The sequence below is a fragment of the Allobosea sp. GW822-FHT05A11 genome, from assembly GCF_058800455.1.
In genome coordinates, this window is sequence record NZ_JBXAMI010000003.1 from 780,564 (window position 1) to 838,234 (window position 57,671).

At 65.9% G+C, this 57,671-nt stretch carries 44 protein-coding genes and 2 pseudogenes (2 of these 46 cut by a window edge); 30 read left to right on the plus strand and 16 right to left on the minus strand.

The window, feature by feature from the left end; all coding sequences use genetic code 11:
- Nucleotides 1-1,200, plus strand: partial view of an RNB domain-containing ribonuclease gene (locus tag AC1RLU_RS13275; protein ID WP_492796067.1) — the 3' portion only. 186 nt of this gene lie to the left of the window's left edge; only the last 1,200 of its 1,386 coding nucleotides appear in the window; the start codon falls outside the window, past its left edge; it ends in the stop codon at nt 1,198-1,200.
- 7 nt (nt 1,201-1,207) lie between these two features.
- Here the strand turns inward: AC1RLU_RS13275 and AC1RLU_RS13280 are convergent, their stop codons facing one another.
- Entirely contained in the window at nt 1,208-1,846 is a 639-nt protein-coding gene (locus AC1RLU_RS13280) for an alpha/beta hydrolase family protein (protein ID WP_492796069.1), read from the minus strand.
- A 201-nt stretch (nt 1,847-2,047) separates the two neighbouring features.
- On the opposite strand from AC1RLU_RS13280, the gene AC1RLU_RS13285 reads away from it, so the two are divergent.
- Genes AC1RLU_RS13285 through AC1RLU_RS13300 form a run of 4 tightly spaced genes read left to right on the plus strand, consistent with a single transcriptional unit; the run spans nt 2,048 to nt 5,627 of the window.
- Nucleotides 2,048-2,518, plus strand: coding sequence for a MarR family winged helix-turn-helix transcriptional regulator (locus AC1RLU_RS13285; RefSeq protein WP_492796070.1), 471 nt, complete (start codon nt 2,048-2,050; stop codon nt 2,516-2,518).
- Entirely contained in the window at nt 2,511-3,752 is a 1,242-nt protein-coding gene (locus AC1RLU_RS13290; RefSeq protein WP_492796072.1) for an HlyD family secretion protein, read from the plus strand. Before AC1RLU_RS13285 ends, AC1RLU_RS13290 begins: the two co-directional genes overlap by 8 nt.
- Nucleotides 3,753-3,769: 17 nt before the next feature.
- The gene (locus AC1RLU_RS13295) at nt 3,770-5,320 is read left to right on the plus strand and encodes a DHA2 family efflux MFS transporter permease subunit (RefSeq protein ID WP_061968465.1); all 1,551 of its coding nucleotides are present in this window, start codon (nt 3,770-3,772) and stop codon (nt 5,318-5,320) included.
- A 4-nt stretch (nt 5,321-5,324) separates the two neighbouring features.
- On the plus strand, nt 5,325-5,627 hold the full coding sequence (locus AC1RLU_RS13300; protein ID WP_492796074.1) for a hypothetical protein: 303 nt from the start codon (nt 5,325-5,327) through the stop codon (nt 5,625-5,627).
- Here AC1RLU_RS13300 and AC1RLU_RS13305 read toward each other — a convergent pair.
- The gene (locus AC1RLU_RS13305; protein WP_492796076.1) at nt 5,597-7,333 is read right to left on the minus strand and encodes a glucan biosynthesis protein G; all 1,737 of its coding nucleotides are present in this window, start codon (nt 7,331-7,333) and stop codon (nt 5,597-5,599) included. The two genes, AC1RLU_RS13300 and AC1RLU_RS13305, sit on opposite strands and share 31 nt — an antisense overlap.
- A 199-nt stretch (nt 7,334-7,532) precedes the next feature.
- On the opposite strand from AC1RLU_RS13305, the gene bglX reads away from it, so the two are divergent.
- Nucleotides 7,533-9,932 carry a beta-glucosidase BglX gene (bglX, locus tag AC1RLU_RS13310; RefSeq protein WP_492796077.1) on the plus strand — a complete coding sequence of 800 codons (2,400 nt, stop codon included), beginning with the start codon at nt 7,533-7,535 and terminating at the stop codon, nt 9,930-9,932.
- 214 nt (nt 9,933-10,146) lie between these two features.
- Complete coding sequence (locus AC1RLU_RS13315; protein ID WP_492796079.1) at nt 10,147-11,559, plus strand: mannose-1-phosphate guanylyltransferase/mannose-6-phosphate isomerase; 1,413 nt, start codon at nt 10,147-10,149, stop codon at nt 11,557-11,559.
- A gap of 52 nt (nt 11,560-11,611) precedes the next feature.
- On the opposite strand, the gene AC1RLU_RS13320 is transcribed toward AC1RLU_RS13315, so the two are convergent.
- On the minus strand, nt 11,612-12,058 hold the full coding sequence (locus AC1RLU_RS13320; RefSeq protein WP_492796081.1) for a VOC family protein: 447 nt from the start codon (nt 12,056-12,058) through the stop codon (nt 11,612-11,614).
- Between the two features lie 282 nt (nt 12,059-12,340).
- Between AC1RLU_RS13320 and AC1RLU_RS13325 the strand changes: the two genes are divergently transcribed.
- From AC1RLU_RS13325 to AC1RLU_RS13360, 8 genes are all read left to right on the plus strand, one after another.
- Nucleotides 12,341-13,936 (plus strand): acyl-CoA carboxylase subunit beta, encoded by a 1,596-nt coding sequence (locus AC1RLU_RS13325; protein ID WP_492796083.1) that lies wholly within the window; start codon nt 12,341-12,343, stop codon nt 13,934-13,936.
- Between the two features lie 5 nt (nt 13,937-13,941).
- Nucleotides 13,942-15,936: an acetyl/propionyl/methylcrotonyl-CoA carboxylase subunit alpha gene (locus tag AC1RLU_RS13330; protein ID WP_492796084.1), complete on the plus strand. Its 1,995-nt coding sequence runs from the start codon at nt 13,942-13,944 to the stop codon at nt 15,934-15,936.
- Between the two features lie 94 nt (nt 15,937-16,030).
- The gene (locus AC1RLU_RS13335; RefSeq protein ID WP_492796086.1) at nt 16,031-16,951 is read left to right on the plus strand and encodes a GntR family transcriptional regulator; all 921 of its coding nucleotides are present in this window, start codon (nt 16,031-16,033) and stop codon (nt 16,949-16,951) included.
- 104 nt (nt 16,952-17,055) lie between these two features.
- A complete protein-coding gene (gene aptA / locus AC1RLU_RS13340) occupies nt 17,056-18,381 on the plus strand; it encodes an omega-aminotransferase AptA (RefSeq protein WP_492796088.1) in 1,326 nt (441 codons plus the stop codon).
- A gap of 40 nt (nt 18,382-18,421) precedes the next feature.
- Complete coding sequence (locus tag AC1RLU_RS13345) at nt 18,422-19,261, plus strand: alpha/beta hydrolase (protein ID WP_492796090.1); 840 nt, start codon at nt 18,422-18,424, stop codon at nt 19,259-19,261.
- A 69-nt stretch (nt 19,262-19,330) separates the two neighbouring features.
- Nucleotides 19,331-20,884, plus strand: a complete 1,554-nt coding sequence (locus tag AC1RLU_RS13350; protein ID WP_492796092.1) for an ABC transporter substrate-binding protein — start codon at nt 19,331-19,333, stop codon at nt 20,882-20,884.
- Between the two features lie 222 nt (nt 20,885-21,106).
- Nucleotides 21,107-22,318 carry an MFS transporter gene (locus AC1RLU_RS13355; protein ID WP_492796094.1) on the plus strand — a complete coding sequence of 404 codons (1,212 nt, stop codon included), beginning with the start codon at nt 21,107-21,109 and terminating at the stop codon, nt 22,316-22,318.
- A gap of 146 nt (nt 22,319-22,464) precedes the next feature.
- Complete coding sequence (locus AC1RLU_RS13360; protein WP_091857991.1) at nt 22,465-23,412, plus strand: N-carbamoyl-D-amino-acid hydrolase; 948 nt, start codon at nt 22,465-22,467, stop codon at nt 23,410-23,412.
- Between the two features lie 18 nt (nt 23,413-23,430).
- Here the strand turns inward: AC1RLU_RS13360 and hydA are convergent, their stop codons facing one another.
- Nucleotides 23,431-24,873 carry a dihydropyrimidinase gene (gene hydA, locus AC1RLU_RS13365; RefSeq protein ID WP_492796096.1) on the minus strand — a complete coding sequence of 481 codons (1,443 nt, stop codon included), beginning with the start codon at nt 24,871-24,873 and terminating at the stop codon, nt 23,431-23,433.
- 71 nt (nt 24,874-24,944) lie between these two features.
- Between hydA and AC1RLU_RS13370 the strand changes: the two genes are divergently transcribed.
- Nucleotides 24,945-25,796, plus strand: a complete 852-nt coding sequence (locus AC1RLU_RS13370; RefSeq protein WP_492796098.1) for an NHL repeat-containing protein — start codon at nt 24,945-24,947, stop codon at nt 25,794-25,796.
- Between the two features lie 20 nt (nt 25,797-25,816).
- On the opposite strand, the gene AC1RLU_RS13375 is transcribed toward AC1RLU_RS13370, so the two are convergent.
- The 5 genes from AC1RLU_RS13375 to AC1RLU_RS13395 all read right to left on the minus strand — a co-directional run bounded on the left by AC1RLU_RS13375 (nt 25,817) and on the right by AC1RLU_RS13395 (nt 29,882).
- Nucleotides 25,817-26,491: an amino acid ABC transporter permease gene (locus AC1RLU_RS13375; protein WP_091858000.1), complete on the minus strand. Its 675-nt coding sequence runs from the start codon at nt 26,489-26,491 to the stop codon at nt 25,817-25,819.
- Nucleotides 26,491-27,165, minus strand: coding sequence for an amino acid ABC transporter permease (locus tag AC1RLU_RS13380; protein WP_061968490.1), 675 nt, complete (start codon nt 27,163-27,165; stop codon nt 26,491-26,493). The genes AC1RLU_RS13375 and AC1RLU_RS13380 overlap by 1 nt, the downstream gene beginning before the upstream one ends.
- Nucleotides 27,166-27,171: 6 nt before the next feature.
- Nucleotides 27,172-27,921 carry an amino acid ABC transporter ATP-binding protein gene (locus tag AC1RLU_RS13385; protein WP_061968491.1) on the minus strand — a complete coding sequence of 250 codons (750 nt, stop codon included), beginning with the start codon at nt 27,919-27,921 and terminating at the stop codon, nt 27,172-27,174.
- Nucleotides 27,922-27,935: 14 nt separating this feature from the next.
- The gene (locus tag AC1RLU_RS13390; protein ID WP_492796101.1) at nt 27,936-28,811 is read right to left on the minus strand and encodes a substrate-binding periplasmic protein; all 876 of its coding nucleotides are present in this window, start codon (nt 28,809-28,811) and stop codon (nt 27,936-27,938) included.
- Between the two features lie 144 nt (nt 28,812-28,955).
- Nucleotides 28,956-29,882 (minus strand): LysR family transcriptional regulator, encoded by a 927-nt coding sequence (locus tag AC1RLU_RS13395; RefSeq protein WP_113584751.1) that lies wholly within the window; start codon nt 29,880-29,882, stop codon nt 28,956-28,958.
- 118 nt (nt 29,883-30,000) lie between these two features.
- On the opposite strand from AC1RLU_RS13395, the gene ertC reads away from it, so the two are divergent.
- The 9 genes from ertC to AC1RLU_RS13440 all read left to right on the plus strand — a co-directional run bounded on the left by ertC (nt 30,001) and on the right by AC1RLU_RS13440 (nt 40,591).
- Nucleotides 30,001-31,098 carry a thiohydantoin desulfurase gene (ertC, locus tag AC1RLU_RS13400; protein WP_492796102.1) on the plus strand — a complete coding sequence of 366 codons (1,098 nt, stop codon included), beginning with the start codon at nt 30,001-30,003 and terminating at the stop codon, nt 31,096-31,098.
- 44 nt (nt 31,099-31,142) lie between these two features.
- Nucleotides 31,143-32,492, plus strand: coding sequence for a hydantoin-5-propionate amidohydrolase (gene ertD, locus AC1RLU_RS13405; RefSeq protein WP_492796104.1), 1,350 nt, complete (start codon nt 31,143-31,145; stop codon nt 32,490-32,492).
- A gap of 5 nt (nt 32,493-32,497) precedes the next feature.
- Nucleotides 32,498-33,742, plus strand: a complete 1,245-nt coding sequence (gene ertE, locus AC1RLU_RS13410) for an N-carbamyl-l-glutamate amidohydrolase ErtE (RefSeq protein WP_492796106.1) — start codon at nt 32,498-32,500, stop codon at nt 33,740-33,742.
- 4 nt (nt 33,743-33,746) lie between these two features.
- Complete coding sequence (locus AC1RLU_RS13415; RefSeq protein ID WP_492796107.1) at nt 33,747-34,409, plus strand: flavin reductase family protein; 663 nt, start codon at nt 33,747-33,749, stop codon at nt 34,407-34,409.
- Nucleotides 34,406-35,089: an aspartate/glutamate racemase family protein gene (locus AC1RLU_RS13420; RefSeq protein ID WP_492796109.1), complete on the plus strand. Its 684-nt coding sequence runs from the start codon at nt 34,406-34,408 to the stop codon at nt 35,087-35,089. Before AC1RLU_RS13415 ends, AC1RLU_RS13420 begins: the two co-directional genes overlap by 4 nt.
- A gap of 211 nt (nt 35,090-35,300) precedes the next feature.
- Nucleotides 35,301-36,230, plus strand: coding sequence for a dihydrodipicolinate synthase family protein (locus tag AC1RLU_RS13425; protein WP_492796110.1), 930 nt, complete (start codon nt 35,301-35,303; stop codon nt 36,228-36,230).
- Nucleotides 36,230-37,015 (plus strand): SDR family oxidoreductase, encoded by a 786-nt coding sequence (locus tag AC1RLU_RS13430; protein ID WP_492796112.1) that lies wholly within the window; start codon nt 36,230-36,232, stop codon nt 37,013-37,015. Before AC1RLU_RS13425 ends, AC1RLU_RS13430 begins: the two co-directional genes overlap by 1 nt.
- Before the next feature lie 228 nt (nt 37,016-37,243).
- Complete coding sequence (locus AC1RLU_RS13435) at nt 37,244-39,739, plus strand: hypothetical protein (RefSeq protein WP_492796114.1); 2,496 nt, start codon at nt 37,244-37,246, stop codon at nt 39,737-39,739.
- Between the two features lie 63 nt (nt 39,740-39,802).
- Nucleotides 39,803-40,591, plus strand: a complete 789-nt coding sequence (locus AC1RLU_RS13440) for an ABC transporter permease (protein ID WP_492796116.1) — start codon at nt 39,803-39,805, stop codon at nt 40,589-40,591.
- Between the two features lie 376 nt (nt 40,592-40,967).
- Here the strand turns inward: AC1RLU_RS13440 and AC1RLU_RS13445 are convergent, their stop codons facing one another.
- Entirely contained in the window at nt 40,968-41,090 is a 123-nt protein-coding gene (locus AC1RLU_RS13445; RefSeq protein ID WP_492796118.1) for a hypothetical protein, read from the minus strand.
- Between the two features lie 181 nt (nt 41,091-41,271).
- Between AC1RLU_RS13445 and AC1RLU_RS13450 the strand changes: the two genes are divergently transcribed.
- The 3 genes and pseudogenes from AC1RLU_RS13450 to AC1RLU_RS13460 all read left to right on the plus strand — a co-directional run.
- Nucleotides 41,272-43,116: an adenine nucleotide alpha hydrolase family protein gene (locus AC1RLU_RS13450; protein WP_492796119.1), complete on the plus strand. Its 1,845-nt coding sequence runs from the start codon at nt 41,272-41,274 to the stop codon at nt 43,114-43,116.
- A complete protein-coding gene (locus tag AC1RLU_RS13455; RefSeq protein WP_492796121.1) occupies nt 43,110-44,612 on the plus strand; it encodes a hypothetical protein in 1,503 nt (500 codons plus the stop codon). Before AC1RLU_RS13450 ends, AC1RLU_RS13455 begins: the two co-directional genes overlap by 7 nt.
- 203 nt (nt 44,613-44,815) lie before the next feature.
- Nucleotides 44,816-45,082 (plus strand): annotated as a pseudogene (locus AC1RLU_RS13460) (transposase); the annotation flags it as partial.
- A 44-nt stretch (nt 45,083-45,126) separates the two neighbouring features.
- Here AC1RLU_RS13460 and AC1RLU_RS13465 read toward each other — a convergent pair.
- A complete protein-coding gene (locus AC1RLU_RS13465; RefSeq protein ID WP_492796123.1) occupies nt 45,127-45,954 on the minus strand; it encodes an FkbM family methyltransferase in 828 nt (275 codons plus the stop codon).
- Nucleotides 45,955-46,220: 266 nt separating this feature from the next.
- On the opposite strand from AC1RLU_RS13465, the gene AC1RLU_RS13470 reads away from it, so the two are divergent.
- Complete coding sequence (locus tag AC1RLU_RS13470) at nt 46,221-46,370, plus strand: hypothetical protein (RefSeq protein WP_492796124.1); 150 nt, start codon at nt 46,221-46,223, stop codon at nt 46,368-46,370.
- Between the two features lie 14 nt (nt 46,371-46,384).
- Here the strand turns inward: AC1RLU_RS13470 and AC1RLU_RS13475 are convergent, their stop codons facing one another.
- The 5 genes and pseudogenes from AC1RLU_RS13475 to AC1RLU_RS13495 form a co-directional block, all read right to left on the minus strand.
- Nucleotides 46,385-47,986 (minus strand): DUF2793 domain-containing protein, encoded by a 1,602-nt coding sequence (locus AC1RLU_RS13475; RefSeq protein WP_492796125.1) that lies wholly within the window; start codon nt 47,984-47,986, stop codon nt 46,385-46,387.
- A 62-nt stretch (nt 47,987-48,048) separates the two neighbouring features.
- On the minus strand, nt 48,049-48,864 hold the full coding sequence (locus AC1RLU_RS13480; RefSeq protein WP_492796127.1) for a glycosyltransferase family A protein: 816 nt from the start codon (nt 48,862-48,864) through the stop codon (nt 48,049-48,051).
- Between the two features lie 47 nt (nt 48,865-48,911).
- Complete coding sequence (locus AC1RLU_RS13485) at nt 48,912-53,237, minus strand: glycosyltransferase (protein WP_492796129.1); 4,326 nt, start codon at nt 53,235-53,237, stop codon at nt 48,912-48,914.
- A gap of 524 nt (nt 53,238-53,761) precedes the next feature.
- Nucleotides 53,762-54,049 (minus strand): annotated as a pseudogene (locus AC1RLU_RS13490) (hypothetical protein); the annotation flags it as partial.
- Between the two features lie 222 nt (nt 54,050-54,271).
- On the minus strand, nt 54,272-54,535 hold the full coding sequence (locus AC1RLU_RS13495; RefSeq protein ID WP_492796130.1) for a hypothetical protein: 264 nt from the start codon (nt 54,533-54,535) through the stop codon (nt 54,272-54,274).
- A gap of 819 nt (nt 54,536-55,354) precedes the next feature.
- Here AC1RLU_RS13495 and AC1RLU_RS13500 point away from each other — a divergent pair.
- Nucleotides 55,355-57,671: the 5' portion of a glycosyltransferase family protein gene (locus tag AC1RLU_RS13500; RefSeq protein ID WP_492796131.1), read on the plus strand. 2 nt of this gene lie beyond the right edge of the window; only the first 2,317 of its 2,319 coding nucleotides appear in the window; its start codon is at nt 55,355-55,357; the stop codon is cut by the window's right edge — 1 of its three bases falls inside, at nt 57,671.

The window sequence follows — 57,671 nt, forward strand, 5'->3', positions numbered from 1 at the left end:
TCGACGGATCTCGACCAGGCCTTCACGATCGAGCGCAGCGGCAACGACCTGCTGCTGCATTACGCCATCGCCGATGTCGCCTGGTTCGTCGGGGATGGCGATGCGATCGACCGGGAAGCCTGGCAGCGCGGCACCACGATCTACCTGCCGGACGGCCGGGCCGGGCTGTACCCGCCTGTTCTCGCCGAAGGTGCCGCGAGCCTGTTGCCCGCCGTCATCAGGCCAGCCGTGATCTTCACGACCCGGATCGACGGGGATGGCAATGCCCGCCTGGACGGTGCCGAGCGCGCCATCATCCGCAGCAGCGCCAAGCTCGCCTATGATGCGGTCAAGGCTTCGGACCTGCCTGCCGATTTCGATGAGCTGGCCCGCCGCATCGAGGCTGCTGAGAGCCGGCGCGGCGCAGCGCGCGTGGACCCGCCCGAGCAGGAGGTCGATGCTCTCGGAGACGGCCGCTACCAATTGCTTTTCCGCCCGCGCCTGCGCTCCGAGGAGCAGAACGCAACCCTGTCGCTGGCCAGCAACATGGCGATCGCAGACGCGCTCCTGGCGGCCCGGACCGGCCTGTTCCGGGTCATGCCTGAACCGGATGAGCAGGCCGTGCAGCGCCTGCGCCAAAGCGCACGGGCACTGGGGCTGTCCTGGCCGGAGATGGAAACGCTCGTCCAGTTCGAGAAGGCGCTCGATCCCGCCGACAGCAGCCACGCGGCCTTCATGCTGGCGGTGCGCAGGGCCAGCGGCGGGGCGAGCTATGTGCCCTATCGCGACGGCATCGTGCCCTGGCATGCCCCGATGGCGGCGACCTATGCGCATGCGACGGCGCCGCTGCGACGCCTCGCGGACCGCTATGTCGTGCGCGCCGCGCTCGCGGTCGCCAACGGCCAGCCGGTGCCGCCGGAGGTATCGGCCGCATTCGAGGAGTTGCCGGCGGTAATGGCGCGGGCCGATGCGCGCGACGGGCAGATCGACCGGAATGTGATCGACCTGGCCGAGGCCCTGATGCTTCAAGGCAGCGAGGGCACCACCTTCGATGCGGTGGTGACCGACGCGGACGAGCACGGCCTGCGCATCCAGCTCTGCGAGTTGCCCATCGTCGCACGGGTTCGCGGGCCGGGCGAGAAGCCCGGCGACAGGATCAGGATCAAGCTGACATCAGCCGATCCGCTGCAGCGCAGGATCATCTTCGAACGCGCGGGCTGACCCGGCATCATCGCGCGATGTTCCAACGCCTGGCCCAGATGGAAACCGTTTCGGCCATGGTCGCGAGGTGGTCGGCGGCTGAAAAGCCGGACACCCGCTTGCGGGGCTTCAGATCATGGTCGCCATCCTCCAGCCACAGGATGTCGATCTCAGGCGAAAGCCCGTAGGTCGGGACCTCCTCGCGCGTGCCGAACTCGTCCCGCGTTCCCTGCACGATCAGCGTCGGGGTCTTCAGCTCGGCGAGGTGCGCGGTTCGCAATTGCCCGGGCTTGCCGGGCGGATGGAAGGAATAGCCGAGGCACAGAAGGCCACGGATCCGGCCCTGGGCGAACAGCTCGTCGGCCACCATGCTCGCGACGCGGCCTCCCATCGACTTGCCGCCGATGATCAGCGGCCCCGTCGCGCCGAGCGCATCGACGGCGGCGATGTATTGCGGATTGAGCTTCTCGGCGCGCGGCGGTGGGGTCCGCGCCGCTCCGGCCCGCCGCGCCGCCATGTAGTTGAACTCGAAGCGGGCCACGCGAAAACCGGCCCCGGCCAGCGCTTTTGCAGCCGCCGTCATCGAGGCCGAGTCCATCGGCGCTCCGGCTCCATGCGCCAGCAGGAGGGTGACATCGGCCTTCTCGGGACCGTCGAAAAGAAACATGGCACTGTCCTGCTTCGACGAGCCTTAGGGCCGGGCTGCCGCACGCCAACCTAGTCCAACAGCCCTGCCGCGTCGAAAGCTTCCTGGCTACCAGCGGCAGGTTTGCCGGCGCCTCGTCAAGGCGTCGGGTGCGCATCGGACCTGCCAAAGCTCGCGTTGACCCCTCGTCACCCGAATTTTATATAGATGCTTATGATCAGCATGCCTAAGACCCCGCCACCGACCGTGGGCTTCCTGCTCCACGACGTCGCGCGCCTCCTGCGCAAGCGCTTCGAGCAGCATGCGCGCGATTCCGGGCTGACCCGTTCCCAGTGGCAGGTGCTGGCCTATCTCGACCAGAATGCCGGCATCCAGCAGGGCGCCCTGGCCGAGCTGATGGATGTCGAGCCGATCACCGTCGGGCGCATCCTCGACAAGCTCGAAAGCTGCGGCCTGGCGGAACGCTGCCCGCACGCCACCGATCGCCGCATCTGGCAGCTCTACCTCACCGAGAAGGCCAGACCGAAGCTGACGGAACTCCGCGCGCTCGGCGACGTCACACGGTCCGAGGCCTTCGGCGCGATTTCAGCCGCCGATCGCGAGCAGCTTCTCGCGACGCTGGGGCAGATGAAAGCGAATCTCACGGCCGCCTGCCAGATGCCGGTGGCCGAAAGGCAGGCCCACCATGGATGACGCAGCCAGAAACACCGAAGCGGCCGCCAGCGAGGAGGCCGAGCAAGGCTCCTCAGGCGGCGGGGCGGAAATCCGGCAATTCGAGCCGAAGACCCTGCCCCGCGCCGAAACGATCGCGAAGGACGTGCCGGAGACGAAGCCGGAGATGCCTGCGCAGGTCGCGCCCGGCCCGACGCCGCGGCACCGACGCAACCGCACGCGCCGGCAGCTCTTCGTGCTGCTGCCAATCGCATTCGTCGTCGGCGGCTACTACTACGTCACCGGCGGGCAGGTGATGTCGACCGACAACGCCTATGTGCAGGCGGATATCCTGGGCATCTCGACCGATGTCGCTGGCATCGTCGGCGAGATCGACGTGCGCGACAACCAGCAGGTGAAGGCCGGCGACGTGCTGTTCCGCCTCGACGACAGGCAGTTCCGCTTCGCGCTCGAGCGGGCCGACGCCCAGATCGGCGTGGTCGGCAACGACCTCGCGGCGCTGAAGGCCAGCTACAAGGGCATGCAGAGCCAGATCGAGCAGGCCCATAGCGACATCGCCTTCTACGAGACCGGGTTCAAGCGCCAGCAGGACCTCGCCACCAAGTCGGTCGCCTCGCAGGCGACCTTCGACCAGGCCAGGCATGACCTCGACAGCGCCCGGCTGAAGCTGGCGCAGCTCGAAAGCCAGCTCGCCGGCATCGCCGCCAATCTCAACGGCAAGCCCGATGCACCGGCCGAGGATCACCCGCGCTACAAGGATGCCGTCGCGGCCCGCGCCGAGGCCCAGCGCCAGCTCGACCACACGACGGTGCGCGCGCCGATGGACGGCATCGTCACCAATGTGCCCTCCCTGCAGAAGGGCCAGTATCTGGAGGCGGCGACCAACGCTTTCAGCCTGGTCTCGACCGACCATGTCTGGATCCAGGCCAATCCGAAGGAGACCGAGCTCACCTGGGTGAAGCCCGGCCAGGAGGCGGAGGTCTATGTCGACACCTATCCGGGCGCGGTGTGGAAAGGCACGGTCGACAGCATCAGCCCGGCCTCGGCCGCGAGCTTCTCGCTGCTGCCGGCGCAGAACACCAGCGGCAACTGGGTGAAGGTCGTGCAGCGCATCGCCATGCGCGTGAAGATCGAGACGCCGCCCGACCAGCCCCGGCTTCGTGCCGGCATGAGCGTGACGCTCGACATCGACACCGGCCATGCCCGCGGCCTGCCAGGCTTCGTCGGCGAGGCCGTCGGCAAGGTCAGCCAGTAACAAAGAGGCCGCCTGCCATGGCCAGTGCCGCCACTCCGGCCGGAGCACCCGTCGCCAATCGCGGTGCCATCACCGCCTGCGTGATCCTCGCGGTCATCATGCAGGCGCTCGACACCACCATCGCCAATGTCGCGCTGCCCTATATCCAGGGCAGCGTCTCGGCGAGCGCGGACCAGATCAACTGGGTCCTGACCTCCTATATCGTCGCCGCGGCGATCATGACGCCGCCCTCCGGCTTCCTCGCTGCCCGCTTCGGCCGCAAGCGGGTGCTGTCCGTCGCGATCATCGGCTTCGTCGTGGCCTCGATCCTGTGCGGGGCCGCGCAATCGCTGACCCAGATCGTCGGCTTCCGGCTGATGCAGGGGTTTTTCGGAGCGTCGCTCGTGCCGCTCTCGCAGAGCATCCTGCTCGACATCTACACGCCGGAAGAGCGCGGCTCCGCCATGGCGCTGTTCGGCATCTCGGTCATGGTCGGGCCGGTGCTCGGGCCCGTGCTCGGCGGCTGGCTGACCGAGAACATCTCCTGGCGCTGGGTGTTCTACATCAACCTGCCGCTCGGCATCCTGGCGCTGGCCGGGGTCTCCGCCTTCGTCACGGAGACCCGGTCGAGCGCGCTGGCCAAGCTCGACTGGACCGGGTTCGGGGCGCTCAGCATCGCGATCGGAGCACTCCAGCTCTTCCTCGACCGCGGCGCCCAGCTCGACTGGTTCGACTCGCCGGAGATCATCGTCGAGGCGGCGATCTGCGTCGGAGCGCTCTACATCCTCGTCGTGCACACCTTCACGGCGGAGAATTCCTTCATCAAGCCGCGGCTCTTCCTCGACCGGAACTTCAATGTCGGCCTGATCTTCATCTTCATCGTCGGCATCTGCTACCTGGCCTCGCTCGCGCTGCTCACACCCTTCCTGCAGACGCTGCTGGGCTATCCCGTCGTGACCGCCGGCATCGTCATGGGCCCGCGTGGCCTGGGCACGATGGCCTGCATGTTCCTGGTCGGCCGGCTGATCGGCAAGGTCGACACGCGTATCCTGCTCGGCGCCGGTTTCCTGGTCAGCGCCTGGGCGATGTACGACATGGCCGGCTGGACACCGGATGTCTCGCAGCAACGGATCATGTTCACCGGCTTCGTCCAGGGCGGCGGCCTCGGCCTGCTCTTCGTGCCGCTGACGACGATCACCTTCGCGACGCTGCCGGCGGAATATCGCGGCGACGGCACCGGCCTCTACAACCTCTCGCGCAATATCGGCTCCAGCGTCGGCATCTCGCTGGTCAGCTATCTCCTGACCCGCAACGTGCAGGTCAACCATGCCGAGATCGCCAATTACGTGACGCCCTATAACCGCCTCTTCGAGATTCCCGCGATCAAGCATGCCTGGGATCCGGCGACGCTCGCCGGACGCGCCGCGCTGGACGAGGTCATCACCCGCCAGGCGACGATCATCGCCTATATCGACGATTTCAAGCTCCTGATGATCCTCTGCCTCGCGGCCCTGCCCTTCCTCGTTTTGCTGCGCACACCGCGCCGGGAGGCTGCGCCGGCCGACGATCACGCCATGGTCATGGAATAGCGGAGTGTCGCAGCGGCACGCGCCGAACGCGCGGAACAAGGCAGGCAAAGCCAGGGGCGCCGGCGACCAGGCGCGGGCCGCGGCGCTGACTCTCAACTTCACGCAGCTCATCGCGGTGCTCGCGGTTTCGTCGTTCTCGCTGGCTCGCGACCTCGCCACGATGCTGCTCTGCATCGGCCTGACGCTGGCGCTGTCCTGGCTCGTCTATCGCCTGGTCGAACGCCCGATGATCCGGTTCGGGCGCTCGCTATCGTCGAGAAGCGATGCTCCCGCCGGCTATTCCATCGCCTTGAAGCGGTTCAGATAGGTTTCCTTGTTCGTCGCGGCCTGCGACGGCGGCAGCCTGAACTTCCAGGTCTCGGTCAGCGTGCGGTCGCCCAGCTTCAGGACCGCATCGAGATCGGACGAAGCGGCCGGGTTCTTCAGCTTGACCCGGTAGCTGAGACGCCAGCCCTGGATCGCCGGATTGGGCTGCAATTCGGTGCCGACGATCTCGACATTGTCGCTGGCGTTGACCGCAGCGGTCGGCCGAACGCCTTTCGGCAGCTTGCGCAGCGACGGACCCTGGAAATCGATCAGGAAGGCGAGCGTGCCGTCGCCGGCACGGATCAGGTTGGATTGATAGATTTCGCCGGTCGCGCGCATCGTCTGCGCGACATGGGAGACGTCGCCCTTCATCAGCGCCGGCTCGTCCATCGTCCAGTGCATGCGATAATCGAAGCGCATCGGCTCGCCGAACGGGGGCCTGTTCTCGGGCACCCAGAGCGTGACGATATTGTCGTTGGTCTCGTCGGCGGTGGGGATCTCGACGAGGCGGACATTGCCCTTGCCCCAGTCATTGGTCGGCTCGATCCAGGCGCTGGGACGCAGATCGTAGCGGTCCTTCAGGTCCTCATAGCGGGAGAATTCGCGCCCGCGCTGGAGCAGGCCGAAGCCCTTCGGATTCTCGGCCGCGATGTCGCTGATCGCCACCATCGACGGGTTGACCAGTGGGCGCCAGATCCACTCGCCATTGCCGCCGCGGACGGCCAGCCCGTTGGAATCATGGATCGCAGGGCGGAAATTCGGGGTCTGCGACGGCTGCTGCGGGCCGTAGAGGAACATGCTGGTCAAAGGCGCGATGCCGAGCGTCGTGGGCGAAGCGCCCTGCCGCAGGAAAATGCGCGCCTTGACGCTGAGCACGGCGTCCGAGCCCGGCACCAGCGTGAACTCATAGGCGCCGGAAGCCCGCACCGAATCCATCAGGGCGTAGAAGGTCAGGTGCCGGTCCTTCGGCTTCGGGCGACGCAGCCAGAATTCGCGGAAGGCGGGGAACTCCTCGGCGATCGGCAAGCCGGTATCGATCGCAAGGCCACGGCCCGACAGGCCGTAGATCTGCTTCTTGCCGATCACGCGGAAATAGCTGGCGCCGAGCACGCTCATGATCTCGTCGAGCTTGCCGGGCTGGTTGATCGGATAGACCACGCGGAAACCCGCCCAGCCGAGCTTGCTCGTCGCCTCACGGTCGAAATGCAGATCGGCAAAATCGAAGCGCCCGGCATCGTAGGGGATTTCATGCGCGGCGCCGTCGACGATCTCGCTGATCTTCACCGGCGTGTTGAACTGCATGCCCTGATGGTAGAAGGCCAGCTTGAACGGCGTCTTGTATTCCATCCAGGCGAAGCGCTCGGGCTTGGGCTGCATCTTCTGGTAATCGGCGAACTGCATCTTGCTGAAGACGTCGGGCAGGTTGCTGACCGGCGCGACATAAGGCGCATCCGCCAGCGCCTTGGCCTTGGCGACCACGTCGTCCAGCCCGAATTTCGGACGCTGCTGCGCGAAAGCCGCCGACCCGGCGAAGGCCGCCACGGCCAGCCAGCCGAGCGCCATGCCAAGTCGCGCCATGCCAAGCCGCGCGACGCCGGGCCTGCCCCTGCCTGTTCCACACCAGGCCAATACCGGCATCAGCAGGCTTCGAGCCGAGGACGAAAACCGGGCCGCGATGCGGGCCCCGCCAGCGGAACGGGTCGACAAGTTCAAGCGAGCTCCTTAAAGGTGACATCGACGGGACGGAGCGCGCCCGCCCTATCTTGGCAGAGGCGCACCCGAGCACAAATGCCCATCATCGCCACAAGGGTCAAGGAATGAGCGCCGTTCTCTCCGAACCGCTCCCGCGCTATTCTTCGCCGCCCTCCATCCAGCCGCCCTCTCTTCTCAAGTGAACGAACTCAGCATGGATCATTCGAACGGTGCGCCGGCTTCCCGCGAGCTGGAGACGGTGTCCTGCCAGGACGAGACAGGGAACGGCCTGTCCCGCCGGCAGGCGCTCGGCGCCATGGCGACGGCCGCCTTCGCGGCCGGAATGGCCGCGTTTCCCGCCGCTGCCAGGCCCAAAATGGCCCGCGCCGCCGATCCGGCCGCCACGAAGAAGGCCTTCGTCGACAAGCTGATCGCCCGGATGACGGTCGACGAGAAGGTCGGCCAATTGCGGCTGATCAGCATCGGCCCGGAAATGCCACATGCCAAGCTGATGGACGAGGTCGCGGCCGGGCGGATCGCCGGTTCGTTCAACACCGTGGTCCGGCGCGACAATCGGCCGCTCCAGGAGGCCGCCGTCAACCGCAGCCGCCTGAAGATCCCGCTCTTCTTCGCCTATGACGTGGTGCACGGCCATCGCACCACCTTCCCGATCCCGCTCGGCCTCGCGGCAAGCTTCGACATGGCCGTGATCGAGCGCATGGCCCGCGTCTCGGCGGTCGAGGCCTGCAATGACGGCGTCGACATGACCTTCGCGCCGATGGTCGACATCAGCCGCGATCCGCGCTGGGGCCGCACCTCGGAGGGCTTCGGCGAGGATCCCTATCTGGTCAGCGAATGCGCCCGGGCCAGCGTGCGCGGCTTTCAGGGCACCTCGCCCGACCAGCCGGACACGATCATGGCCGCCGTGAAGCATTTCGCGCTCTACGGCGCGGTCGAGGGCGGGCGCGACTACAACACGGTCGACATGAGCCCGCTGCGCATGCACCAAGTCTATCTGCCACCCTACAAGGCGGCGATCGACGCGGGTTCCGGCGGCGTCATGGTCGCGCTCAACTCGGTCAACGGCGTGCCGGCCACGTCCAATACCTGGCTGATGCAGGACCTGCTGCGCAAGCAATGGGGCTTCAAGGGCGTCACCGTCAGCGATCATGGCGCGATCACGGAGCTGACGCGTCACGGCGTCGCCCGCGACAATCGCGAGGCCGCCAAGCTCGCGATCAAGGCCGGCATCGACCTCAGCATGGCCGATCAGGTCTATCTCGCCGAGGTCCCCGGCCTGATCGCCTCGGGCGAGATCAAGATGGCCGAGCTCGACGCCTGCGTGCGCGAGGTGCTCGGCGCCAAATACGACATGGGCCTGTTCGCCAACCCGTTCCTGCGCATGGGCAAGGCGGAGGACGATCCCGTCGATGTGCGCTCGAACGACCGCCTGCATCGCGAGCCCGCCCGCGAAATCGCCCGCGAGACCATCGTGCTGTTGGAGAACCGCAACCAGACCCTGCCGCTGAAGAAGCAGGGCACGATCGCGCTCGTCGGGCCGCTGGCCGATTCCGGGCTCGACATCCTCGGCAGCTGGTCGGCGCAGGGCGTCGCCGAGCAGGCCGTCACGGTCAAGGCCGGCATCGAGAAGGCGATCGAGGGCAAGGCGCAGCTCCTGACCGCGCGCGGCTCCAACGTGCTCGACGACCCGAAGATCGTCGAATACCTGAACTTCCTGAACTGGGACAAACCCGAGGTCATCCAGGACCCGCGCCCGATCGACGTGATGATCGAGGAGGCCGTCACTGTGGCCAACCAGGCCGATGTGGTGATCGCGGTCGTCGGCGAGGTCCGCGGCATGTCGCATGAATCATCGAGCCGCGTCACGATCGAGATGCCGGGCTCGCAGCGCAAGCTGCTGCAGGCGCTGAAGGCGACCGGCAAGCCGCTCGTCGTCCTGCTGATGAACGGCCGGCCGCTCGCGATCGGCTGGGAAAAGGACAATGCCGACGCGCTGCTGGAGACCTGGTACACCGGCACCGAGGGCGGCAACGCCATCGCCGACATCCTGTTCGGCGACCACAACCCTTCGGCCAAGCTGCCGATCAGCTTCCCGCGCTCGGCCGGACAGATCCCGACCTATTACAACGCCCTGCGGATCGGGCGCCCCTATACGGAGGGCAAGCCCGGCAACTACACATCGCAGTATTTCGAGGAGGAGCAGGGCGCGCTCTATCCGTTCGGCTTCGGATTGAGCTTCAGCACGTTCACGCTGACCGACCTCAAGCTCTCGGCCAGCCGCATCAAGCGCGGCGAGAGGCTGACCGCCGAGGCGACGCTGACCAATACCGGCAGCTTCGAAGGCGCCAATGCCGTCCAGCTCTACATCGCCGATCCCTATGCCTCGATCGCCCGGCCGGTGAAGGAGCTGAAGGGCTTCCAGAAGGTCTCGCTCAAGCCCGGCGAAGCCAGAGTCGTGCGTTTCGAGATCGGCCCCGACCAGCTCAAATTCGTCAACGGCGACCTGAAGGAGGTCGTCGAGAACGGGCAGTTCAACGTCCAGCTCGGCCTCGATTCCCGCAATGTGCTGGAGCAGTCGTTCCTGCTGGCGTGAGCGGGCCAGGCAGGCGCTCAGGTCGCGATCGCAGCATGGGCACCATGCCGCGATCGGAGCGCTGCATGAGGGCGGTCCGTATCGCGTAACGTCGTGGAAAGGCTACCTGCGGTATTGTGAGGCCACACTCCAAGAGTTCTCCTGACTCATGGAGTGATCGCTCGATATGCTCGATCGAACGCCCGCAATAGAGAGTCGTGCAGGTCTATCGCCCATGTCTTCGAAGATTATACCTGTCGTGATGTGTGGCGGCTCCGGGACCCGGCTGTGGCCGGTTTCGCGCGACACGATGCCGAAGCAGTTCATTTCGCTTTTCGGCCAGGATTCTACCTTCCAGCGGGTCATGAGGCTGGTTTCGAACGACAAGGTCTTCGCGCCTGCGATCGTCATCACCAATGTCGCGTATCGCTTCACGGTTCAGGAGCAGATTCAGGCCTGCGGGGCGACGGGGCAGATCGTGCTCGAACCGATGCGGCGTGATTCCGCGGCAGCCGTCGCAGCGGCGACCGAGCTTGCGCTTGCCCGCGACCCCAACGCCATCGTCGGCGTTTTCGCGGCCGATCATGTCGTCCAGGATGGCGATCTTTTCGTCGAAACCTGCCGCATCGCGGGGCTCGTCGCCGCACAGGGGCAGATCGTCACGATCGGCATCCCTCCGACCTCTCCAGCCACCGGCTACGGCTATATCCAGCCCGGGGACGAGCTCCAGGACGGAGCCCGCCGCATCGCCGCCTTCGTCGAGAAGCCCGATGCCAGGCGCGCAGCACAATATCTGCTGGACGGATATCTCTGGAACTCCGGCAATTTCATTTTCGACGCGGCCACCATGCGGGCCGAACTCGAGACGTTCGAGCCGGATGTCATGGCCCCGGTTGCCGAGGCCATTGCCCGGGCCGAGCCCGATCTCGATTTCCTGCTGCTGGATTCCACAGCCTTCGGCCAGGCCAAGACCATCTCGATCGACTATGCGGTGATGGAACGCACCCGGAAAGCGGCCGTCGTCGCCGGCAATTTCGGCTGGTCGGATGTCGGCGGCTGGTCGGCGGTGTGGGAGCTTTCCGAGAAGGACCCGGACGGCAACGTCATCGACGGGCGCGGCTATGTGCTGAACGGCGCGAACAACCTCATCCGGTCCGAAGATGCGGTGGTCGCGGTGATCGGCCTCGACGACATCGCGGTCATTTCGACACGCGACGCCGTTCTCGTCGCGCCCAAGGCGAAGGCCGACCAGGTCAAGGAGATGGTGGCGCTGATCACCGCCCACGGCGAGTCGGAAGCCGGTGCCCATCGCGAAATCCAGCGCCCCTGGGGGAAATACCTCTCGGTCGACACGGGCGCGCGCTATCAGGTGAAACGCATCACCGTGAAGCCGGGCGGCGTTCTTTCACTGCAGAAGCACTATCACCGCGCCGAGCATTGGGTGGTGGTGCGCGGCACCGCCGAAGTGACGCGCAACGACGAGACCATCGTCGTGCATGAGACGGAATCGATCTATCTGCCGATCGGCTGCCTGCATCGCATGGCCAATCCCGGCAAGATACCGCTCGAGCTGATCGAGGTTCAGGTCGGCTCCTATCTCGGCGAAGACGACATCGTTCGTATCGAGGACATCTACAGGCGCGTCTGAGAGGCGCTGCGAAGCACCTCCCAGGATCGCGTCGGATTTCTGAAGCTGCGGCTCAGCCCTGCGCCGGCTTCCAGTCGGCAGCGGGGATGGTGTTGATCATCCAGGGGATGCCGAATTTATCGACGAGCGAGCCGAAGCCCGGCGACCAGAAGGTTTCGCTGAACGGCATGACGGCCCGCCCGCCCGCGCCGAGCTGGTCGAACCAGCGCTGCCCCTCTGCCTTGTCGCCGGTATGCAGGGTGACGTCGAAGCCGTTCTTGGGCTTGTCGACATTGGGGGCCCAGGCGGTATCCATATCGGCGCCCATCAGAGCCTGGTCACCGACCTCCAGCCAGCAATGCATCAGCCAGGTCTTGTACTTCTCGTCGGTGATCGGCATCCCCGGCGGCGCGTCGCCATAGGGTATGGCGGCGGTGATCTTTCCGCCGAGGACCTGGGCGTAGAACTCGAATGCCGCCCGGCACTCTCCTCGGAAGCTCAAGCTGGTCACGATCTTCATGGTCGTCTCCCTTCTGTTGGGGCCTCGGCGCTCCTCCGGCGGAGCCGAGGAGCGCGACAGCTCCCCGATTGGATTGATATCAAGATATTCACCCCAAGCATGTCAGCATACGAATTCCGGCCACGACCGAACGTTCCCTGAAAGCCGGAAGCGCACATCCCATCACCCACCGGGATGGCAGCACCATCGTTTCCTCTTGCTCAACTGCCTACCGGCAGGTAGGTAATGAATGCACCCTGCTGGCGAGCTGGCCGACAGGAGCGTCCGCGGAGGCTCAGACACATGCCGGTCATCGAAACCAGGGCCGGCACGGCAGCCGGGCAGCAGGAGAAGCGAGCAGCCTACGGGGCGCTGATCCAGACCTTGCGCGAACGCCACGCGCGTGTCCTCGGGGGTGGTGGCGAGAAGCTGCAGGCGCGCCATCGCGAGCGCGGCAAGATCCCGGTGCGCGAACGCATCGACCTGCTCGTCGACCCGCTCTCGCCCTTCCTCGAACTCTCCCCGCTCGCCGCCTGGGAGCTCTATGGCAACGAAGTACCTGCCGCCGGCATCGTCACCGGCATCGGCGTGGTCGCCGGCACGCCCTGCATGATCATCGCCAATGACGCAACGGTGAAGGGCGGCTCCTTCTTCCACGAGACGGTCAAGAAGCATTTGCGGGCACAAGAGATCGCCTTCGAGAACCGTTTGCCCTGCCTCTATCTCGTCGATTGCGGTGGCGCCTTCCTGCCGGAGCAGGACCGCGTCTTCCCCGATCGCGACCATTTCGGCGGCGCCTTCTTGCAGCAATGCCGGATGTCGGCAGCCGGGCTGCCGCAGATCTCGGCGGTGTTCGGCGGCTGCACGGCGGGCGGCGCCTATATCCCGGCGCTGTCCGACGAGGTCGTGATGGTGCGCGGCACCGGTCGCATCCATCTCGGCGGGCCACCGATCGTGAAGGCCGCAATCAACGAGATCGTCGATGGCGAGACCTTGGGCGGCGCCGAGATGCATACGCAGGTCTCGGGCGTCAGCGACTATCTCGCCGAGGACGAGTTCGAGGCGATCGCCAAGCTCCGCGACATCGTCGGCGCGCTCAACTGGCCCGCGCCGCGCACGCTCGCGCGCCCTGTCACGCCGCCGCTCTACGACCCCGCCGAGATCGAGGCCATCGTCGGCACCGACCTGAAGCAGCCCTGCGACGTGCGCGAAATTATCGCCCGCATGGTCGACGGCAGCGTCTTCGATGCCTTCAAGCCGGACTATGGCGCGACGCTGGTCACCGGTTTCGCCCATATTCACGGCCAGCCTGTCGGCATCGTCGCCAATAACGGCGTGCTGTTCTCCGACAGTGCGCTCAAGGGCGCCCATTTCATCGAACTCTGCGACCAGCGCCGCATCCCGCTGCTGTTCCTGCAGAACATCACCGGCTTCATGGTCGGCACGGATGCCGAGCGCGGCGGCATCGCCAAGCATTCTGCCAAGCTGGTCTATGCCGTCTCGAATGCGCGGGTGCCGCGCTACACCGTGATCATCGGCGGCTCCTATGGCGCCGGCAATTACGGCATGTGCGGCCGGGGCTTCCAGCCGCGCTTCCTCTTCGCCTGGCCGAATGCGCGGATCGCGACGATGTCGCCGGATGTCGCCGCGACAGTGGTGACCGAGCTCCGGCGCTCCAGCCTGACGCGCGGCAATGCCGATGAAGCCGAGATCGAGAAACTCGACCGCGAGACGCGCCGCCAGTTCGAGGAGCAGAGCACGCCCTATTACGCAACGGCTCGGCTCTGGGATGACGGCATCATCGAGCCGGCCCAGACCCGCGACGTGATCGGATTGTGCCTCTCGCTCGCCGCGCGCGAGATCGACCTGCCCGGGCATCGCCCCGTCTACCGGATGTAATCCCGATGATCGGTTCCCTCCTCATCGCCAATCGCGGCGAAATCGCCGTGCGGATCATGCGGACCTGCCGGCGCATGGGCATCCGCACCGTCGCGGTCTTCTCCGATGCCGATCGCGACGCGCTGCATGTCGCCTATGCTGATGAAGCCGTGCGCATCGGCCCCGCTGCCGCGCGAGACAGCTATCTGCGGGCGGAAGCGATCATGGAGGCGGCCGCGCGCAGCGGCGCCGAGGCCATCCATCCGGGCTATGGCTTCCTCTCGGAGAAACCGGACCTGCCGCTGCTCTGTCGACAGGCGGGACGCATCTTCGTCGGCCCCTCGGCCGAATGCATCACTGCGATGGGGCCGAAGATCGGCTCGAAGCTGATCGCCGAGAAGGCCGGCGTTCCGAGCGTGCCCGGCTATGCCGGCGACGACCAGTCGAACGCAGCGCTGGCGGAGGCTGCGGCGCGGATCGGCTATCCCGTCATGATCAAGGCCTCGGCCGGCGGCGGCGGCAAGGGCATGCGCCGCGTCTTCACGGCCGCGGAACTGCTGCCGGCACTCGACATGGCGCGCGCCGAGGCGCAGGCCGCCTTCGGCGATCCGGCGCTCTTGATCGAGAAGCTGGTGATGCGCCCGCGCCATCTCGAAGTGCAGGTGGCCGGCGACAAGCATGGCAATGTCGTGCATCTCTTCGAGCGCGACTGCTCGGTCCAGCGCAACAACCAGAAGGTGCTGGAAGAAGCGCCCGCCCCCAATCTCGATCCGGCGATCCGAAGCAAGCTGCTGGAGCGCGGCGTCGCGCTGGCAAAGGCCATCGGCTACGACAATCTCGGCACCGTCGAGTTCATCCTGGAGGACAGCTTCGACGAGCCGTGGTTCCTCGAAATGAATACGCGCCTGCAGGTCGAGCACCCCGTCACCGAGGCGATCACCGGTTACGATCTCGTCGAGTGGCAGATCCGGATCGCCGCGGGCGAGAGGCTGCCGGCCCTGCAGCCGGATATCCGCGAGAGCGGCCATGCGATCGAGGCCCGCATCACCGCCGAGCGCGCCGACCAGGGTTTCCGCCCCGATACCGGGCGGATCGAGGGCTATGCCGAGCCGGCCTCGATCCGCATCGACAGCGGTGTGACGGCAGGGTCCGAGGTGACGCTGTTCTACGATTCGCTGCTGGCCAAGGCGATCGCAGCGGGACCTGACCGCGCCACAGCCTGTGCAAGGCTGGCGGCGGGCCTGCGCGATTTCGCCATTCTCGGCCCCGCAACCACCCTGCCCTTCCTGATCGATGCGGTCGAGCATCCGATCTTCGCCGACGGCAAGGCGACGACGCGCTTCATCGAGGAGGCTTTTCCCGATGGCTGGACGGCGAAGCGACCGCGTCAACGGCTGGCACGAGCCGTCGCGGCCCTACTCTGGCTGGAGAAACAGAAGGCAGCGCTTCCAAACGTCGATGCCTGGAATAGCCTTCCCGGCTTCCGCCTGCTGGCGCCGGCCGGCGGCGTGGCGACGAGCCGGCTGATCGCCGAGGAGGAAGACGAAGCGACGAAGCTGGAGGTTCGCTTGCTGCCGGATGGCCGGCGCCGCGTCAGCGACGCCAACGGCGAGATCGAACTGGCCTTGCGCACAGGTCCCGAAAGCTTCGAACTCGCCTTCGAGGATCGCATCCTGCGCGGCAGCCATGCGACGGCCGGCGGGCGCATCCGGTTGACGCTCGACGGCGAGACCTTCGATATCCGGATCGGCAGCGAGGCGCGGCCCGCAGCAGCGGCTGGCGGCGGCGGAGCCGGTTCCGGAGCGGTGCTCGCCCCGATGCCGGGGGTTGTGGCCGAGATCCGCGTCGCGCCGGGCGACAAGGTCGAGGCCGGGCAGATCGTCGCCGTGCTCGAATCGATGAAGCTCTTCACCTCGCTCTCGGCCAGCGTCGACGGCGTGGTCGCCGATATCGCCTGCCAGCCGGGGGACACGGTCCAGGCCGGCAAGAGGCTCGTGCTGATCGAGCCGCCTTCCGCTTGAAGCACCAGCGCAATTGTTCTCTCCTTGCGAGATGGTCAGAAAGGTGTCTTTTTTCGGCGATTAGAACCAGCACAGTAAAGAAGCGATGGCTGACATGAGCGACGCGCCCCGCCCCGGAAAGGCTGCGGCCAAGCCGAGCGGGCTGCATCTCTCGCTGGCAAGGCGCATTGCGGCGCTGGCCGCCGAGCGGCGCTGGCCCGCCGGCTTCCATCTGCGCGAGATGGAGATCGCCCGCACCTTCGAGGTGTCGCGAACGCCGGTCCGGGCAGCGCTTGGCGTGCTGGCCGCCCAGGGCCTGGTCGAGAACCGCACCAATCTAGGCTTTTTCCTGTCGCGCGATGGCGCCGAGCTCGAAACAGCGGAACGATCGCTGCCTGCGGCGCAGGAAGACGATGTGCTCCGCGCCATCCTGCGCGACCGCGAGGCCGGGCGGCTCCCGGAGCAATTGATCGAGACCGATCTGCAGGAGAGCTACGGCATCGGCCGCAGCGGTTTGCGCAAGGTCCTGCTGCAACTCGCCGAAGACGGGCTGATCAAGCGGCGCAGGGGCCATGGCTGGAGTTTCGTGCCGTCGCTCGCTTCGACCGAGGCCCGCGAGGAGAGTTATCGCTTCCGCCTGATCATCGAATGCATGGGGCTTCAGGAGCCCGGCTTCCGTGTCGACAGGCACCAGTTCGCACGCAGCCGGGTGGCGCATGAAGCCTTCATCGCCGACCTGCATCGCTCGCCCTCGGTCGAGCGCTTCTTCGAGATCAACGCCGGCTTCCACGCCATGCTGGCGGCCTGCTCCGGCAACCGCTTCCTGCTGCAGGCCATGGAGGCGCAGAACGCGCTGCGGCGGCTGACCGAATATGCCGATTACGGCGAGCTCGACGCCGCGGCACTGCTCAAGTCCTGCCGCGAGCATCTCGCCATCCTCGACGCGCTCGAGCAGGGCGACCTCAACTGGGCGGTGATCCTGATGCGCCAGCACCTGACCCGACCGGTAAACGGCGCGCCGCCGCCCGCAGGCTGATCACAGCAGCGACAGCACTTTTCTCATCGACTCGCACGCTCGCTTGACATTGTATTTTTTCTGCAAATAATTCATTTTACCCTCATCAAGCAGCGAGACTGATCGTGCCCGCCACCGCCGCCCGCCCCAATGATCTCGATGCGCATTGGATGCCCTTCACCGCGAACCGCCGCTTCAAGAGCGCGCCGCGGCTCTTCGTCGGGGCGGAGGGCAACTACTACCTCTCGTCGGACGGGCGCCGGATCCTGGACGGCATGGCCGGGCTGTGGTGCGTCAATGCCGGCCACGGCCATCCGCGCATCCGCGAGGCGATCAAGGCCCAGGCCGACGGGCTCGACTACGTCTCCTGCTTCCAGATGGGACATCCGGACGCCTTCACGCTGGCAAACCGCATGGTCGGCATGCTGCCTGACGGGCTCGACCATGTCCTGTTCTCCAATTCAGGCTCGGAAGCCGTCGATACCGCGCTGAAGGTCGCGCTGGCCTATCATCGCCAGCGCGGCGAAGGCGGCCGCTACCGCCTGATCGGGCGGGCGCGCGGCTATCACGGCATGGGCTTCGGCGGCCTCTCGGTCGCCGGCATCAGCCGCCACCGCCGCGATTTCGGGCCGCTGCTGCCCGGCGCCGCCCATCTGCCGCATACGCTCAACCTCGCCCGCAACGCCTTTTCACGCGGCGAGCCCGAGCATGGCGTCGAGCTTGCCGACGATCTCGAGCGGCTCGTCCAGATCCATGACGCCTCGACCATCGCCGCCGTGATCGTCGAGCCCGTCGCCGGATCGACCGGCGTCCTGCCGCCGCCGAAGGGCTATCTCAAGCGCCTGCGCGAAATCTGCGACAAACACGGCATCCTGCTGATCTTCGACGAGGTGATTTCGGGCTTCGGGCGGCTCGGCGCCTCCTGCGCGGCGGAGGCCTTCGGCGTCACGCCCGACATGATCACCTGTGCCAAGGGCCTCACCAACGGTGCCGTGCCGATGGGCGCGACCGTCGTCGGCAAGCATGTCTACGACGCCTTCATGACCGGGCCGGAATCCGCGATCGAGCTGTTCCATGGCTTCACCTATTCCGGCCATCCACTGGCCTGCGCCGCCGGGCTCGCGACCTTGCAGGTCTACGAGGAGGAAGGGCTCTTCGAGCGCACCCGCAAGATCGCCGATCATTGGGAGCAGGCGGCGCATGCGCTGAAGGGCGCGCCGCATGTCATCGACATCCGCAATATCGGCCTCGTCGCCGCGATCGAATTCACGCCGCGACCCGGTGGCCCCGGCCAGCGCAGCGCCGAATGCGCCGAGGCCTGCTACCAGGACGGCGTGCTCGTCCGGGCCGGAGCCGATCTGATCGTGCTGTCGCCGCCGCTTACCATCGAGCCCGACGAGATCGACCGGATCTTCGCCAGCATCCGCAAGGCGCTCGATACGATCGCCTGAGCCATCAGACCAGCCAGTGGCTCATTGAAGAGAGGGCGGAATGCGCAAGGGACACGGCCAGACCATCTCCTACTACCTGATGGGCCGCACGGCGCTCTCCGCCTGCCAGGCCGACCAGCGCTTCTCCTATTGCTGCTACCTGCCCGAAAGCTATGAGGAGACCGGCACGCGGCGCTATCCGCTTGCCGTTCTCGTCCATGGCAGCCTGCGTGATGCGACGAATCTGCGCGACCAGTTCATCGATTTCGCCGAGGCCAATCAGTGCGTGCTGCTGGCGCCGCTCTTCCCCTGCGGGATCGAGGAACCCGGCGACACCCATAACTACAAGCGCATCCTCTATCGCGGCATCCGCTACGACCAGATCCTGCTCTCGATGATCGACGAGATCGCAGGTCTCTACCGGCTGGAGACCGACAAGCTCCTGATGCACGGCTTCTCGGGCGGCGGCCAGTTCGTGCACCGCTTCTTCTATCTCTATCCCGAGCGGCTTTCCGCCGTGTCGATCGGCGCGCCGGGCGTGGTGACGCTGCCGGACCCGGACAAGCCATGGTGGCGCGGCACCGGCGACATGAAGGCGACCTTCGGCCGCGAACCCGACCTCGCGGCAATGCGCGAGGTCGCCGTGCAGATGGTCGTCGGCGGCGACGATATCGAGACCTGGGACGTGACGGTTTCGCCGAAATCCTCGAACTGGATGGAGGGGATCAACGAGACCGGGGCGACGCGCGTCGAGCGCCTGCGCTCACTCGAAGCCGCCTTCCTGAAGCGCGGCATTGCCGTGCGCTTCGATGTCGTGCCCGGCGTCGAGCATATCGGATACCTCGTTCATCCGCCGGTGAAGGCTTTCTTCGCCGACATGCTGCGCCGCAGGCGGGAATAGCGGCGGCGAGACCGACGATTTCTGCGGTGACACCGGAAAGCCGGGCCCGCCTCTTGGGAGAAGCAGACCATGAAGCTTGGATGGCTCGCGGCCGTCGCCGCATTCGCTTGCCTCACGCCCGCCGCCGCGCAGGAACCGAAACCCGGTGGCGAATTGCGGATCGCGATCTCCGGCGACATCACCAGCAGCGAGCCCGGCGTGCGCCGCAGCGGCGATGCCGACACGGTCCTGCATCATGTCGTCGAGGCGCTGGTCGCCTATCGCGAGGATCTCAGTATCGCGCCAATGCTGGCGGAGAGCTACGCGATGTCGTCAGACGGACGCAGCTACACCTTCAAGCTGCGCGACGGCATCACCTTCCATAACGGCGCGCCGATGACCTCCGCCGACGTCAAGTGGAGCTGGGATCGGATGCTCGACCCGGCGACGCGCTGGCAATGCCGCGGCTGGTATGACGGCACGCAGGACATGAAGATCGAAGCGATCGAGACACCCGATCCGAAGACCGTAGTGTTCCGGCTGGCGGCCCCCTCGGCGCTGTTCCTGCACTATGTCGCCAATATCCAGTGCATGACCGGCATCCTGCATCGCGACTCCGTCAATGCCGCCGGCGAATGGGTGAAGCCGATCGGCACCGGCCCCTTTGCCTTCACGGAATGGCGCAAGAACAGCTTCATCCTGCTCAAGAAATTTGCCGACTACAAATCCCGCAGCGAGCCAACAAGCGGCTATGCCGGGGCGCGCAAGGCCTATGTCGACCAGGTGCGCTGGATGGTGGTGCCCGACGATGCGACGCGGCGCGCCGGTTTGCAGGCCGGGCAGATCGACTGGATCATCACCGATGTCGCCGATATCGTCGAATTGCGTGCAGCCAAGGGCGTCAAGGTCGCGACGGCGCAGGGATTGAGCTGGAACGTCCTGCTGATCCAGACCCGCGACCCGCTCCTCGCCGATCCCCGTATCCGCAAGGCGCTGGCCCATGCGATCGACCTGAAGACACTGGTCGAAAACCGCACGGACGGGCTCGGCAAGCCCAATCCCTCGGCCATCCCGACGACCAGCGGAAGCCACACGGCCGTGCATGACCAAGGCTACAGATACGACCCCGATCTCGCCCGCAAGCTATTGAAGGAAGCCGGCTATGACGGGCGCCCGATCAAGCTGCAGACCTCGCAGAAGCTGGTCCATCTCTACGACACCGCCATCATCCTGCAGGCGATGCTCAAGCAGGCCGGCTTCAACGTCGAGCTCGACATGCTGGAATGGGCGACGCAGCTCGACCGCTACAGCAAGGGCAATTTCCAGCTTCAGTCCTTCCGTTTCACCGCGCGCTTCGACCCCTCGTTCAACTACAAGACTTTCGTCGGCTCGAAGGACGAGGATGCCGATGTCCAATGGGAGGACAAGCGCGCGGTCGAACTGCTGCTGGCCTCGGCGACCGAGCTCGACCCGGCCAAACGACAGGCCATGTTCGACGAGATGCACCAGCGCATGATCGAGCAGGTGCCGATCATCAGCCTCTACAACACCCCGCTCGTCGAGGCCTCGACCGACCGCATCGCCGGCGTCGAACTCACCAGTTCCGGCAAGACGCGGGCCTGGGGCGTGTGGGTCACCCGGTAGACATACCGGCCGGACGCATGCCACCGAACCAGCACACGACCCGATAAGGACCGCGGCGGGGCTGCGCGGGAGCGTGCATGCTCCTGGCGCAGCCCCGTCAGCCCATCAATCCATCTCGACCGCTCGCGGCCCTTGCCGGAAGAACGATCCGACGCCGCCGTTTTCACCCGTCCGAATCCTGAAGCGGGACGAGCGCGCGGCGACGGGATCGGGGGAACCGTCTTGAAGCTGCCTTTGTGGGGAAGCGCACTCAGCGCCACTCTGCTCGTCCAGGTCGTGAGTTCGTTCGCCGGGGCCGCCATCCCGCTTCTCGGCCCGCTCCTGACCCTGCGCTGGGGCCTTGCGCCCGAAAGCATCGGCTATGTTTCGGCCGTGGTCTCGACGGGCATCTGCTGGTTCCTCGCCTGCGGCAATCCGATGCTCGACCATCACGGCCCGGTTCGGGCGCTGCAGATCGGGCTGGCCTTCGTCGCGGCCGGCCTTCTGCTGCTGTCGCAGCCCTTCGGGCTGATCGGGCTTGCCGGCGCGCTCCTGGTCGGACTCGGGCTCGCGCCCAACACTCCGGCCGGCAGCCAGATCCTGATGCGCACGGCGCCAGTCGACCACCGGACCCTCGTCTTCTCGATCAAGCAGGCCGGCGTCCCCCTCGGCGGCGCCATCGCGGGCGTCGCCGTCGCACCCATGGTCCTGGGTTTCGGCTTCACCGGGGCGATCTGGGCCGTGGTCGCCATCGTCCTGGTCAGCGCGCTGGCGGTCCAGCCCTTCCGCGGGAGTCTCGACGCGGAGAAAGGCACGCAGAACCGCGCCTGGGCCCGGATGTTCCTGTCGCCGTCGTCGCTCGCGCGATCGGCGCGGGTGCTGAGCTCGCATTCCTCGCTGCCGATGCTGACCGCGCTCGGCGTCTCCTTCTCGATCACGCAGGCCTGCATCACCGCCTTCACGGCGACCTATATGGTGACCCAGCACGGCAAGACTCTGGCCCAGGCCGGGCACCTCGTCGCGGCCCTGCTGGTGGCGAGCACGGTCGCGCGCATCTTCTTCGGCTGGCTGGCGGACCGGATGGGCGGCGGCCTGCGACTGCTCTGCCTGCTGGCGCTCGCCGCCGGCTCGACTATCGCCCTGCTGATCGGCACGGCAAGCACGAGCCCCTGGCTGATCTATCCCTGCATGGCCCTGGTCGGCGCGACCTCGATGGGCTGGAACGGCGTCCACATGGCCGAGCTGGCGCGCGTCTCGCCGCCCGCGCTGATCGGCGACGTTACCTCCGGGGCGAGCCTGTTCGGCTTCGTCGGCTCGATCTGCGGGCCGCTGGTCTTTGCCGTGATCGCAAACCGGACCGGCAGCTTCAACTGGCCCTTCCTGCTGGTCGCCGGCCAGCTTGCCGTGTTCGGGGCCTTCGCTCTCTGGTATCTGCGCCGTTCGGCGCAGGTCTGATCGCTCCGCAGATCCGGATAACATCAGGTTATACCTGATCCCGAATAAAGCATGAGAACAATGGAGGCGGGGCCTCTAGACCTTATCCTGGGGTTCGGCCCGTCGCGTCCGGTCCCGAGGTCATACGCCAATCCAGGAATCCGTCGATGTCCCGCCTCATCACCGTTGCCGCCGCACAGTTGGGTCCGATCCAGCGAGCCGACAGCCGCAAGCAGGTCATCGACCGGATGATCGCGCTGCTGGAGAAGGCCAAGGCGCAAGGCGCGACCTTCGTTGTGTTTCCCGAGCTCGCCCTGACCACCTTCTTCCCGCGCTGGTACCATGAGGATCGCGCCGAGGCGGATCAATGGTTCGAGCGCAGCATGCCCGGCCCGGATACCCAGGCATTGTTCGACAAGGCCAAGGAGCTCGGCCTCGCCATGAGCTTCGGCTATGCGGAGCTCACGCCCGAAGGCCGGCATTTCAACAGCTCGATCCTGGTCGACCGCGGCGGCCGTATCGTCGCCAAATACCGCAAGATCCACCTGCCCGGCCATGTCGAGTTCGACGCCGAGCGGACGCATCAGCATCTCGAGAAGCGCTATTTCGAGCCGGGCGATCTCGGCTTCCCGGTCTGGGAATTCGAAGGCGGGCTGTTCGGCATGGCGATCTGCAACGACCGGCGCTGGCCCGAGACCTATCGCGTCATGGGGCTGCAGGGCGTCGAGATGGTCGTGCTCGGCTACAACACCCCGTCCGCCAATTCGCAATCGCCCAACGAGACGGCAGCCGACCGGCTGTTCCACCACCGCCTGTCGGTGCAGGCCGGCGCCTACCAGAACTCGACCTGGGTCGTGGCCGTCGGCAAGGCCGGAACCGAAGACGGACACCATCTTTTCGGGGGAACGCTGATCGCGGCGCCGGACGGCAAGATCGTCGGGGAGATCGACCATGAGGAGGACGGCGTGCTCGTCCATCCCTGCGATCTCGACGACACCCGCTTCGGCAAGGCGACGATCTTCGATTTCATCCGCCATCGCCGTGTCGAGCACTACGGCCTGATCACCGAACGCACCGGCGTCGGCGCGCCGCTCGGAAAGCCCGAGGGCGCCTGAGCGCCCTCATTGGCCGCTTCAGCCGAACGGATCGAACGGGGTCGGGAAGCGGCCGGTCGGCGTGATCTCGGCGTAAGGCGCGCGCGCCAGCAACTGCCCCTGCCCCGGCTGCGCCAGCACGCGCTCGCCGTCGAAGACGAGGCGGCCGCGCTGGTAGGTCGCCGCCGGATAACCCTGCACCACCATGCCTTCATAGGGCGTGTAGTCGCTGCCATGATGCTGCATGGCATTGGTCAGGGTTATCAGCCGGTTCGGATCGAACAGCACGATATCTGCATCGGCCCCGACCGCGAGCGCGCCCTTGCGTGGCGCCAACCCGAAACGCCGCGCCGGGTTGGTTGCGACGAGATCGACGAAGCGGCGCAGGTCGATGCGCCCCTTGGCGACGCCCTCCGAGTAGAGAATGGGCAGGCGTGCGGCGAGACCGGGCACGCCGTTCGGAATCTTGTTGAAAGGCGCGTTCTCGCCGTGCTGCTTCTTGCCGCGCGGATCGTCATAGCGCAGCGGCGAATGATCGGACGAGACGATGTCGATGACGCCGTCGCGCAGGAACTGCCAGAGCGCCTCCTGGTCGGCGGTCGAGCGCAGCGCCGGCGAGATCATGAACTTGGCGCCCTCGAAGCCCGGCCGGTCCATGTCGGCTTCGTCGAGCACGAGATATTGCGTGCAGGTCTCAGCCCAGGCCTTCTGCCCGCGCTTCTGGGCGCGCTCGACCTCCTCGCCGGACTGCCGGCCCGAGACGTGGAAGACCTGGATAGGCGTATCCAGCGCCTCGGCCAGGGCGAGAATGCGATGCGTCGCCTCGCGTTCGACCACCATGGGCTTCGCCCAGGCGAGATGGCGCGGCGCCGTCTGGCCCGCCGCCAGCAACGCCTGCGTCAGCCAGGTGATCAATTCATGATGCTCGGCATGGACGCAGACGAGCGCGCCGGCGCGCCGCGCCGCGGCCAGCGTCTGCAGAATCTGCGCATCGCCGAGACGGTTGCTGTCATAGGTCATGAAGATCTTGACCGATCGATGCCCGGCCTCGACCAGCGCCGGCAGCTCGGTGTCCAGCACCTCCGGAGTGGGATCGTTGACCAGAAGATGGAAGGCATGGTCGATCCGGGCCTGCTTCGCCTTCTCGGCATAGGCGGCAACCGCGCCGGCGAGCGAGCCGCCGCGAACCTGAGGTGCATGGCAGACGACCGTGGTCGTGCCGCCCGCCGCCGCAGAGGCCGTGCCGCTGTCGAAGCCATCGGCGATGTCCGCGCCCGAGGAGAAGGGCTGGTCGAGATGGACATGGCTGTCGACCCCGCCGGGCAGGACGAGCAGGCCCTTTGCATCGACCTCCTCCTTGCCGCGCGGCAGCCCCGCGCCGATCGCGGCGATGACACCGCCGGCAATACCGATATCGAAAGCTCCGATGTCGGAGGCGGTGACGGCCGTGCCGCCGCGGATGACGAGATCGAAATCGCTCATGGTCTTTCTCTCCATGCGACGGGGGCCGTGAAACGGCAGCCCGCAGCGCGCGAAACAGCGACGAGGTCAGGATGAAAACGGAACTGCGCGTCGCGCTCGGCGACAGGCTCTATGGCATCGAGCGCCCCTGGGGCGCCCTGCCGGCGACGCCGGGGCGGATCACCGATCTCACAGTCGGCAAGGACGGGCTGGTGCATGTCCTGCTGCGCCGCGACAGCGCCGTCGATCCCGAGGGGCCCTGCGTGATCACGCTCGCCGCCGACGGCAGCTTTGTGCGGAGCTGGGGCGAGGCGCTCTGCGTCGATGCCCACAAGATCGCGACGACGCCCGATGGCGGCCTCGCCATCGTCGATCGCGACGCGCATCGCATCTTCTTCTGCGATGACGAGGGTCGAGTCCGGCAGCAGATCGGCGAAAGCCATCGGCCGGGGCAGCCCTTCAATCATCCCAGCGATATCGCCTTTGCGCCGGATGGCGGCTTCTATGTCGCCGATGGCTACGGCAATGGCCGCATCCACCGCTTCGACGCCGGCGGCAGCCTGATCGCGAGCTGGGGCTCGGTCGGAACCGCTCCCGGCGCCTTCCTGACGCCGCACGGCCTCTACGTACTCCGCGACGGGCGCGTTATCGTCGCCGATCGCGAGAACAGCCGCGTGCAGAGCTTCACGGCCGAGGGCGAATTGCTGGCCGTGTGGGATGCTTTCCTGCGCCCTCAGGACGTCGTCGCCGACGCCGAGGACCGCATTCTGGTCTGCGATTCCATCCCGACGCTGAGCCTGCTTTCGGCGGATGGCACCCTGCTCGGCCGCTGCCGGCCGGTGCTCAACGGCGCCCACGGCCTGTGGCTTGGAACGGCCGGCGATATCTTCCTCGCGGAGACCAACCCCAACCGCATCACGCGGCTTTTCCCCGTCGCGAGCTGACGCGACGGGCCACCGCGCCCTCATGCGGCGGAGACGGCCGTGCGGTTCTGCAGGCGCGAGACCAGCCGCACGAAGGGCCAGAACATCAGGAAATAGACGATCGCCACCGCGATCAGCGGCGTCGGGTTGTAGAGCAGGCCCTGGGCAAGCTGGGCCGACCGCAGCAGTTCCTGAAGTGCGACGGCGGATGCGATCGAGGTCTGCTTCACCAGCTCGACCGTGTTGCTGATCAGGTCCGGCAGCACGTTGCGCGTGCCCTGCGGCACCACGACATGGATCATGCTCTTGTACCAGCTCAAACCCGTGGAGCGGGCCGCTTCGCGCTGGCCCTTCGGCACGGATTCGATGCCGGCGCGGAAGATCTCGGCGAAATAGCTCGAGCCGTTCAGCGTCAGCGCCAGCACGGCGGCCGTGAACTCGTTGAGCTTCAGGCCGAGGAAGGGCAGGCCGAAGAAGATGAAGATCAACAGCACCAGCGGCGGGATGGCGCGCATCACGTCGACATAGGCGATCAGCAGGAAGCGCAGCAGCCGGTTCGGCACGTCCTGCGCCATGGCGATGGCAATACCGCTGACGACCGAAAGCGGCACGGCGACGGCGGCCAATGCCAGCGTCATCCAGAAGCCCTGCAGCAGCAGCGGCCAGACCTGCTTGAGGACGTCGATATTGAGGAAGGTCGTGACGAGATCGTCCATCATGACCTCGGATGCGCATAGGCGCGTTCGAGCCAGCGCGTGAAGCGCACGAAGGGCAGGAACAGCACGAGGAAGAGCAAGGCGCCGACGGTCAGCGCGGTCGGGTTGGCGACGTTGGACTGGATGCTGGAGGTCACGTTGAGCAGTTCCGGCACGGCCACGACCGAGCCCAGCGTCGTGCCCTTGCTGATGCCGATGGCGCGGTTGGTCAAAGGCGGGATCGAGATGCGCACCACCTGCGGCAGGATGATATAGGCAAGCGTCTTGCTGAAGCTGAGGCCGGTCGAGCGCCCAGCTTCCCATTGTCCCTTATGCACGGCGTTGATGCCGGCCCAGAAGATCTCCTCGGCGAAGGCGGAGAGCACGATCGCCAGCGCCAGCACCGTCGCGGTGATGGGCTCCAGCACCAGCCCGAAATAGGGCAGCGCGAAATAGGCCAGCACGATCAGGACGAGCTGTGGGATCGAGCGGAAGAAATCGATGTAGAAGATGATCAGCCAGTTCAGCGGCCGGATGCCGTAAAGCCTGAGGATCGCCAATGCGAGGCCGAGCGGGATGCCGATCAGAACCGTCAGGATCGACATCTGGACGGTGATCAGGAAGCCGCGCAGGATGTCCGGCCAATAGGCCGACATCAGCGAGAAATCGAAGAAATAGCGGACGATCTGGTCCATGCGCCGTCAGCCGTGCGAGCGCATCACGAAGTCGCGGATGCGCTGGTGCTGCGGATTGATCAGGATCTCCTGCGGCGTGCCCTCGGCCAGGATCGCGCCATGGTCCATGAAGACGACGCGGTCGGCGACGTCGCGCGCGAACTTCATCTCGTGGGTCACGACGATCATGGTCATGCCCATGTCCTTGGTCCGGACCATGACGTTGAGGACTTCGCCGACGAGCTCGGGGTCGAGCGCCGAGGTCGGCTCGTCGAAGAGCATGACCTGTGGCTCCAGCGCCATGGCGCGGGCGATGCCAACGCGCTGCTGCTGGCCGCCGGACAATTCGGCCGGATAGGCATCGGCCTTGTGGGCGAGGCCGACGACTTCGAGATGGTGGCGGGCCTTCGCCTCGGCCTCCTGCTTGCTCAAGCCGACGACCTTGCGCAGCGCGAGCGAGACGTTCCCCAGCGCCGTCTTGTGCGGGTAGAGATGGATACCCTGGAAGACCATGCCGATGCCGCGGCGCAGGCGGTCGAGATCGACCTTGGGGCCGGTGACCTCCTGCCCGCCGAGGCGGATCGTGCCCGCCGTCGGCTCCTCAAGCCGGTTGATGCAGCGCAGGCAGGTGCTCTTGCCCGAACCGGAGGAGCCGACGATCACGACGGCCTCGCCCTTGCCGACCTTGAGGTCGACACCGCGCAGAACCTCGACATTGCCGAAGCTCTTGCGCAAGCCCTCGATCGAAACGATCGTTTCGGAAGGCGTGGCCGTCATGGCGGGCGCTGAGGTCACTTGCAGGCGGCCTTGTGCGGGGTCGCGTCGTAACCCTCGAAATCCGGCGCGCCGATGCCCGGATAGACCTTGGCGCTGGAGGAATCGGCCGCCGGCTTCACGCCGAACCACTTCTCATGGATCGCGGCCAGCGTGCCGTCGCTCTTGATGCATTCCAGCGCGGCCTCGACCTTGGCGCGGAATGCCGCGTCCTCCTTGCGGAAAGCGATGCCGAAATTGTTGCCGCTATTGAGCACGAAGGCGACCTCGGCCATCGGCGTCTGCGTCGAGACATAGCGCGAGACCGGGACGTCGGCGACATTGGCGAAGGCGCGCCCGATCATCACCGCCTGCACGGCGTCGGCGTTCTTGTTGTAGCGCTGGATGGTGTAGCCGTACTTGGCCTCGTTGTCGGTCAGCCACTTGTCGGAGATCGAGCCGTTATTGACGGTCAGCGCCTTGCCCTTCAGCTCCTCCAGACTGGCGATCTTGGCGCCCTTCTTGACGAGGAAGCCGAGGCCCGTCGGCATATAGGGCTCGCTGAACAGCATCTGCGCGGCGCGGTCTTTCGTGATGTTGGTCGGCGCCGGGATCATCTCGTAGCGCTTGGAGAACAGGCCCGCGAAAATCGCCGAGAAATTGGAATCCGTGACCTCGACGCCGGGGCGCCCGAGCTGCTTCGCCAGCGCAGCCGACATGTCGTAGGTGAAGCCCGTCGCCTCGCCGGCCGGCGTCTTGAAGCAGAACGGCGCGAAGCCGAGATCGCAGGCCACCTTCAGCTTCTCGCCCTGCGGATGGTCGGCATCCTGCGCCAGGGCCGGCATGGCGAGCATGGCGCCGAGCACGGCGCCCGCTGCAAAGGCACGCGTCAGCTTGATCGAATTCAGCTTCATCTTTCCCGCTCCCGTTATGCGTTGTGGCTACGCCGCGATTGCTGCCCCCTGTCCCTGCAACAATCCGGCCATGTCCAAGGGGAGCCTAACAGGGCGAAATCATGCCCAGCCAATCATTTATTGTCGGGTGGCCATAACCTGATGTTAAGTTCCGGCCTCACCGTCCTCGCCGGAGGCAGCGGGAGGCGACGGCACCAGGCCGCGCAGGATATCGACGAAAGCACTCGCCGTGCGTGACAGCGGCTCGAAGCGCGGCGTCAGCAGATGGGCGCGGACGCGCGTCTTGGGTGCGAGCGGGCGCGACACCAGTTCCGGCCAGGTCCGCCCACGCAGCACGAACTCGTCGACCACCCCGACGCCCGCCCCCGCACGCACCATCGCGCAGGCGACCGGCGTGAAGCGGACGACGGTGCTGATCCTGAGCGGCGCGGATTTCAATGTGAGGGCACGCCCGACGACATCGCCATAGGGCGTCTGCGGCCCGAACCCGATCAGCGGATAAGGCGCGAGATCGGCCGGGCGGACCACGCGCAATCGCGCCAGCGCATGGTCGCGCGGCATGATCACCATCAGCCGCCCTTCCGTCAGGATCTCCGTATTGAGCGTCGGCTCGTCGACCGGAATGATCGAGACGCCGAGATCGGCGCGGCCGGCCACGACCTTGGCGACGACCTCCAGCAGGGTCAGCACCTCGAACTCGACGCGCAGATCCGGGAAGCGCTCGCGCAGCCGCGCGATGGCGTCCGGCACCAGCGCCTGACCGACGCTCGGGCTCGCGACGATCCGCACCGACCCGGTACCGCGCTCGCGCAATTCATCGGCGAGCTCGTTGACCCTGACCACGCCCTGATGGACCTGGTCGACCTCCTGGAACAGGCGGCGCGCCTCCGGTGTCGGCTGGACGCGGCCGCGCACGCGCTCGAACAGGCGCAGCGCCAATCGGTCCTCGGTATAGGCCAGCAGGCGGCTGATCGCCGGCTGCGAGACCGAGAGCAGGCGGGCGGCGCCGCTGATCGAGCCGGTGATCATGATGGCCCGGAAGACTTCGATCTGCCGGAGATTGAGGCGCATGGCGATAACATCCGTTTATGGTCGGCCGCATAATAAGCATGATTCATTTCGCGCCTAGCGCTCTAAGCTCGACCGCGTGCCGGCAACGACCGGCTCGGGAGAAGGACGAGGCCGGCCGATGAGACGCTTCCTAACCATGAAGGATGTCGAGGCCGCCGTGGCCGGCGGGTCCGTCTTCGCAGCGGGCGGCGGCGGCTGGGCCGATCACGGCCGCATGCTCGGCACAGCCGCGGTCAATACCGGCAGGCCCGAGCTCGTCACCCTAGACGAGATTCCCGACGACGCGATCATCGCGACCGCCGCCGCCATCGGCGCGCCCGGCGGCACGACCGAGTGGGAGATGTGGGGCATCGACTACGTCAAGGCCGTGCAATTGCTGCAGGAGGCGCTGGGCAAGCCGATCTACGGCCTGATCATCGGCCAGAACGGCATGTCGAGCACGCTGAACGCCTGGCTCCCGAGCGCGATCCTCGGCGTCAAGGTGGTCGATGCCGTCGGCGATATCCGCGCCCATCCCACCGGCGACATGGGCTCGATCGGCCTCGCCAACAGCCCGGAAGCGACAATCCAGGTCGCGGTCGGCGGCAACCGTTCCAAGAACCAGTACATCGAACTCGTGACGCGCGGCGCGACGGCCAAGATCTCGCCGATCCTGCGCACGGCGTCGGACATGTCCGGCGGCTTCATCGCCTCCTGCCGCAACCCGGTCCCGGCGGCCTATGTCCGCAAGAACGCCGCGCTCGGCGGCATCTCGATGGCGCTGGCGCTGGGCGAGCGCATCCTCGCCGCCAAGCCGAAGGGCGGCAGCGCGGTGATCGACGCGATCTGCGACGAGACCGGCGGCTCGATCATCGCGCGCGGCACGGTCGCGAAGAAGGACGTACGCTACACCAACGAGGCCTTCGATATCGGCACGATCCAGGTCGGGACCGGTGCCGCCGCCCGCGTCATCCATGTCATGAACGAATACATGGCCGTGACCGATCCCGACGGCGCCCGGCATGCCTGCTTCCCGGACGTGATCACCACGCTCGACGCCGACGGCCAACCGGTCAGCTCCGGCCATGTCCGCGAGGGCATGGAACTCTCGGTGCTGCGCGTGCCCAAGGACAAGATCCCGCTGAGCTCCAGCGTGACCGACCCCAGCGTCTATCCGATCGTCGAGAAGGCGCTCGGCATGAACTTCACCGACTACGCGCTCGGCCGCGAAGGCTGAGCACATTTCCACCCGCCCCTGCATGATAACCGGATAACCCGACCATGAGCGATTTCGATCTCGTCCTCCGCGGCAATATCGTGCTGTCCGACCGGATCATCGAGGACGGCTATGTCGCCGTCAGCGGCGGCAAGGTCGGCAAGGTCGGCTCCGGCACGCCACCTTCGGCCCGCGAGACGCAGGATTTCCGCGGCCAGTGGATCATTCCCGGCGTCATCGACGGACAGGTCCATTCCGGCAGCCAGGCCAATCACGAGGGCATCGGCATGTGCTCGCGGGCGGCGGCGGCCGGCGGCGTCACCGTGATGGTCGACATGCCCTATGACGAGCCGGAGCCCGTCACCAGCGCCAAGCTCTTCAACGAGAAGGTCGCGGTGGTCGAGCGCGACGCCCATGTCGATGTCGCGCTCTATGCCACGATCACCATCGAGAACGGCCTGCATGCCATTCCGGGCCTCGTCGAGGCCGGCGCCTGCGCCTTCAAGTTCTCGACCTTCGAGGCCAATCCGACGCGCTTTCCGCGCATCGGCGACGACACGCTCTACGAGGCCTTCAAGCTGATCGAGCCGACCGGGCTGCTCTGCGGCGTCCATAACCAGGACCAGGAGATGACCCGGCGCAATATCGCGAAGCTGATCGAGGCCGGCGATACCGGCCCGGACGCCTTCCTGCGCGCCCATCCCCCGCTCGTCGAGAACCTCGCCACCGCCCGGATCTACGAGATCGGCGCCGAGACCGGGGCGCGTGCGCACGCCGTCCACGTCTCGACCTCGCGCGGCTTCGAGATCTGCAACATGTACAAGCAGGCCGGATACAAGGCGACGGTCGAGAGCTGCGTGCAGTATTTCATGCTCAATGCCGAGGAGCATGGCCCGCGCTTCGGCGCCAAGATCAAGCATTACCCGCCGATCCGCCCGAAGGCCGAGAGCGACCTGCTCTGGAGCCATCTCGCCGCCGGCCATTGCGACTTCATCTCGTCGGACCACGTCTCCTGGGGACTGGAGAAGAAGGGCGATCCGATGATCTTCAAGAACACCTCTGGCGGGCCCGGCATCGAAACCCTGCTGCCGGCGCTCTGGACCGGCTGCGAGGAGCACGGCCTGTCGCCGACCATCGTGGTGAAGCAGCTCTGCGAGGGGCCGGCCAAGGCCTTCCTGCTCGCCGACAAGGGCCGGCTCGAAGCCGGCGCCGATGCCGACATCACCGTGCTGGAGCCCGGCCGCTTCATCCACGACCCCAGCAAGAGCCTCGCAGCCGTGAAATGGAGCTCGATGGAGGGCCGCGAATTCCGCGTCCGCGTCGCCGCAACCTATGTCCGCGGCCAGCTCGCCTGGGACGGCAAGGAGATCCGCAACAAGGCCGGCGACGGCCGCTTCCTGCGCCCGGCGGCGTGACCGTCATGTCGATCGATCAGGACCGGCTCTGGCGCCGCATCGAGGCTCTCTCCGGGATCACCGACCCGGAGCGTCCCTGGACGCGCCGCTCCTTCACCCCGCGCTTCCTGGAAGGGCGCGAATGGCTGGCGGCGGAATTCCGCGAGGCCGGGCTGGAGACGGAGCTCGATGCCGCCGGCAACCTGATCGGCCGGCTCGCGGGCGCCGATCCGAGCTTGAAGCCGATCCTGATCGGCTCGCATTCCGACACGGTGCCCTCGGGCGGGCGCTATGACGGCATTCTCGGCGTGCTCGCCGCGCTGGAAGTCGCACAGAGCTTCAGCGAGCGCGGGGACCGCCTGCGCCATACGCTGGAGGTCGTCGATTTCCTGGCGGAGGAGCCGAGCGAATTCGGCCTCTCCTGCATCGGCAGCCGCGCACTCGCGGGAACGCTGAGCGAGGAGCATCTGGCAATGACCCGCCCCAACGGCATGACGCTTCGCGAGGGCATCGCTTTCGTCGGCGGCCGGCCGGCGGAGCTTGCCTCGGTCAAGCGGCCGGCCGACGGCATCGCGGCTTATGTCGAGGTTCATATCGAACAGGGCCGCGTGCTGGAAAACGAGCGCATCCCGATCGGCATCGTCACCGATATCGTCGGCATCCGCCGCGAGCGCATCATCGTCACCGGCCGGGCCGACCATGCCGGCGCGACGCCGATGCCGCTCAGGGCCGACGCGCTGGTCGGCGCCGCGAAGCTCATCGAAGCCGCCTACAAGCGCGCGCTTTCGACCGCGCGGGACAACCAGCCGCTGGTCGCCACCTTCGGGCGCATCGAGGTCAGCCCCAATGCCGCGAACGCCGTGCCGGGCGAGGCGGTGATGACGCTGGAAGTCCGCTCCGGCAACGAGGCGGCGGTGAAGGCCTTCGGCGAGGCCTTGGTGCGCGACCTGCGCCCGGCCCTCGAAGAACTGCGTCTCACCATCGCGGTGGAGCCGATCAGCCATGTCGCGCCGACGGCCTGCGCGCCGGAGGTTCGCTCGGCCATCGCCAGTGCCTCGACCTCGCTGGGCCTCGCGACGCGCGACCTCCCGAGCGGGGCCGGTCATGACGGCGTCCACATCGCCCATATCGGTCCGGTCGGCATGCTCTTCGTGCCCTGCCTCGAAGGGCGCAGCCATGCGCCGGAGGAATCGATCACGCCCGACCAGGCCGGCGACGGCGCCCGCGTGCTGGCCGAGACGGTGCGCCTGCTTGATACGAGTCTGAGCTGAGCCGATGGACTGGGCTGCAAGCGACCTTGGGGAGCGCGATCTCTACAAGCTCCTCGTCAACACGGTGCTGCCCCGTCCGATCGCGCTCGTCACCACGGTCGACGCGGAGGGACGCGCCAATGCTGCGCCCTTCAGCTTCTTCAACGTGTTCAGCCATGCGCCGCCACTGGTCGTGCTCGGCATCGAGGGGCGCAGCGGCGCGGCGCCGTTGAAGGACACGATGCGCAATATCCGCGAGACCGGCGGCTTCGTCGTCAATCTCGTCGACCGGGCGATGGTCGCGGCGATGCAGGTCTGCGCCATCGACTTCCCCTCGGAGGTCGACGAGATCGCAGCGGCCGGGCTCGATATCGCGGCGGGCGCCAAGGTCGCGGCGCCACGGCTCACAGCCTCGCCGGTCCAGCTCGAATGCCGCGAGACGGTCTCGCTCTCGCTCGGCACGCGGCATCGCAATCTCGTCGTCGGTGAGATCGTCCATCTTCATATCCGCGACGGCATCGTCGACGAGCGCCTGCATGTCGATATCGACAAGCTCGATCTGGTCGGCCGCCTGCATGGCGCCGACTGGTATCTCGGCCTGGGCGACCGCTTCCAGGAGCCGCGCCAGACGGTGGACGGCTGGCGCGAGCGGGTCCGCCCCACCATTCCCGAAGGAGAGGCCTCGTGAGCGGCACGATCTACGTCATCAACCCGAACTCGACCGAGCGCGTCACGCGGGGCATCGATGAGGCCGTGGCGCCGCTGCGCATGGCCGGCGGGCCGGCGATCGAATGCCTGACGCTGGCCGATGGCCCGCCCGGCATCCAGTCGCAGCGTGATGTCGACGGACTGATCCCGGCCCTGCTCAAGCGCGCCGCTGGCCTTGAGAACGAGGCCGCCGCCTTCGTCGTCGCCTGCTTCTCCGATCCCGGCATGCATTCACTGCGCGAGCAGAGCACGAAGCCTGTGCTCGGCATCGCCGAATGCGGCGTGCTGACGGCGCTGACGCTCGGCCAGCGCTTCGGCATCGTCGCCATGCTGCAGAATTCGATCCCGCGCCATCTGCGCTATCTCGGCGCCATGGGCATGATGGACCGGTTCGCCGGCGACCTGCCGGTGAACCTCACCATCCAGGAGATGGCCGACGAACGGATTACGCTGGAGCGGATGATCGGCGTCGGGCGGAGCTTGCGCGACACGCACCATGCCGATGTGCTGGTGATGGGCTGCGCCGGCATGGCGCGCTTTCGCGAGCCGCTGGAGCGCGAGCTCGGCGTACCCGTCGTCGAGCCGACGCAGGCTGCCGTGACCATGGCGATCGGGCGCGCCCGGCTGGGCTGGGGCGGGCGCCCTCTGGCCGGGAGCTGAAACCGCTTATCGCGGATAAGACTGAATAGCATTTGCAATAGATGCCTTTGCAACCACGCCTTCGGCCGCACCATCAATCAGCGCGCCAACGGCGCCCCGCACAGCAAGGCCGGAAGGCGATCAGGCCTGTCGGGCGCCGTGCTCGCCCGACGGGAAAGAACCTCTTCATCCGGGCAGATGATTGCCCTTTCACCAGCAACTGAGGACCACCATGGCTCTGCTCGATGAAACCGCTGATGGCGTCTACGTCATTGCGGTCACGCCCTTCACCGAAACCGGCGCACTCGATCTCGACAGCACCGATCGCATGGTCGATTTCTACCTGGAGAAGGGCGCGACCGGCCTCACCGTGCTCGGCATGATGGGCGAGGCCCCGAAGCTGACAGCGGAGGAATCGCGCATCTTCGTGCGCCGCGTGCTGAAGCGCGTGAATGGCCACATGCCGGTCGTCGCCGGCGTCTCGGCAGCAGGCTTCGCCGCGATGGCCGAGCTCAGCGAGAGCGTGATGGGCGATGGTGCAGCCGGCGTCATGGTCGCGCCACCCTCGAACCTGCGCACCGACGACCAGATCATCTCCTATTACGCGATGGTGGCGGAGACGCTGGGCGCGAAGACGCCCTTCGTGCTGCAGGATTTTCCGCTCGTCACACAGGTCCAGATCACGTCCGCCGTGATCCTGAAGATCGTCGCCAATCATCCGACCTGCGTCATGCTCAAGCACGAGGACTGGCCGGGCCTCGCCAAGATCTCGGCGCTGCGTGCGGCCAGCGACAAGGGCGGCCGCCGCATCTCGATCCTCGTCGGCAATGGCGGCATGTTCCTGCCGGAGGAATTGTCGCGCGGCGCCGACGGCGCCATGACCGGCTTCGCCTATCCCGAGATGATGGTCGATGTCTGGAAGGCGCATGCCGCCGGAAAGGTCGAGCGGGCGCATGACCTGTTCGATGCCTATCTGCCGCTGGCGCGCTACGAGCAGCAGCCCGGCCTCGGCCTCGCCATCCGCAAGTATACGCTGGCGAAGCGCGGCGCGATCGCGTCCGCCACGTTGCGCAAGCCAGGCGGAGCATTGTCCAAGGCGGATGTCGCCGATATCGAACGGCTCATCGCGCGGCAGGAGCGCCGCCTCAAGGAGATCGGCTGATGGACCTCGGACTTTCCGGAAAGCGCGCCCTCGTCCTGGGCGCGAGCCGTGGGCTCGGCGCGGTGATCGCACAGACGCTCGCCGCCGAGGGCGCGACGGTGATCGCCGCGGCGCGCAGCACCGATGTGACGGAGACCTGGATCGCCGGCCTGCCGGCCGAGCAGCGCGGCCGTGCCAGCTCCGCCAAGCTCGACCTCACCGATCTCGCTTCGATCGATGCTCTCGCCGACAAGCTGATCGCGGAAGGCGGCGTCGATATCCTGATCGGCAATTCCGGCGGCCCGCCACCGGGCGAGGCGCGCGATGCCAAGCGCGACGACTGGCTGAAGTATTTCGAGGGCATGGCCGCCAACCTGTTCCATCTGGCGCAGCGCCTGCTGCCGGGGATGACGGAGCGCGGCTTCGGCCGCATCGTCACCATCGCCTCCTCCGGCGTCGAGCAGCCGATTCCGCGGCTTGCTCTCTCCAACGGCATCCGCGCCGCCGTGATCGGCTGGTCGAAGACGCTGGCCTCGGAGGTCGCGGGCAGCGGGGTCACGGTCAATGTCGTGCTGCCCGGCCGCATCCACACCGAACGCGTCGACCAGCTCGACGATGCTGCGGCAGCTCGCAGCGGCGGCACGCGCGAGGCCGTGGCCAAAGCCTCTATCGCGACGATTCCCGCGGGCCGCTACGGCAAGCCGCAGGAATTCGCCGATGTCGTCACCTTCCTCGCCAGCGAACGAGCGAGCTATGTGACGGGTGCGAAAATCCGCATCGACGGCGGCTTGATCCGCGGAATCTGACACATTGGCGAGGGTTGCGGGTCGATTTGCCGTTTCCTGCACCCTCAACCGCTGGGGGGATAGCCTATCGGGCCAGGCGAACGGTAGGCTCTTGCCCGCCGAGTCAGAACATGTGAGCACGAACGCATTGCCTGCGATCGTTGCACATGCCGCGCCGGTTTCGATCGGTCGGCCCGCGATTGAATTGACGAGCGGCGGCAGGAGCGGGCGGGAGACGACAGAGAAGCGATGAATATTCTCCTGCGACTTCATACATCGCTGCAAAATCGTCGGTTCGCCCAGGCCCTGCGGAAACGCGACCGGCAGGCGCTGGCAGCGCTCGTCATCGAGGGAGGCTTACGGCCAACGCCGGAGCAGGCCCTTTCAGCCGCGCGCCTTCTGATCGATGACGGGCGGGTGGAAGCGGCGGCTACCCTGCTTCAGAACGCGTTGCGGGCTGAACCGGGTCAGACAATGCTGATATCCGCCCTGCAGGAGGCCCGTCGGCGGATCGTCAGCATCACTCCTTCGGCTACGGCCAAAAATCTGGCACACCGCGCTGATGCCGAGCGGGATGCCGGCAATACGGCCGCTGCCGCCGCGCTTTATCAGGAAGCGCTCGCACTCGCCCCCCACGCGGCGCATTGGCGCGTTCAGCGTGCGAACATGCTGAAGGATTCGGGCGAACTCGCAGCTGCCGAACTCGATTACCGCCGGGCGCAGCTGGAGCGGCCGGAGGATGCCGATATTCCGCTTCAGCTCGGTCGTGCCCTGAAAATGGCAGGCAGGATAGAGGAAGCTCGCGAGAGCTTTCGCGAGGCACTGCGGCGAGACCCGGTCAACCGAGCAGCTCACGATGAACTCGCCTGGCTGGGCGAGCCGCAAGACCATATCCACCGGACACTCGCCGCGCTCGAACGCGGGGAGCCCTCCGCCCTCTTTTCCCTTGCGGACGCTCTTGCCGGGCTGAGGGACAACTTCTCCCGGATCGAGAGATTACTGCCGTCCGTCTCGGCCGGCTCCGCGTTCCCATCCGAGCTCCATGATCTTTTTCGGCGTCACTACCCATCGCCGGCCGCACCGCCCCCTCGAAAGCCCTTCCGCCTGGCCATCCTGTTCGATGCCGACGCCGGGACGGACCACTCCTTCCATACCCGGCTCGATGCGCTGATCGCACTGGCGAGCCGGCACGTTATGCTGATTGCAACCGGAACCGACGCGCGCCGAAGCGACGACATCATGCGCCGGGCAGCGCCCGAGGCAGGCAAGCACCTGCTCTGCAGGGCCGAGCTGACGCTTCCGGCGCTGGCCTCACTCCTCGTCGAGCATGACTGCCACGGCCTCCTGATCCTGGACGGTGAGGCCGTCCCCGATGCGGCCGCGCCAGGCTGGTTCACCCTCGCGCTCGAGCGTGCCGAGACCGCGTATGCCGACGGCGAAAGCGGGCGCCTTTCCGCGCATGGGCAAATCGAACGTCACGAACCGATCCTGCGTTCGCGCCACGATTCGTATGGGGGCACCGCCGAACCGGGCAGCGCCTTCGCTCTGAGGCGCGAGACGCTGGAGAAGATTGCCACCGCGCAAGCCGGCCTGTTGCCGAGCGTCGCGGCCCTGGGAGCAGCGGCAGCGAATCGCACGGCACCGCTGCACATCCCGCTTTTTCTGGCTTGCGACCTTGGCGGCGTGCCGGCCTCGCCCCCCACACCTGTGGCGATCCAGAGCGGCCCACCTGTCAACATCGGCTGCGTGATCCCGACCCGCGACCATGCCGAGGATGCGGAGCGCTTCGCCCGCTCTCTGCGGGCAACAGCTCGCCACCCCGAAGCGCTGTCGATCGTCGTCGTCGACAACGGCGTTCTCGGAGAGGGATTAGCCGCACTCGCGCGACTGGCGGGCGACGGTGTCAAAATCCTGCGGGATCACGAGGCCTTCAACTGGTCGCGGCTGAACAACCGCGCCGTGGCCGAACTCGGGGAGGCGCAGATCCTGCTCTTCGCCAATGATGACATGGAGATGCTGACGCAGCATTGGGACGATGAGCTCCGCGCGGTTCTGGCCCTCGATGGCGTCGGCGCAGCGGGAGCGAAGCTCCTGTACCCGGACCGGACCATCCAGCATGCCGGGATTCTCTGCTCATGGGCAGGTCGCCCTGAGCATGAGGGCCGCGGCGAACCAGAGAGCGCAGCCGGCCCTGCGGGCCGCTGGCAGCGCCGGCGCAAGGCCCAGGCCGTGACCGGCGCCTTCCTGGCGACCGGCCGGGCCGAATACGAGGCGCTTGGCGGTTTCGACCCGGATTTTCCCCTCGCGTTCAACGACATCGATTTCTGCCTGCGACTGCGCGAGCTGGGCCACGACACCCTCTACACACCGCACATCACCTTGATCCATCACGAATCCAAGACGCGCGGCAGGTATGCCGCCGATATCTCGCAGGCGGCCCGTGCCGCTGCGGAGGACAGGCGCTTCAATGCACGCTGGCCCGCCCAGCTCAAGCTCGACCCGACCGTCAATCCCAACTGGTCCGAGGCCTTCGCACCGTTCCGCGCCTATCGCCCCGCGACGGATGCTGCTGTCCTGCATTACCTCGATGAACAGCTCGCGCCGGCGGACAAAGCCGCGGCGAGCCGCCCCTCAGCACAACTCCACCCTACAGAGGCGGAAGAACAGCCGGCTTCATCGCAAAGCGCCCGGCATGCCGGGAGAATGGCCGGTAGCCCTGACAACGCCCCGGATCAGCTTGGCTGATCCAAAGGAAGCGTGATACCCCAAGGCACGACAGCGATCGAACAGCCGAAGGCGAGCCCCGATTTGTCCAGCCAACCCACCATGCGCGATACGCTAGCGGTCAAACAACGGGTCTACCAGGCCTTGATCGTGCGCTATCTGGTCGGGCGATACGGTCGAGGGAATATCGGCTTCCTCTGGGTCATCGCCGAACCGATGCTGTTCTGCAGCGGCGTCATGATCGTCTGGTCCATTACGAAGGGCAGCCTCACGCACGGCGCCAACGTCGTCGCCCTCGCCTACACCGGATATCTGCCCTTGCTCCTGTGGCGGCATTTGTCGTCGATGCAGCACCTTCTGAGAGGGAGCAAGCATCTCGTCATTTTCCGAGATATCCATCTCCTGGATGCCATCTTCACGCGATTTATACTCGATTTCATTTCGATTTCGGCCAGTGCCCTGATCGTCTACTTGTTCCTGCAGGCGATCGGCTCCTTGCCCGAAGCCTATGACTGGGCCGACATGCTCCATGGCTGGTTCCTCATGGGCGCGCTCGGTTTCGGCGCCGGCCTCCTGATCGCGGCGCTCAGCGAACTCTCCGAGATCGTCGAGAAGCTCGTCGGGCCGTTCCAGTATTTTCTTCTGCCGTTCGGCGGAGCCTTTTTCATGGTGGGCTGGCTCCCGGATGCCGCCAAGGACATCATCTGGTACGTGCCTCTCGTTCACAGTTATGAATTGATCCGAGGCGGATATTTCGGCCCCGAGATCCCGACCTACGCAACGCCCGCCTATGCCTGGGCATGGGCGCTGGTGACGACAGGCCTCGGCTTCCTGACCTTCCGCCTGGTCGAAGACCATGTCGGCCAGAATTAGCAGAATGCACCTCCCCCTCCGGCGCTGGAGCACTCCGATCCGGGCGGCGGCGTTCATGTGTCGGACGCGGATCCTCGCAGCTATCAGCCACGCCGGAGCGATTGCGGGGCTTCTTGTCGCCGCACTCGCCTCATTGCCGGCCGGAGCCCAGCCCGCCCCTTTCTGTCCGCTCGCCGAACGCCGCGAGGTCTGCGTGCGTCCGGCCTGCATCGTCGATCCGGCAGTGCCGAAGCCGAACTGGCACGATGCGGCCCAGTGCATGCGAAGAACTCGCGTGCCAGATGTCCAGAAGGCGGCGTGAAAATCCGCCGGTCAGGGCGGGCAGAGAAGGCGACGCATGATCTAAGCATCGCCCCTCAAGGCCCCGCACAAACCGTCAATGGGTCCATCGCCAAGCAAGAAGCGCCACGACGATACCCGCAGCGCAGTATCCTGCGCCACGCGCAACCCGCCGCGCTTTCGCGACGAGGCCGTAAATGATGTAGGACAGGTCGTCCATGGCGGCCTCCAGAGCGGCAGATCGCAACAGACGCTCCCGTTTCCCGGCGGAATTAGGGCAAGAGTACTCAGCCTATTACTAAGAGCTTAACCCGCCCAAATCGCAACCCCCTTGCTAGTACGCGCAGGATGCCTCAAAGCTTCCGAAATCATTCTTTGCCCCGGGAGGCGAGAGAAGCCGAATGTACGCTTACCTGCTGTTTTCGATCAAGAACCTAGCTTATCTGTCCGATATCCAGTCTTTCATTGCTTCAGCTTCGACAATCCTTCCGCCCGGCTTCAGTTCGAAGCCAACTATCGTTCAACCGTCCGATGCGGTTCTGCTTTGCTATTGGTCTGCACCTTATGCGGACGGGCTTGCACCAGCAATCAATCCAGGCCACGTCATCACGAATCTCGGCACATTCCTTTGCAGCAATTACGCCGCCGAAGGCGTCCTTGGTCCTAGCGGCTCCCTCTCGCAACTTGCGCGGGTTTCCGGCACCAAGCTGTCATTCGACAGAAGCCCGGGTGGCGTAGCATCATGGGCTTGGGTAACGTCGGCGGGCTCATCCGCAATGGCGTGGAGCACGATCCCCTCGGCCATCACGACGTTCGTTGCCAAGAACCGAGACGGCTTCTGCGTTGCTGGCAACCGCCCGCGGCTGACGTATGCAGCCTCGGTGCTATCGCGTGGCTACCGCCCATCATTGGACTATCTGCCAAAGTATCTCACCGCAGGGTTCGCCTTCGACGGTCTGACGCCTTACGATGGAACGCGAGCGGTGCCTTCTGGAATGGCCGTGGCGCTAAAAGACGGCCAATATTCCATTACGGACCACCCGACGCCGGCGATCGAGGCAATTCCGCAGGATTGCCCTCTTGACCAGAAAGCCGAAGCTCTTGCCGACCTGCTGAAGGGGGCGGTCTGGCCAGCCGCCCGCACTAAGGCAGGGATTTTCATGTCGGGCGGCAAAGACAGCCGCACGATAGCCGCAGCTCTCCTTGGCCTTGGCGTCTCCGACGCTGAAGCCTTCACATTCGGCAACGATACGACCGGCGAGGGCGAGATCGCCCAAGAGGTCACCCGCACCGCTGGCTTCTCATTTGAGTTTCGACCGCAGCGGATCATCACCGACCCGATCAATGCGCTCGCATCGGCATTGCGGACATCGGAAGGCCTAGGCACCGCCTTCGCTCACCAATACCACTACCTATACGACCTTTCGTTCTCGTCTACGCGACCCTCCTTCCACGGGCACGGTCACCTCCTGCGAGGCGGATCGGCTCGCACGATGAAGCGTGATCCGGAATTCCTTGCGTCATTCAACCGCGGCTGGATCGTCTCACCTTACGTGACATCCCATGCAGCCGAAACCACAGAGCGCGCGTTCGCAGCCTATATGCGAGAGCGCCTCCCCCTCCTGTCGAGGGAGCCACTGGACGCGCTGTTCTATCCCAACCGGGACTTCCGTCTCAGCCTTTTCAGCGCACCGAGCGCTCTCGATCTGACGGCTCAAACCCTCATGTGCTACCCGCTACTCGACGAACGCGTTGCGCAGTTTGCAGGCGCCCTCTTTGCCTTCGACCGGATATCGGAGAGGGTCGTTTTCGGCGCCATCAAGAAGCTAGCACCACAGATCGCCGCCCTGCCATTGTTCGGCGAAATCTGGCGGTTCGACAGGGATCCGCATCGCGTGGCATTCGTCGATAGCGATCACAACTATCAGGACGGTTTCGCGGCTCGGCAGCCTCGCGAGGCAAACAAATTCACCAATCTGACGATGCCCAAGAGCGCGATCGTCCTTGATGCCGATGGCGTTAGCCACAGCAAGCGGAAGAAGGACATCGCGAATCTCGTCCTTCAAAGCTCTGTGTGGCGTGATATACAGCCGAGCATCATTCCTGATATGCAGGCCGAACTATGGCTTAGCGCCTTAGGGCGCCCAATCGACCACAGCGACAAGCACCCGAACGAGCGCTTTGTGATCGGCCAGTTCCTCGACCGGATAGCAGTTGCCGCTGCAATCTATGAAGTCAGATGGTAGCAACCCGACGCGCATTTCTGACCGGCGCTGCAGCCGCGATTGCTGCCCCGAGCGTTCGCGCATATGCCGCGCTCAATGTCAGGGACTTCGGCATTCGTGGCGACGGGATCAAGGACGAAACTGAGGGGTGGCTAGCGCTAACCCGCCAGATGCATCGCCAGCCCAACCTCTCAATCCGAGGTAACAGGGGTGATGTTTACCGATTGGACGGAGACTCGGTGATCGAGTTTCCGGATTCATGCCGGCTTGAACTCGATGGCGCCCGCTTACTGCGAACCAAGCCCATCCCGAGAGGTCGCTATTTGATGACCTTCGGCACCGATGCCGCCGTTGACCGGATTGATATCGAGCTTGCCGAAGGAGCAGCTTTCAACCGACTTGTGCGATTTTACGACCGGGCAAAAGTTGAGGCGATTTCCATTCGAGCCGCGCGGCGCGTGAAGAATAAGACCTCCGATCTGGACGCAGCTATTCTGTTTGTCGGCAACCAAAACAAGTCCACTCTCGCCGACGATCAAGCCGGTCATTTTCGGTTAGCCAGGATCGACTCCAACAATATTGACGCCGTCGTTCTATTTACCCAATTCTCAGTAGCCGCCGGCCAGCCGAACCCGTTGCAGGACGTATCGATAGGGACATGTCGCTTCCACAGGTCGGTGCTGGGACTTTATCTCCGCAACGTCAAAGGTGGGACCATCGAGGACGTCAAACAGGACGGCTTCGCGGATGGAGCCCAGCCCGCTGAAGTCGGCGGCAATGCGGTGCTCTGCAACGGCGGCCATGACCTCCTGTTCAGGCGAATAGAAGCAATCGATACCCCATCCCATGGCATGCGCATTGGAGGGCCGGTCAAGAACACCTTCGAACTTGAGCCCTCAAACATCACGGTCGAGACATTTGTTTCTCGACGTTCACGGAGATCCGGCTTCAAATGCAAGCCGGGTCGAGAGGGATCGCGCGCTAAGAACATCGTCCTGCGCAATGCGGAAATCTACGATGCCCATTTTGCCAATGCGCCGAGCACGAACGAGCAAGGCGTTCTCGTGGAATGCACTGATGGGTTCTCGGCTGGTACGGTGACTGTTGGCGTCAAGGACGCGAAGGACGGGACCTCTTGTCACGACGCGGTCCACCTTTCGAATGTGGCGAACGCCAGTTTTGACAAGCTCGTATCCGACCGACCTTACCGTCACCACGTCTGGATCAACACGACCCCGCAGGCGCACTTCCCACCTGGCCCGGTGCGGGATATCCGGTTTGGGGCAATCGATGGGCGTGGCGCCCGCGCAGCCTCAATTGGGATCGACGGCCTCGATCAGGAAGTTGGCAATATAGAAGTTCAAAACGCGCTGCTCCGTGGCAGCTCAGTTCTCGACCTCCGTAGCGGCAAGGTGACGGGCAGAATCTCTATAGATGGAGATGTAGGTCGCAGCCAGTCAACGTGTTCTCCGACGGTCGACGCCAGCAGGGTCCGCATCAACGGGAGACCGTGCTGAGAGCGAGCACCGCTGAGGGCGCGTCAACTCATCGGACCTTTACGATCAGGCTGCCCGAAGTGCGGACAATGGCCGCGAACTTTCGCAACCCACGCGACGTGCCATGCGACATCGCCGCCCGAGGGATCGGTCGCGCTGTAAAAGTTGTATATGAATTCATCCTCAATGACGTTCTGTAGCGATTGGTGCAGCAGGTTGAAGCTGACCGCAGCTACGACAACGCAGCGTTCCGCCAGGCCCTCGCCACCAAGGGCATCACGCCCTGTATTCCCTCAAGCCGCAGCCGGAAAATCCCTTATCCCTACAACAAGGCGCTCTACCGCCAGCGCCACAAGGTCGAGAACCTCTTCGCTAGGCTCAAGGACTGGCGACGCATCGCAACACGTTACGACCGATGCGCCGACACATCCTTCTCAGCAATCTGCATCGCTGCTACCGTCATCTTCTGGTTGTCACGCAATGAGTCCTGAGCCGGCTAGACTGCAGCGAGAGCCCGCTACGATAAGCACCGAGGCTACCGCCCGAGTATGCGCCAACGCCATGCGTCCAAACTGGACCAAAACTCATCCGGCAGGACGGAGGGAGCGAAGAGCCAATTTCTATCCTCGCCAGCGTTTACAACGTCGACGGCCCTTCGAACCTTCCACGTCGCCTTCGATGTTATGTGATAGGCAACGTAGCCACTGTTTTGTAGAAAATCGTTCATGAACGCTGCCGTCTCACCGGACGGCAGTACTTCGATAACCATGTGCGGACGCAGCTTAGCGATCGTACCCGCCGCACCTCGGATCACGTCAGGCTCGGTGGTTTCGGTATCGATCTTGAGGACACCGATTTCCTGAGGCGCCAGATTATCGAGAGTATCGCATTCGACATCAATGACGCCGGCATGCGATCGAAACTCTGCGTTCAGGCTATTCGACGCATCTGATCGCGCCGAGAGGTAGAATTGGACATTCCCGGATTTGGAGGAAAGAGCCACGCGCTTCACATCGATAGGCAGGTAATGGCGCTTAGCGGCATCGTCGAGCGCATCCGCCAGTTCAGGGGTTGGCTCGAATGAGACGCAAGGCCGACGCAAGGTCGCGGCAACAAGCAGCGAAAAGACGCCGACATTTGCCCCGACATCATAAAATGGGCCCTTTGTTATTTGCATTGCTGCAAGGCAAGCCGCAATCGCGTGCGGCTCGTGCGCGCCCAACCCTCGCTGCTCGATTACGCGCGGGACGTGACAATGAGCGGGGGCGGTAAGAGTGATTGACTGGTAAGCGCCGGCCGCGAGCGTAACGGTTCGCGTTGCGGGCTGCTTGCTGATGGTGGCATTAGGCTTACTGGCTGACATCCGCCGTCTCTGACGTGAAAGAATCAATCGTAACTGATAATTTAATAGCATCTACCTAGCTAGATTAACTCTATATTCTCCTCCACGCTCGCCTAAAAATCATAAAATCATACCATTTTCTCTAGCGCGCTAAACTGATTTAGCGCAGTCTTGATAGAGACGCCTTCCGCTATCGGCTTCCCTCAAGCTCGTCGTTTCGGCCAGCATTCTAAGAGGTTGACGCACGTAGTCAAACAAAAGGCGATACACTGCGGATCAGCGTTCTGATGGACTTGCCAACCATCGAGGCTTCGCGGCCCAACTTCATCCTGGAGATCATCTGCCGGGCCTATTGCCTGCCCGCCGAAGAACGCCTGCTCGGTCAGATCAACCGGTGGCTCAGCGTGCTCGGCACGCTTCCGATCGCCAAGGAATGACCTGGCTCGGATACCTACTTGCGTGATGCCGTTTCCAGCCGGTCGACGCGCGCCGAAAGCTCCCTGATCGCCTGCACCATCGGGGCGATCAACTGATCGTAGCGCAGCGACTGGCGGCTGTCGGGATCGGCGGGATCGTCCTGCAACCAGATTCCGCAGTCGACGCCGGCCGCCTCCAGTGCCGCCCGCACCTCCTGCGCCATCAACCCGGCATGATAGCGGCTGCCCTCGCGGGTGGTCGCGACGGCCCGGATCTGCGCCGGCTCTCCGGCCTCCCCTGCCTCCAGCGCGAGCGCCGGCTCGGCCCGCTCCTCCACAAGCCTGCCGCCTTCGCGCCAACGGAACAGTTTCGGCCGCAAGGCCAGCACGAAGTCGAGGCCGAGCGGACAATCGCACACATCCATCTTGAGCCGCTCGTCGGAGGCCTGGATCACGCCGCCCGCTGCATAAACGCTAGCCCAGCGATAGCTCGCGCTGCCGAGGCTATGAGCATTGTCGACGGCCGGCGACACCGCCCCGGCAACCGTGAGCCGCGCATGCGGCGCCGTTACGCCAAGGCCGAGATCGCCCGCCCCCGTCAGCCGCAAACGCTCGGTCAGGGTCCCCCCTGCCGGCGTCGTGGAAAAACTCAGCCGGCCCGGCACCACGCCGCTGCCCACCGTCGCGTCGATAGCGGCGGTGATCGAGGCGGCACGGAGGAACGCCGTCCCATCGCTGCCCTCGAAATGCATGCCGCCAAGCGCGTCGTTTGCGGCGGTGGCCGCGTGCGCCCCGATGGTGGCGCCACGGCTCTTGGCGAAGACGATGCCGTTCGGTCCGCCGGAACTGCCGACCCAACGGCTGAGCAGAATGCCAGACCCCGCCGAGGTGTTGTTCATCTGGAAGGTCGGCCGCACCGAGAAGGCCGCGAAGATATTGCTGGTGTCGCCGCTCAGCGAGGTGATGAGATGGCCTTCCGACGTGAAGTGAAGACGCGTGCGATCCGCCGTGCGCAAGTCGAGCTCGTGCGGCGTCGCCATCAGGCTCGACGTCCAGGCCGCGCCATCCTCCGACAGCTTGAGCTCGAACGCAGCCGAGCCAGTGAGGCCGATTTCGGCTCGGCCGGAAAACCCGGTCTGGAAGAGCACGCTTGCCGTGTTCTCGACGGCGATCCTGCTTACCGCGACGCGGCAATCGCCGCTTTCCTCCGCCGCGGCATGAAACAGCGCGGCAGACGAGCGCACCGCCAGGCGCGCGGGGAGCGCGGCTTGCGTGTTGATGCCGAGGCTGTCGGCCAGCTGCGATTTGACCGGCCGCCATGCGCCCTCGGACCAGACCTTCAGCGCACCGTCCTGCTCCAGGAAGGCGACCCAGCCGGGGCGAGGCGGGACAAAGCGCCAGCCGCCGCCTTCCTCCTTCTCGGCGATGTCACCAACTGCCCCACCCCCGGCTGCGGCGAGCAGAAGCACGCGATCACCTGCCTCAGCCTCGGCGGGCAATGCGCTCGCCATGGCGGTGGCTGACAGGTGGACGATGTCGTCAAGCGCCATCAGCGCGTCGTTATGCGTGACATGCTTCTGCGCCTGGCCAGCAGCGAGGAATGGCAGGCCGAGACGCGGTGTCGAGAATGCGGACATGACGGACTCCCTGAGTGGAGTCCTGTATATATGAAATAATTCCTATGTCAAGGATATTATGTCTACAACTCTCGACGCCGAATCTCACCAAGCAGAGTGTCGCCGTAGCGTGTCCTGAAATCGGCTTCGATCGCGGCAATGGCGCGGTCATTGCCGCCCTGCTCGTTGAAGTTCTTGTAGAGCGAATGGTCTTTGGTCGTTTCGGGCAATGAATTGACCCGGTAGTCGGCATGAATCATGAAAACCGGCACATCGAGGATCGCGCTGTGCCATTTGAACCAGAGATCGTCGACTGTGCGCGCCAGCACGACGCCGCGCTGCATGTCGAGCACGTCCGGATGAAAGAAGATGGTGTTGTAGAGCACGCCGTCCTTGCCGGTCGGCAGGTTCAGCACGCTCCTGGAGGCGCCCGGCGGGCGGCGCATCCAGGAGCGGTAGTTGATCCATCCGCTGTCGTCATAGGCCATCTGGTGGCCGCGATAGCAGACGATGCAGTTCTGCAACCGGTAATGGAAATACAGGTCCGAAACCCAGCTCGGAGGATAGAGCGTGTCGTCGTCGGCGGTGACCACCAGCGAGGATTGCCCGAGCCGCTCCTCGAGCAGCGGCACGAGCTTGCGGTAGGAGCCGATATTGCGCACGAAATGGACCTCGATCCGCGGCGCATGCTCCTCGATCACCCGCATGCACGCATCCGGCAGCGCGTCGATGCCCTCGTCGAGAAGAAAGGCGTCGCGCGACACGTAGAGGCGGATCGTCAAGCTGGGGTAGCTCTGCTGCGCCAGCGATTCGAGCGTGAGGTGAAGCGTCGGCAAACGCGCCCGAATGGTCGTCAGGCTGATCGTGATCGGTTCGGCGGTCGACGATGGGCTGGGCATGACAGTCTCGGCAACGGTGTGGCGGTTGTCTGGCGAAGCTCGCGGGCTCACAGGCTCGCGCTGGTCGGCCTGAGCGGGAACGGAACCGTGAGCGGCAGCGCTTCGGCCGTCTCGGCGCCCAGCGCCAACAGTTCCGCCCGCTTCATGAAGGTGTCCCGCAGCAATGCGAGATAGTGGCCGCGGGTGGACGCTGCCGTGTTCGACAGAGATTGCGGTGTCGCCAGGCAATACATCAGCGGACAGGGATCGTGGTGGATCGCATGGATACCGGCCCAGTTGCGGACCCGCTCGCGGAACTCAACGTCACCGCGCGAGCGAACCGACGCGAACAGGCCGAGCTGGTCGAAGAGCGAGCGGTGGAAGACCGAGGTCATCGGGCCATCCCCGAATATCTCGAGCGTATGCTCGAGCTGCGGGCACCCCAGATAGTCCAGCCTGACATGAGCGGTGGTGCTCAGCCTGACATGGGGGTTGTCCGTCATCGTCGCGATCTGGGTTTCGATTTTCTGCGGATGGGCAAAATCGTCGCAGTCGTTGATGGCAATGAACGGCGCCTCCGAATGGCGGATCGCCCAGTTCCGGCATTCATAGGGGCCGACATTGCGCGCCATGCGGTGAAAGCGGAAGCGCCGGTCGATGAGAGCGGCCTGCTGGATCAACTCCGGCTCGATCTCGTTCGAGCCATCGTCGATCACCATCACATCGAGGTCGGAATAACTCTGCGACGCCAGCGACAGCATCACCTGCCGCATCAGATCGAGATCCGGATTGAACACCGAGCAGATCACCGTGACCTTGCCGGCATGGACTGCCGCAGGCCGCGCCGCCCTTTCGGCCGTCGCTATTCCGCTGAAGACCGTTGCCAGCCCACCCGTTCCGAAAGCGACCGGCTCGACGCCGCGCTCGCGGCACAGCCGCGCGATCGTCCGGTTGAAGTCGGAGAAATCATCGAGCCGGGTCTGGGCCGCCAGGTAAAGCGGTGCTTCGATCGGCGTTTCCGCCGGCAATCGCGATACGAACTGCTGCATCGTCTCACGATCGCCCAGCAGCACGGCGGCCAGCAGGTGGTCGCGTTCGTCGAACCGCGATGGGTCGATGAGATCCGCGCAGCGCAAGCCCATCGTCTGCAATTCGACAGAATAGGTGCGCGTCAGCGCGGCGAATTCCTTCACAGTCCGGCCAGATGCGAAGAAGCGGGTCACCGCCTGCCGGACCGCCTCCGGATCGGCAGAGCGCAGGCTGCTTGTGAGCACGGCCGAAGGGTCCGCGAAACCCAGGAAATCGGCCAATGCAAGCCCGCTCCTGCGCAGCCTCAAATCGGGCTGGAGATCGTTGGCGACGATGGCGGTTGCAACGATCCGCGCAAAACCCTGGTCTGATAGCAGCGCCGGGCGACTGTCGTCGATCTGGACCAGTGCCGTCCAGATCGTGCTCGGCGAGCAATAGCGGGCGATCAGATCGAAGGCCCGGAAGACCGGCCGCGCGCTCTTGGACGCCAGGCCACCCTGCAACATGAGGCCGAACATGCTGGTCAGGGCATCGGGCTCCAGCGTCGCCGCGAGTGCCTCGCCGACGGCGGTCAGAGCACCCGAGCAGTTGCGTGCCAGATGGGGTGCCTGTGGGCAGAAGGCAGCCGCGAATTCCGGTTCGAGGCTAAGCCGGCGAGACAGATTCGCCAGAGCCGCGAGCTGCGCGTCCTCGACGGCCCCCGAAAGCAGCGTGGGCGCCGCCAGGGCAGATTTCATCCCCTGGTGCGCCAATTGCGGAAGGCCGAGCTGGATCAGGCGCTCAGCGACCTCGAGCGCCGTTGGGAGCGTGGCCGCCGGAAGCGCAGCGGCAGCTTCCGCGGCGGCGATGTGGTTGAGCCTGGCCAGTTGATGCCGCTCGGCCTGGACGATCCGGTCGAGATTTGCATGGCTGATCCCGCCTTCCATCCAGGCCAGCAACTCGGCCTGACTGCGCTGGAAGGCTGCGCCCTCGGCGACGGTCAGCGCCTGCTCCGGAATGACGAGCGGAAGATCGTCCGACACGATTTTGGCCAGGTCGTCCGCCCGCCAAACGGCAAGATCGATCCGCGCGATCGTGGCATGGTCGCCAGCGGGGATACGTTGCAAGACCCCCTTGCGCAGATCCCAGGTCATCGCGACGAAGGCGGTACTGCGACGGCCGGCCCGTTCATAGGCCCGCAATGCATCGTCACGATAGGAGTCGCCATAAGGGAGGTCTGGACTGATCACCAGCACCGGCTCGTCAGGCGCCGCCTCGCTTGCCACGGCGGCCAGCCGCGCGCGGGCGCTCTCCACCCACGTCTCCGGCGCTTCCTGGCGCAGATCGATCACACTGATCGTCCCGGTCTGCGGCGCCTCTGCCGCCTCCGTTTCGACGACCGGGAATTCCGCCATCGCCAGTGCCGGCTGAGCGGCTCGTCGTCCGCCCTCCAGGCGCCCTCCGATCAGCAGGCGCCGCGCGTCGAAGCGGGACCGATGCCCCTGCAAGCTGACGATCTGCTGCGCGCCCGACAGATAGGCCAGGACGGGCCAGCTGACAGCGCCCGCCAACCGCACCACACCAACCTCGCCACGCAGAAGCAGCGTATCGTCGCCGGCATGCGCATCGGCATCCGTGACCACCTTCGCCGAAGCCGTCGCGTCCAGTGCCCCCGCAAGATCGTTTGGCGGGACCTGCAAAAGCTGTCGCAGGCAAAGCCAGCGCGCGCGGCGGTCAGGATCACCCTCGGTGGCGGCCTCTTCGGCGAGCGCGGCGCGCGCCTCCTCGGAAAAGACGGCAATCCATTCAGGCGGAAGCAAAGCGAGGCGTGCCGCTCTGTCCGCGCCTTCGACACCGGCCAGGGCGCGCCGAATCTCGCTTACGCCCAGCACGTCCTCGAAGGATGCATACAGAACGGTGGGATCGTCCGTCGCATCGCGCAGGAGGCAGTCCAGTACCAGGCGTCTTGCGACCAGTTGCGGATGCCGGCCGGTCTGGGCGATCGCCAGCAGAAAGGCGCGCTCGATCCCCTCGGCTGCGAGCGCGTGGTCGATCACCCCTGCGGCTTCGGCAACGCCCGGCGGATCGACCGGCAGGGCATCTTCGCGCCGCGGCCCGAAGGGCTGCCCGTCCTCGAATGTCAGGGTGAGCGCGGCGCGCTCGCCCGGTTGCAGGAGCCGAGCGAGCGGCACGGCAAAGCCGCAAGGCAGCGGCTCGGCCAAGCCCGCTTCCCGCGCGTGGGCCGGCGCATCGGCCGTCACCCGGATGGAGCGCCCATTATCCGCTGCGATGACGATCTCGAGCGGTTCGGCAATCGCCGTCAGGTTTGCGGCCCAGCCGCGGATCAGCCCGCCGGAGATATTCCAGGCGCCACAGGCATTGATCCGTCCATCGCCGCTAAATGCGCCACCGCCGGCACGAAGCGCCATCTGGACATCCGGATCACGCAAGGATCTCGGCGCGATTGCGCGTGCCTTCCGGTTGCCGGCCTCCGTATCGCCGCCCAAGCGCACCGGCACACCGAACAGGCCGAGCGCGACGATCGTGTCGCCCTTGGCCAGCACACCGGAGGATGTTGCGGCACTGTCCGGGGAGCCATCCTCCGCCCTATCGAAAGCGGCCCGCAGACCCGTCGCACCTGCCACATGAATCGCTCGACGCAGCGCCTCGCCTCGCTGCGTCGTCGCCTCGACAATGGCCGTGCCGTTGACTGGAATCGGCAGAGCGATATCGAAGGCGCCCGGCGAGACCTGTTCCACCTGCGCCCCGGCGGCAAGCAATGACGGCAGGGGGAGTTTCTGGAGTGCGAGACTGGTTGGGGCTTCCAGAGCGAGTTCGCCATCGAGATCGAGCGACCCGATGCCGCTCAGGTCGAGACTGAACCGCGCACGGCCGAAACCGGCAGAGAGATCCGCCTCCTCGAAGACCGCGAATGTCGAGGTCAGCGGAAAATCCCGCGCGGTGAGCACGATGCTCAGATCAGGACGAGGCGCTCCGTAGATCGCGCCGATCAAACAACCCGCATCGAGCTCAAGTCGCTCCCACCGCAATGCCGGGCTTGCGTCGAGAGCGAAGGCCTTGCGGAAGCGCGCCAACTCGACGGTCCCGGCATCGGTATGCGCCTCCACGACCGCAATGCGCGTTCGACCGTCGACGAAAAGCTGAGGTGGTGTGAAGTGGAAGGCAACCGCATCGGTGCCGGCAAGGCTCCTGGGCTGGAGATGGGCGGCCCCCGCCAGCGCGCCGTCGAGCCTCAGCGAAATTCGCGACAGGCGCTCGAACGGTACGGCGAACCAGCCCCGGACACCTCCGGCGAGACCCGCTTCGACGAAGGCCTCGTTCGGATCCGGCGCGTCGCTTCCAATGGAAACATTGCTGCTCGGCACGGGAAGCGATGTGCCATCCTCGAAAAACACGTCGACCGGGGTACCGGTCGCGATGTCGCCGGGCAGCTCGATCTGAAAACCATCGAAATGGCCTGACCCTGCCGAAAAATGGCAGGCGAGCCCCTCGATCTGTCGCCCCCCGCTCGAGACGATGACTTTGGCCGGGCCTTCCCCGACGATACTGCGCGCCTGCCCGACGATGATGCGGCCGTTACGGACGCCGTCGACGCTTCCGGCGAATTGCTGCGGCGCAGGGCGTTCCTTGCGCCCGCCCGAGCCCCCCGGGCGCCCGGCTGCCCTGCCGCTTGGCGGTCAGGCCGGGTACGTGGCTCCTCGCTCTCCTGGCCGCGCTTGGCGGCAGCCTTCAGGACGAGAATTTGCAGTTCCTCATCCGTCTCGGCGAGGATGCGAGGATCCTTCGACAAGCTCCTCACGGCCTCGAACGCCTCGCGCGCGCCGGGATCGTCGAGTCGTTTGAGCAGATGCGCCAGATGAACCCATGGGTCTGCGTCCTCCGGCGCAAGCTCGGCCGCGCGCCGATAGGCGGTCACGGCCTCCGCGAGCTGTCCGTTCTCCTTGAGCGCATGGGCGTATTGCACCCACAGACCCGCCTCGCCGGACACGATCGCCAGAACCTGGGCGTAGGTCTCGGCGGCCTCGCCCCAGGCGCGCGCGTCACGAAAGCCGTCCGCCTTTGCGGTCAAATCGACGATGAGCTGATCGCCTTTGCCGCCCGCGGAATATCTCTCGCCAGCCGCAAAAAGCTTCCTTGGTGAAGGTCTAAACTTGCGAGCAAAGCGCATCAAATCCATATCTTCGACCTTCTCCGCGTCGAACCACAACGCATCGCCGGCGCAGGCGAGTATTGTGCAATGCCGAATTTGCTTCGGGGAGCTTTACCCAATCAAAGCGCTATATGCGAGAGCAAAAACCGGTATTGATTACGTATGCGAATCTCCATGTTGCGTTTCGTCAGATGGCTCTCCTCTGCCCGGGGTGCCGGCGCTCACGCACATTCTGCCGACCCTGCGCTTCTAGCCGAAGCCGACGCGCTTCGCGATGACGCTCGCTGGGCAGAAGCTGCCGAATCCTATGCACGATTCCTGCAGATCGATGGCGCAAATCCGGCGATCCATGTCCAGCACGCCCATGCGCTGAAGGAGGCCGGCCGGCATCGGGACGCCCTTGCAGCCTATGCCCGCGCCATCGCGCGCGCTCCAGGCGATCCGGACGCAATCCTTCACCAGGCCCATCTGCTGAAACGGATCGGCGACCCGGCCGCGCTCCAGGCCTTCCACCGGCTCGCCGAGCTCGATGCCTCGGCCGTCTCGGCAGAAGAGCTGTCGCGGCTCGAGGCGCTGTTCGGCGATCGGGTGCCTCGCGGCACGATCGAGGCGCCATCGTCGCCCCCTGTCGCAATCGCGCCTCCACGCCCGGCAGCCCGCGTCGCCGTGCCTCTTCCCCCCGGTTTGCATCCGCGACGCCGGGCCGTTCGCTTCGTCGCTGACATCGCCACCGACGCACCGGTGCCGAGATTGCGGATCGTGCTCGACGGCTGCGTGTTGTGGAGCGGAGAAGTCGAAACACGGCCGGGATCGCGTTCTCGCCAGATCGACAGCGTCTTTTCTTTCCCCGAGCCTGATCGCCCCACGGATTGCCGCGACGTGCGGATCGAAGCCCTCACAGGCGGCATCGCGCCGGCACAGGCCTCGCTGTCATTGCCTTATGCTGCGCGCTTCGAAGGCGAGTTCACGCTAAAGCCACTGGGACATAACGGGGACCGCGCCGGAATCGCCCGTTTCGTCGATCATCAGCAGCTGACGATCACACCGGTTCTGCGGGCGACGGACTCGAACGGCGTGCTCGTCCCGATTGCTCTCACAGGCTGGAAGCGCGAGGGAGCGGGATTCGAGATCGCCTTTACAACCACCCATGCCGGTGCGTTGCAGCTTTACCCGATGTGGAGCACGCATGCGCTCGCAAGGAGCGACGCCAGCGAGGCGCCTCCGGGCGCAGCCGCGCCGATCGAGGGCGAGGACGAGGTGGCCGGGCGCATTCTCGGCTTCGAGGACGGCCATGTCGAAGGCTGGGCGCTGCGTCCCGGCCAGCTTGATCGCATGGTGATCGTCGATATTTTCGCCGGTGCGACACTGATCGGTTGCGGCTGCGCTGACCAGCCGCGGGCCGACCTGGCCGAGACGATCGGCGGCACGGGCGCCCATGGCTTCCGCATCGCCCTGCCCCGCGGCCTGGCGGAGAATGCCTCGCTGAGCGCCCATGCGCGCGGCAGCGCAACGGCGTTCGCAACCGGCCGCCTTCCGGCCCAGTCCGCAGGCATCCTGCTCGCCCCGGCAAGGGAAGCGGTTTCGGCTGTCTTGGCCGCAACGGTGTCGACATCGGCGCCGCGGTCGATAGCGGCGCTGCTGCTATGCGGTGACGATGCTGCCTGGTGCGCCGAGACAGGCCGCGCGACGGCCGGGCTTGGGCTGCCGGTCCATCGGATCAGAGAGGGCGATGCGAGATTCCCCGAGCGCTTCGATGCCGCGCTCGCGCAGATCGAGCAGGACCTCGTGCTCGTGCTCGGCGAGGCAACCATGTGGGACGACGCGGCTCTCGCCCCGATGGAGCGGGCCCTTGCCGCCTCCCGGGCCGTTCTCGCGGTCCCCATCCTGCAGCCGCCCCGCTCCCTGGAGATTCCGGGCGCGCCGGACCGCTGGGGCTGGTCGCTCGACCTGTCGCATACGGGCGGGGCCTTGCGACCGTCGCCGCCCTCGCCCTGGCTCGCGCAGGCCGCAGAGGCAGGCAACTTCATGCCGGTGGCCAGCGCCGACTGGCCCCTGGCGAGCCTGATCGATCGACGACGCTGGCAGGCCTGGGGAGGCCTCGCACGATCCTGCCAGCCGGAAACGGATTCGCCACAGACCCCGATGGAACTGATCGCCGCCCTTGCGGAAGCCGAGACGGTCCTGGCAGCACACGCTACCCTCCGGCTGCGTGGCCCGCAGCCGACGACGCCCATCCCGCTGCCGGAAGCGCCCGCACGCCGGCTGGTTCACCGCCTGAGGACATATCCGCTCTCCGCCGGAGCCGCCTCCGCAAGACCGCCGGTCATCGCGCTGCTGGTCACGACGACGCAGGCCGACGCTCTCGAGGGCGATGCGATCGTCGGGCGTGAATTCGGGTCGGCATTGTCGCAAATTCTGCCGCATGCGGAGTTCCGGCTGATCCCCCGGGGCCCCGATGGCGGCGCGGACCTGGCCGGCATCGATGCCGTCATCTGCCTGCGCGACGATTGCGACCCGCGGCGCTTCCGCAACCTCTCGCCATCCTGCCGCGTGGTGTTCTGGATCCGCAACTGCTTCGACGCCTTCCTCGACAGCGGGAACTGGCGGCGCGCCGACGCGGTCTGGATGTCCTCCGAGCGCGAATGCGCGCGCTTTCGCGAGCATACCGGACTGCCGGCCCGGCTCCTCAGGATCGCGACCAACCTGCACCTGTTCGGGGCCGCTCAGCCCGACGCCGCGCTCGCCTGCGACATCTGCTTCACCGGCTCCTACTGGGGCGTTCATCGCGAGATCGCAATCAGCCTCGTGCCTGAAATACTCGATGCCACCGTACGCATCGTCGGCGCCGGCTGGGAGGCGGTGCCGGAGCTTGCTGCAGCCGCGCAAGGCCCGGCGCCCTATGAGCGAATGCCAGCGATCTACGCGAGCGCCAAACTGGTGATCGACGACGCCAACCATGTCACGGTCAATAGCGGCTCGGTGAACAGCCGGGTCTACGACGCGATCGCCGCAGGCGCCCTGCCGATCACCAACGGCATCGCAGGCGCATATGAGGCCTTCGGCGACCTGTTGCCGACTTATCAGGATGCCCATGGCCTGACCGGGCAGATTCGCCGATGGCTGGCGGATGAGCCCGGTCGCCAGGCGCGCGTGGCCGCGCTTCGCCGCCTGGTCATGGAGAAGCATGGCTTCGAGCACCGCGCCCGGGATGCGATGCGTTTTCTGTCGGAGCCAGCGGATGTGCCGTTCATCGTGGTGACGGGAGACGGGCCGTGTGCCCGGGCGGCGGATCAGGCCCCACCCGTCGCGCTCAGCCCGCTCATGGCTGCGCTCGCCCGCGCCGGCTGGCGCGCCGACTGGATCCCGCCATCGGATTGGAACGGGCCGCTTGCGGCCGCCGCCGATATACGCCTGCATGTCGGCGCCGCGCCGCCCCCTGCCGTACGGCCCGGTCAAAGCTCCGTCGCCTGGATTCTGTCCGATGCCGACATGCTGTCGCCCCGCATCGTCGGGCACGAGAACGCCCTCTTCGTTCCCGCCGAGACAAGGCGCGCCATGCCCGACCTGCCAGAAGCAGTCCTGACCCTGGATTGGCCGGATCAGGAAGCAGGGTTCGAGGCGATCACAGCCCGTTTAGCCAGCCTGCTCT

Excerpts from the sequence above, each read along its gene's own strand:
- ertE (WP_492796106.1), top strand. The coding sequence starts at position 32,498 with ATGTCGATCGATCAGGACCGGCTCTGGCGCCGCATCGAGGCTCTCTCC.
- ertC (WP_492796102.1), top strand. The coding sequence starts at position 30,001 with ATGAGACGCTTCCTAACCATGAAGGATGTCGAGGCCGCCGTGGCCGGC.
- AC1RLU_RS13280 (WP_492796069.1), bottom strand. The coding sequence starts at position 1,846 with ATGTTTCTTTTCGACGGTCCCGAGAAGGCCGATGTCACCCTCCTGCTG.
- AC1RLU_RS13390 (WP_492796101.1), bottom strand. The coding sequence starts at position 28,811 with ATGAAGCTGAATTCGATCAAGCTGACGCGTGCCTTTGCAGCGGGCGCC.
- AC1RLU_RS13330 (WP_492796084.1), top strand. The coding sequence starts at position 13,942 with ATGATCGGTTCCCTCCTCATCGCCAATCGCGGCGAAATCGCCGTGCGG.
- AC1RLU_RS13435 (WP_492796114.1), top strand. The coding sequence starts at position 37,244 with ATGAATATTCTCCTGCGACTTCATACATCGCTGCAAAATCGTCGGTTC.
- bglX (WP_492796077.1), top strand. The coding sequence starts at position 7,533 with ATGGATCATTCGAACGGTGCGCCGGCTTCCCGCGAGCTGGAGACGGTG.
- AC1RLU_RS13475 (WP_492796125.1), bottom strand. The coding sequence starts at position 47,986 with ATGTCCGCATTCTCGACACCGCGTCTCGGCCTGCCATTCCTCGCTGCT.
- AC1RLU_RS13415 (WP_492796107.1), top strand. The coding sequence starts at position 33,747 with ATGGACTGGGCTGCAAGCGACCTTGGGGAGCGCGATCTCTACAAGCTC.
- AC1RLU_RS13360 (WP_091857991.1), top strand. The coding sequence starts at position 22,465 with ATGTCCCGCCTCATCACCGTTGCCGCCGCACAGTTGGGTCCGATCCAG.
- AC1RLU_RS13395 (WP_113584751.1), bottom strand. The coding sequence starts at position 29,882 with ATGCGCCTCAATCTCCGGCAGATCGAAGTCTTCCGGGCCATCATGATC.
- AC1RLU_RS13315 (WP_492796079.1), top strand. The coding sequence starts at position 10,147 with ATGTCTTCGAAGATTATACCTGTCGTGATGTGTGGCGGCTCCGGGACC.
- AC1RLU_RS13455 (WP_492796121.1), top strand. The coding sequence starts at position 43,110 with ATGGTAGCAACCCGACGCGCATTTCTGACCGGCGCTGCAGCCGCGATT.
- AC1RLU_RS13380 (WP_061968490.1), bottom strand. The coding sequence starts at position 27,165 with ATGGACCAGATCGTCCGCTATTTCTTCGATTTCTCGCTGATGTCGGCC.
- AC1RLU_RS13350 (WP_492796092.1), top strand. The coding sequence starts at position 19,331 with ATGAAGCTTGGATGGCTCGCGGCCGTCGCCGCATTCGCTTGCCTCACG.
- AC1RLU_RS13370 (WP_492796098.1), top strand. The coding sequence starts at position 24,945 with ATGAAAACGGAACTGCGCGTCGCGCTCGGCGACAGGCTCTATGGCATC.
- AC1RLU_RS13335 (WP_492796086.1), top strand. The coding sequence starts at position 16,031 with ATGAGCGACGCGCCCCGCCCCGGAAAGGCTGCGGCCAAGCCGAGCGGG.
- AC1RLU_RS13465 (WP_492796123.1), bottom strand. The coding sequence starts at position 45,954 with ATGTCAGCCAGTAAGCCTAATGCCACCATCAGCAAGCAGCCCGCAACG.
- AC1RLU_RS13425 (WP_492796110.1), top strand. The coding sequence starts at position 35,301 with ATGGCTCTGCTCGATGAAACCGCTGATGGCGTCTACGTCATTGCGGTC.
- AC1RLU_RS13325 (WP_492796083.1), top strand. The coding sequence starts at position 12,341 with ATGCCGGTCATCGAAACCAGGGCCGGCACGGCAGCCGGGCAGCAGGAG.
- AC1RLU_RS13470 (WP_492796124.1), top strand. The coding sequence starts at position 46,221 with ATGGACTTGCCAACCATCGAGGCTTCGCGGCCCAACTTCATCCTGGAG.
- AC1RLU_RS13375 (WP_091858000.1), bottom strand. The coding sequence starts at position 26,491 with ATGGACGATCTCGTCACGACCTTCCTCAATATCGACGTCCTCAAGCAG.
- AC1RLU_RS13450 (WP_492796119.1), top strand. The coding sequence starts at position 41,272 with ATGTACGCTTACCTGCTGTTTTCGATCAAGAACCTAGCTTATCTGTCC.
- AC1RLU_RS13430 (WP_492796112.1), top strand. The coding sequence starts at position 36,230 with ATGGACCTCGGACTTTCCGGAAAGCGCGCCCTCGTCCTGGGCGCGAGC.
- ertD (WP_492796104.1), top strand. The coding sequence starts at position 31,143 with ATGAGCGATTTCGATCTCGTCCTCCGCGGCAATATCGTGCTGTCCGAC.
- AC1RLU_RS13295 (WP_061968465.1), top strand. The coding sequence starts at position 3,770 with ATGGCCAGTGCCGCCACTCCGGCCGGAGCACCCGTCGCCAATCGCGGT.
- AC1RLU_RS13345 (WP_492796090.1), top strand. The coding sequence starts at position 18,422 with ATGCGCAAGGGACACGGCCAGACCATCTCCTACTACCTGATGGGCCGC.
- AC1RLU_RS13480 (WP_492796127.1), bottom strand. The coding sequence starts at position 48,864 with ATGCCCAGCCCATCGTCGACCGCCGAACCGATCACGATCAGCCTGACG.
- AC1RLU_RS13290 (WP_492796072.1), top strand. The coding sequence starts at position 2,511 with ATGGATGACGCAGCCAGAAACACCGAAGCGGCCGCCAGCGAGGAGGCC.
- AC1RLU_RS13320 (WP_492796081.1), bottom strand. The coding sequence starts at position 12,058 with ATGAAGATCGTGACCAGCTTGAGCTTCCGAGGAGAGTGCCGGGCGGCA.
- hydA (WP_492796096.1), bottom strand. The coding sequence starts at position 24,873 with ATGAGCGATTTCGATCTCGTCATCCGCGGCGGCACGGCCGTCACCGCC.
- AC1RLU_RS13385 (WP_061968491.1), bottom strand. The coding sequence starts at position 27,921 with ATGACGGCCACGCCTTCCGAAACGATCGTTTCGATCGAGGGCTTGCGC.
- AC1RLU_RS13285 (WP_492796070.1), top strand. The coding sequence starts at position 2,048 with ATGCCTAAGACCCCGCCACCGACCGTGGGCTTCCTGCTCCACGACGTC.
- AC1RLU_RS13445 (WP_492796118.1), bottom strand. The coding sequence starts at position 41,090 with ATGGACGACCTGTCCTACATCATTTACGGCCTCGTCGCGAAAGCGCGG.